53 protein-coding genes (1 of these 53 running past the window's edge) are annotated in these 57,671 nt (G+C 69.2%); 30 read left to right on the top strand and 23 right to left on the bottom strand.

Annotated elements, in window-relative coordinates:
• Positions 1-177: the 5' portion of a hypothetical protein gene (locus B0293_RS41835; protein ID WP_005160309.1), read on the bottom strand. 48 nt of this gene lie to the left of the window's left edge; the window shows 177 of its 225 coding nt (coding positions 1-177); it begins with the start codon at positions 175-177; the stop codon falls past the left edge of the window.
• A gap of 377 nt (positions 178-554) precedes the next feature.
• Here B0293_RS41835 and B0293_RS41830 point away from each other — a divergent pair, with 377 nt between their 5' ends.
• Positions 555-1,232, top strand: coding sequence for a uracil-DNA glycosylase (locus B0293_RS41830; RefSeq protein WP_005160311.1), 678 nt, complete (start codon positions 555-557; stop codon positions 1,230-1,232).
• 481 nt (positions 1,233-1,713) lie between these two features.
• On the opposite strand, the gene rpmB is transcribed toward B0293_RS41830, so the two are convergent.
• Positions 1,714-1,905 carry a 50S ribosomal protein L28 gene (gene rpmB, locus B0293_RS41825; protein WP_007031450.1) on the bottom strand — a complete coding sequence of 64 codons (192 nt, stop codon included), beginning with the start codon at positions 1,903-1,905 and terminating at the stop codon, positions 1,714-1,716.
• A gap of 133 nt (positions 1,906-2,038) precedes the next feature.
• Here rpmB and B0293_RS41820 point away from each other — a divergent pair, with 133 nt between their 5' ends.
• From B0293_RS41820 to B0293_RS41800, 5 genes are all read left to right on the top strand, one after another.
• Positions 2,039-3,622 (top strand): DAK2 domain-containing protein, encoded by a 1,584-nt coding sequence (locus B0293_RS41820; protein ID WP_005160314.1) that lies wholly within the window; start codon positions 2,039-2,041, stop codon positions 3,620-3,622.
• A 4-nt stretch (positions 3,623-3,626) separates the two neighbouring features.
• Positions 3,627-5,780 carry an ATP-dependent DNA helicase RecG gene (recG, locus tag B0293_RS41815; RefSeq protein WP_005160317.1) on the top strand — a complete coding sequence of 718 codons (2,154 nt, stop codon included), beginning with the start codon at positions 3,627-3,629 and terminating at the stop codon, positions 5,778-5,780.
• A gap of 83 nt (positions 5,781-5,863) precedes the next feature.
• Complete coding sequence (locus B0293_RS41810) at positions 5,864-6,244, top strand: hypothetical protein (protein WP_063936648.1); 381 nt, start codon at positions 5,864-5,866, stop codon at positions 6,242-6,244.
• On the top strand, positions 6,241-8,322 hold the full coding sequence (locus B0293_RS41805) for a caspase family protein (RefSeq protein ID WP_005160323.1): 2,082 nt from the start codon (positions 6,241-6,243) through the stop codon (positions 8,320-8,322). Before B0293_RS41810 ends, B0293_RS41805 begins: the two co-directional genes overlap by 4 nt.
• Before the next feature lie 2 nt (positions 8,323-8,324).
• Positions 8,325-8,828, top strand: a complete 504-nt coding sequence (locus B0293_RS41800) for a GNAT family N-acetyltransferase (RefSeq protein ID WP_005160325.1) — start codon at positions 8,325-8,327, stop codon at positions 8,826-8,828.
• Here B0293_RS41800 and B0293_RS41795 read toward each other — a convergent pair.
• Together B0293_RS41795 and B0293_RS41790 are read right to left on the bottom strand one after the other, a co-directional pair.
• Positions 8,818-9,225 (bottom strand): hypothetical protein, encoded by a 408-nt coding sequence (locus B0293_RS41795; protein ID WP_005160328.1) that lies wholly within the window; start codon positions 9,223-9,225, stop codon positions 8,818-8,820. The genes B0293_RS41800 and B0293_RS41795 overlap by 11 nt on opposite strands.
• A 134-nt stretch (positions 9,226-9,359) precedes the next feature.
• Positions 9,360-9,977, bottom strand: a complete 618-nt coding sequence (locus tag B0293_RS41790) for a TetR/AcrR family transcriptional regulator (protein WP_005160330.1) — start codon at positions 9,975-9,977, stop codon at positions 9,360-9,362.
• Between the two features lie 31 nt (positions 9,978-10,008).
• Between B0293_RS41790 and B0293_RS41785 the strand changes: the two genes are divergently transcribed.
• From B0293_RS41785 to B0293_RS41765, 5 genes are all read left to right on the top strand, one after another.
• On the top strand, positions 10,009-11,193 hold the full coding sequence (locus B0293_RS41785; RefSeq protein ID WP_039918866.1) for an erythromycin esterase family protein: 1,185 nt from the start codon (positions 10,009-10,011) through the stop codon (positions 11,191-11,193).
• An 18-nt stretch (positions 11,194-11,211) separates the two neighbouring features.
• The gene (locus tag B0293_RS41780) at positions 11,212-12,135 is read left to right on the top strand and encodes a S8 family peptidase (protein ID WP_407640124.1); all 924 of its coding nucleotides are present in this window, start codon (positions 11,212-11,214) and stop codon (positions 12,133-12,135) included.
• Between the two features lie 88 nt (positions 12,136-12,223).
• A complete protein-coding gene (locus B0293_RS41775; protein ID WP_005160337.1) occupies positions 12,224-15,601 on the top strand; it encodes a pyruvate carboxylase in 3,378 nt (1,125 codons plus the stop codon).
• Between the two features lie 349 nt (positions 15,602-15,950).
• Positions 15,951-16,745 carry an arginase family protein gene (locus B0293_RS41770; protein WP_039918868.1) on the top strand — a complete coding sequence of 265 codons (795 nt, stop codon included), beginning with the start codon at positions 15,951-15,953 and terminating at the stop codon, positions 16,743-16,745.
• A gap of 231 nt (positions 16,746-16,976) precedes the next feature.
• Positions 16,977-18,260 carry a PucR family transcriptional regulator gene (locus B0293_RS41765; protein ID WP_005160342.1) on the top strand — a complete coding sequence of 428 codons (1,284 nt, stop codon included), beginning with the start codon at positions 16,977-16,979 and terminating at the stop codon, positions 18,258-18,260.
• Between the two features lie 10 nt (positions 18,261-18,270).
• Here the strand turns inward: B0293_RS41765 and B0293_RS41760 are convergent, their stop codons facing one another.
• The 3 genes from B0293_RS41760 to B0293_RS41750 all read right to left on the bottom strand — a co-directional run bounded on the left by B0293_RS41760 (position 18,271) and on the right by B0293_RS41750 (position 20,965).
• Positions 18,271-19,629 (bottom strand): DUF6801 domain-containing protein, encoded by a 1,359-nt coding sequence (locus tag B0293_RS41760; RefSeq protein ID WP_005160344.1) that lies wholly within the window; start codon positions 19,627-19,629, stop codon positions 18,271-18,273.
• Between the two features lie 17 nt (positions 19,630-19,646).
• Positions 19,647-20,267 carry a DUF6801 domain-containing protein gene (locus B0293_RS41755; protein WP_005160346.1) on the bottom strand — a complete coding sequence of 207 codons (621 nt, stop codon included), beginning with the start codon at positions 20,265-20,267 and terminating at the stop codon, positions 19,647-19,649.
• A 71-nt stretch (positions 20,268-20,338) separates the two neighbouring features.
• Positions 20,339-20,965 (bottom strand): DUF6801 domain-containing protein, encoded by a 627-nt coding sequence (locus tag B0293_RS41750; protein ID WP_005160349.1) that lies wholly within the window; start codon positions 20,963-20,965, stop codon positions 20,339-20,341.
• A gap of 345 nt (positions 20,966-21,310) precedes the next feature.
• Here B0293_RS41750 and B0293_RS41745 point away from each other — a divergent pair, with 345 nt between their 5' ends.
• Positions 21,311-22,228: an RCC1 domain-containing protein gene (locus tag B0293_RS41745; RefSeq protein WP_005160352.1), complete on the top strand. Its 918-nt coding sequence runs from the start codon at positions 21,311-21,313 to the stop codon at positions 22,226-22,228.
• A gap of 67 nt (positions 22,229-22,295) precedes the next feature.
• Here B0293_RS41745 and B0293_RS41740 read toward each other — a convergent pair whose 3' ends face one another.
• The 12 genes from B0293_RS41740 to B0293_RS41685 form a co-directional block, all read right to left on the bottom strand.
• Positions 22,296-22,952 (bottom strand): hypothetical protein, encoded by a 657-nt coding sequence (locus tag B0293_RS41740; RefSeq protein WP_005160354.1) that lies wholly within the window; start codon positions 22,950-22,952, stop codon positions 22,296-22,298.
• 62 nt (positions 22,953-23,014) lie between these two features.
• Positions 23,015-23,623: a hypothetical protein gene (locus B0293_RS41735; protein ID WP_005160356.1), complete on the bottom strand. Its 609-nt coding sequence runs from the start codon at positions 23,621-23,623 to the stop codon at positions 23,015-23,017.
• The gene (locus B0293_RS41730; protein ID WP_005160359.1) at positions 23,620-24,123 is read right to left on the bottom strand and encodes a hypothetical protein; all 504 of its coding nucleotides are present in this window, start codon (positions 24,121-24,123) and stop codon (positions 23,620-23,622) included. The genes B0293_RS41735 and B0293_RS41730 overlap by 4 nt, the downstream gene beginning before the upstream one ends.
• Positions 24,108-25,301, bottom strand: coding sequence for an MCE family protein (locus B0293_RS41725; protein ID WP_005160361.1), 1,194 nt, complete (start codon positions 25,299-25,301; stop codon positions 24,108-24,110). The genes B0293_RS41730 and B0293_RS41725 overlap by 16 nt, the downstream gene beginning before the upstream one ends.
• Positions 25,301-26,356, bottom strand: a complete 1,056-nt coding sequence (locus B0293_RS41720) for an MCE family protein (protein WP_005160364.1) — start codon at positions 26,354-26,356, stop codon at positions 25,301-25,303. Before B0293_RS41720 ends, B0293_RS41725 begins: the two co-directional genes overlap by 1 nt.
• A complete protein-coding gene (locus tag B0293_RS41715; protein WP_005160366.1) occupies positions 26,353-27,348 on the bottom strand; it encodes an MCE family protein in 996 nt (331 codons plus the stop codon). Before B0293_RS41715 ends, B0293_RS41720 begins: the two co-directional genes overlap by 4 nt.
• Positions 27,345-28,337, bottom strand: coding sequence for an MCE family protein (locus tag B0293_RS41710; RefSeq protein ID WP_005160368.1), 993 nt, complete (start codon positions 28,335-28,337; stop codon positions 27,345-27,347). Before B0293_RS41710 ends, B0293_RS41715 begins: the two co-directional genes overlap by 4 nt.
• A complete protein-coding gene (locus B0293_RS41705) occupies positions 28,334-29,341 on the bottom strand; it encodes an MCE family protein (RefSeq protein WP_039918871.1) in 1,008 nt (335 codons plus the stop codon). Before B0293_RS41705 ends, B0293_RS41710 begins: the two co-directional genes overlap by 4 nt.
• The gene (locus B0293_RS41700) at positions 29,338-30,603 is read right to left on the bottom strand and encodes an MCE family protein (RefSeq protein WP_005160371.1); all 1,266 of its coding nucleotides are present in this window, start codon (positions 30,601-30,603) and stop codon (positions 29,338-29,340) included. The genes B0293_RS41705 and B0293_RS41700 overlap by 4 nt, the downstream gene beginning before the upstream one ends.
• Positions 30,600-31,451 carry an MlaE family ABC transporter permease gene (locus B0293_RS41695; protein WP_005160373.1) on the bottom strand — a complete coding sequence of 284 codons (852 nt, stop codon included), beginning with the start codon at positions 31,449-31,451 and terminating at the stop codon, positions 30,600-30,602. The genes B0293_RS41700 and B0293_RS41695 overlap by 4 nt, the downstream gene beginning before the upstream one ends.
• Entirely contained in the window at positions 31,451-32,245 is a 795-nt protein-coding gene (locus B0293_RS41690; protein ID WP_005160375.1) for an MlaE family ABC transporter permease, read from the bottom strand. The genes B0293_RS41695 and B0293_RS41690 overlap by 1 nt, the downstream gene beginning before the upstream one ends.
• 686 nt (positions 32,246-32,931) lie before the next feature.
• Positions 32,932-33,927 (bottom strand): LLM class flavin-dependent oxidoreductase, encoded by a 996-nt coding sequence (locus B0293_RS41685; protein ID WP_005160378.1) that lies wholly within the window; start codon positions 33,925-33,927, stop codon positions 32,932-32,934.
• Positions 33,928-34,101: 174 nt separating this feature from the next.
• On the opposite strand from B0293_RS41685, the gene B0293_RS41680 reads away from it, so the two are divergent.
• Positions 34,102-37,917, top strand: coding sequence for an nSTAND1 domain-containing NTPase (locus tag B0293_RS41680; protein ID WP_456061847.1), 3,816 nt, complete (start codon positions 34,102-34,104; stop codon positions 37,915-37,917).
• Positions 37,918-38,184: 267 nt separating this feature from the next.
• On the opposite strand, the gene B0293_RS41675 is transcribed toward B0293_RS41680, so the two are convergent.
• On the bottom strand, positions 38,185-40,299 hold the full coding sequence (locus B0293_RS41675; protein ID WP_039918875.1) for a HelD family protein: 2,115 nt from the start codon (positions 40,297-40,299) through the stop codon (positions 38,185-38,187).
• A gap of 104 nt (positions 40,300-40,403) precedes the next feature.
• On the opposite strand from B0293_RS41675, the gene rsmD reads away from it, so the two are divergent.
• The 14 genes from rsmD to B0293_RS41605 all read left to right on the top strand — a co-directional run bounded on the left by rsmD (position 40,404) and on the right by B0293_RS41605 (position 50,945).
• A complete protein-coding gene (gene rsmD, locus B0293_RS41670; protein ID WP_280620734.1) occupies positions 40,404-40,976 on the top strand; it encodes a 16S rRNA (guanine(966)-N(2))-methyltransferase RsmD in 573 nt (190 codons plus the stop codon).
• A gap of 52 nt (positions 40,977-41,028) precedes the next feature.
• Positions 41,029-41,511, top strand: coding sequence for a pantetheine-phosphate adenylyltransferase (coaD, locus tag B0293_RS41665; protein ID WP_005160393.1), 483 nt, complete (start codon positions 41,029-41,031; stop codon positions 41,509-41,511).
• A 99-nt stretch (positions 41,512-41,610) separates the two neighbouring features.
• On the top strand, positions 41,611-42,300 hold the full coding sequence (locus B0293_RS41660) for a ribonuclease domain-containing protein (RefSeq protein WP_005160398.1): 690 nt from the start codon (positions 41,611-41,613) through the stop codon (positions 42,298-42,300).
• Between the two features lie 67 nt (positions 42,301-42,367).
• Positions 42,368-42,883, top strand: coding sequence for a SigE family RNA polymerase sigma factor (locus B0293_RS41655; protein ID WP_005160401.1), 516 nt, complete (start codon positions 42,368-42,370; stop codon positions 42,881-42,883).
• Entirely contained in the window at positions 42,883-43,650 is a 768-nt protein-coding gene (locus B0293_RS41650) for a hypothetical protein (protein ID WP_005160404.1), read from the top strand. The genes B0293_RS41655 and B0293_RS41650 overlap by 1 nt, the downstream gene beginning before the upstream one ends.
• Positions 43,651-43,769: 119 nt before the next feature.
• Positions 43,770-44,495, top strand: coding sequence for a DivIVA domain-containing protein (locus B0293_RS41645; RefSeq protein WP_005160408.1), 726 nt, complete (start codon positions 43,770-43,772; stop codon positions 44,493-44,495).
• Between the two features lie 114 nt (positions 44,496-44,609).
• Positions 44,610-45,227 (top strand): YceD family protein, encoded by a 618-nt coding sequence (locus B0293_RS41640; RefSeq protein ID WP_039918878.1) that lies wholly within the window; start codon positions 44,610-44,612, stop codon positions 45,225-45,227.
• A gap of 72 nt (positions 45,228-45,299) precedes the next feature.
• Positions 45,300-45,482 (top strand): 50S ribosomal protein L32, encoded by a 183-nt coding sequence (rpmF, locus tag B0293_RS41635; RefSeq protein ID WP_005160412.1) that lies wholly within the window; start codon positions 45,300-45,302, stop codon positions 45,480-45,482.
• A gap of 15 nt (positions 45,483-45,497) precedes the next feature.
• Positions 45,498-46,244 (top strand): ribonuclease III, encoded by a 747-nt coding sequence (rnc, locus tag B0293_RS41630; RefSeq protein ID WP_005160415.1) that lies wholly within the window; start codon positions 45,498-45,500, stop codon positions 46,242-46,244.
• Between the two features lie 112 nt (positions 46,245-46,356).
• Positions 46,357-47,709 carry a polysaccharide lyase 6 family protein gene (locus B0293_RS41625; RefSeq protein WP_005160418.1) on the top strand — a complete coding sequence of 451 codons (1,353 nt, stop codon included), beginning with the start codon at positions 46,357-46,359 and terminating at the stop codon, positions 47,707-47,709.
• 121 nt (positions 47,710-47,830) lie between these two features.
• Complete coding sequence (gene mutM / locus B0293_RS41620; protein WP_005160421.1) at positions 47,831-48,691, top strand: bifunctional DNA-formamidopyrimidine glycosylase/DNA-(apurinic or apyrimidinic site) lyase; 861 nt, start codon at positions 47,831-47,833, stop codon at positions 48,689-48,691.
• Between the two features lie 68 nt (positions 48,692-48,759).
• The gene (locus B0293_RS41615) at positions 48,760-49,200 is read left to right on the top strand and encodes a helix-turn-helix domain-containing protein (protein WP_005160423.1); all 441 of its coding nucleotides are present in this window, start codon (positions 48,760-48,762) and stop codon (positions 49,198-49,200) included.
• Entirely contained in the window at positions 49,201-49,764 is a 564-nt protein-coding gene (locus B0293_RS41610; RefSeq protein ID WP_005160424.1) for a hypothetical protein, read from the top strand.
• Positions 49,761-50,945 (top strand): MAB_1171c family putative transporter, encoded by a 1,185-nt coding sequence (locus tag B0293_RS41605; RefSeq protein ID WP_005160425.1) that lies wholly within the window; start codon positions 49,761-49,763, stop codon positions 50,943-50,945. Before B0293_RS41610 ends, B0293_RS41605 begins: the two co-directional genes overlap by 4 nt.
• 98 nt (positions 50,946-51,043) lie before the next feature.
• On the opposite strand, the gene B0293_RS41600 is transcribed toward B0293_RS41605, so the two are convergent.
• From B0293_RS41600 to B0293_RS41590, 3 genes are read right to left on the bottom strand one after another with little or no spacing between them, the layout of a single operon-like run.
• Complete coding sequence (locus B0293_RS41600) at positions 51,044-51,733, bottom strand: hypothetical protein (protein WP_005160426.1); 690 nt, start codon at positions 51,731-51,733, stop codon at positions 51,044-51,046.
• Entirely contained in the window at positions 51,730-52,623 is an 894-nt protein-coding gene (locus tag B0293_RS41595) for an ABC transporter ATP-binding protein (RefSeq protein WP_005160427.1), read from the bottom strand. Before B0293_RS41595 ends, B0293_RS41600 begins: the two co-directional genes overlap by 4 nt.
• On the bottom strand, positions 52,620-52,997 hold the full coding sequence (locus B0293_RS41590; RefSeq protein WP_005160428.1) for a GntR family transcriptional regulator: 378 nt from the start codon (positions 52,995-52,997) through the stop codon (positions 52,620-52,622). The genes B0293_RS41595 and B0293_RS41590 overlap by 4 nt, the downstream gene beginning before the upstream one ends.
• A gap of 162 nt (positions 52,998-53,159) precedes the next feature.
• Here B0293_RS41590 and B0293_RS41585 point away from each other — a divergent pair, with 162 nt between their 5' ends.
• The 3 genes from B0293_RS41585 to B0293_RS41575 all read left to right on the top strand — a co-directional run bounded on the left by B0293_RS41585 (position 53,160) and on the right by B0293_RS41575 (position 57,626).
• On the top strand, positions 53,160-53,483 hold the full coding sequence (locus B0293_RS41585; RefSeq protein ID WP_005160429.1) for a PadR family transcriptional regulator: 324 nt from the start codon (positions 53,160-53,162) through the stop codon (positions 53,481-53,483).
• Complete coding sequence (locus B0293_RS41580; protein ID WP_005160432.1) at positions 53,480-54,727, top strand: DUF1700 domain-containing protein; 1,248 nt, start codon at positions 53,480-53,482, stop codon at positions 54,725-54,727. The genes B0293_RS41585 and B0293_RS41580 overlap by 4 nt, the downstream gene beginning before the upstream one ends.
• A 106-nt stretch (positions 54,728-54,833) precedes the next feature.
• The gene (locus B0293_RS41575) at positions 54,834-57,626 is read left to right on the top strand and encodes a helix-turn-helix transcriptional regulator (RefSeq protein ID WP_005160435.1); all 2,793 of its coding nucleotides are present in this window, start codon (positions 54,834-54,836) and stop codon (positions 57,624-57,626) included.
• The last annotated feature ends 45 nt before the right edge of the window (positions 57,627-57,671 follow it).

Below are 57,671 nucleotides of genomic sequence, written 5' to 3'. Positions count from 1 at the left end.
CGATTCGACGTGGTAGAAGGGCAGCCTGATCTTGAACGGCGCGCCTTTGCCGTTGTGCAACTGCTGACGCTGGGTCAGCCAGCCCGCGAGGAAGATCAGCAGGAGGATGCCGCCCGTCGCCAGCAGCGCGGGAACGGACATCCCGAGCAGACGGACGAAAAAGCTCTCGATAGGCACAGCCCAGCCCTCACCTGCCGACGAGTCCCAGGGCGTCCCCACCAGCCGGTCAGGGTTGGTGTGCGTGTGGTGCGTGCCGACCGTGGCCGACGGGTGCTGCCTGGACGTTCCGTCCCCGGGTGACCCGCCCACTCCTCAAGAACGGATCAGGCGGAACGCCTGTGAGTCTCTCGCGCGCCCGGCGGGAAGACTCAATCTCATAGACCTGCTAGACCGGGCAGGCGGCCGGCGGGAGTACCGCGACGCCCCGGGCCCTCTTTCCCGTGCGACGTCGTTCTCCGCTGAAGTCAGGATACGGCAAGTCGCCCGCCCTTGTGACCGCCGTCTCAACCCACCGGAAAAACGACCTTCGACCGGCCTGAGTAAGCTCGCTCGCCGTGACCGCACGACCGCTGCAGGACATCGTCGAAGAAGGCTGGGCGCAAGCCCTCGAACCGGTGGCGCCGCAGGTCGCCGCGATGGGGGAATTCCTCCGCGCGGAGATCGCCGCGGGCCGGACCTATCTCCCGGCCGGGGAGCACGTGCTGCGGGCCTTCCAGCAACCGTTCCACGACGTGCGGGTGCTGATCGTCGGCCAGGATCCGTATCCGACGCCCGGCCACGCGGTCGGGCTGAGTTTCTCGGTGGCGCCTGACGTCCGGCCGATCCCGAAGAGCCTGATCAACATCTACAAGGAGTACTGCGAGGACCTCGGGCACCCGTTGCCGTCGAACGGCGACCTGACGCCGTGGGCCGACCAGGGGGTGCTGCTGCTCAACAGGGCGCTGACGGTGCAGCCGGGCAAGTCGAACTCGCATCAGGGCAAGGGCTGGGAAGACGTCACCGAGCAGGCCATCAAGGCCCTCGCCGCGCGGGACGAGCCGATGGTGGCGATCCTGTGGGGCCGCAACGCACGGAACCTGAAGCCGATGCTGGGGAAGGTGCCGTGCATCGAGTCGGCGCACCCGAGCCCGCTTTCGGCGCATTCCGGCTTCTTCGGCTCGCGGCCCTTCAGCCGGGCGAACCAGTTGCTCGCCGACCAGGGCGCCGGCCCCGTGGACTGGCAGCTCCCCTGACCCTCGCTTCGAGTACATGAAGGCCCCCTTCCTTGCGCCAGGCGCAAGGAAGGGGGCCTTCATGTACTTGGTGGAGGAGCTTGTGTGACAGCAGTGACCGGTGTGACTCCTGGGGCGAGGCGAAAGTCCGTGAAGGCCTCCTTCCCTACCTTGAGAGTAGGGAAGGAGGCCTTCACGGACAGTGCGGCTGAGGCTTCGGTCCAGGTGGTCGCGCGGTCTCGCGTGATCAGATGGACGACACGTGTGATCAGACGGACGACATGTGTGACGGGGCGGACGACACGGGGTGAGACCCCGGCGGCGAGAGTGTCGTCCAGCCAGTCACGCGTGTCGTCCATCTGATCACACGTGCCGTCCGCTCAGTCACACGAAAGCCCCGGCTCGGCACCCGACCCCCGACCCACGCCACCTCCACGCGGCACGTGCCCATAAAAAATGGCGGGTGCTCCGGAGAGCACCCGCCATTCCCCAAAAACCCGGCTCAGCCGCGAACGACCTTGCCCGCCTTGATGCACGAGGTGCAGGCGTTCAGGCGCTTGCGCTGGGACAGACCGATCTTGGCGTGAACGGTCTGGATGTTCGGGTTCCACCGGCGGTTGGTACGCCGGTGGGAGTGCGAGACCGACTTGCCAAAGCCCGGTCCCTTGCCACAGACGTCGCACACGGCAGCCACGTCGAACTCCTCTGGATCTGGGACAAAGAATGATGCGCCCAGCATGCTGGGCAACTCGACCATAGTAACCAGTGGCTCTGAGCCCTCCGGCACCGGGTCGATACCCTCGCTGGAACAGGTAGGAGGTTACGGGGTGCGGGTGCTCGACGTGGCGGCGGTGTCGGCTTGGTCGGCGGCCTGTGTGCACAGCCTGGCGGTGCTGCGGCCGGCGATCGACGGCATCAACGTCTACCCGGTCGCCGATTCCGACACCGGCTCCAACCTGCTGTTCACCATGACCGCGGCCCGCGACGCGCTGGCGGAGGCCGAGCCCGCCACGACCGCCGACGCGCTGGCGGTGTTCGCCAAGGGCGCGGTCGCGGCGGCCAAGGGCAACTCGGGCGTGATCATGTCGCAGGTCGTGCGCGGGATCGCCGAATCGGCGGCCGCCAGGGACCTCGACGGGCCCGGTCTCGCGGAGGCGCTCGGCTGCGCGGACAGAGCGGCCACGGGCGCGGTGAGCCGTCCGGTCGCCGGGACCATCCTGACCGTGCTCCACACCGTCGCCGCGGCCGTCCGCGACGCGACGGGGTCGCTCGAAGAGGTGGCCGCCACGGCCGCGAGCGTCGCCGCCGAAGCGCTCGAAGAGACCCCTAAGCAGCTGCCCGTCCTGGCCGTGGCCGGAGTGGTCGACGCGGGCGCCCGCGGCCTGGTCGCGGTCCTCGACGCGCTGTCCGGCGTGATCTCCGGCGGCGTCACCGAACCGGAGCATCCGCTCGAAGCGCATCACCACCACACGATCGACGCGCCGACGGCGTGGGAGGTCATGTACCTGCTCGACGGCGTCGACGAAGGCGGCCTGTCCGCGTTGCGCAAGACCCTCAGCGGCCTCGGTGACAGTGTCACGGTGGCCGGGGACGGCGCCGGCGCGTACGCCGTCCATGTGCACTGCGCGGACATCGGCGCGGCGCTGGAGGCCGGGCTCGAGCTCGGCCGTCCCCGCAAGGTCCGGGTCGAGCCGCTGATCACGCCGACACCGGTCGAGGTCGGCGGCGGGATCGACCGCTCGGTGGTCGCGGTGGTCCACGGCGGGCCGCTGGCCGAACTCCTCCGTGCGGAGGGGGTCGCGGTGCTTTCGGTCCCGTACGGGAGCGAGCCGACGGTCGAGGAGATGCTCGGCCTGATCAACGAGGCCGCCGGGCATCACGTCACCGTCCTTCCCGGCGGTCATCGGCTGACCGCGGCGGCCGACGCGGCGGCCGGGCACGCGATGGCCGCGGACCACGACGTCGTCGTCATCCCGTGCGTGTCACCCGTCCAGGTGCTCGCCGCGCTGGCCGTCCACGACAAGGACCGCCGCACCAACGACGACGTGGTCGCGATGGCCGAAGCGGCCGCCGCCACCAGGCGTGGCGAACTGCGGATCGCGCAGGAGGAGTCGCTAACCTGGGTGGGCCGGGCGCAGGCCGGTGATGTCGTCGGCCTGGTCGACGGCGAGGTCGTGCTGATCGAGCCCGCGCCCGCCTCGGAGACGAGCCTGGTCGCGGCGGCGGTCGGCGTGCTGAACCGGATGCTGGCCCTCGGCGGCGAACTGGTCACCGTGCTGACCGGTGCCGACGTCCCGGTCCGGCTTCCCGGCGAGCTGGCGGACCAGCTCCGCGTGGAACATCCTGAGGTCGAAGTGACGAGTTACGCCGGCGGCCAGTCCGACGCCGTGCTGCTGATGGGGGTGGAGTGACCGCATGACCAACCTGCGCGCGGACCTGAAGCTGGTCGTGGGCGCGGCGACGGCGAAGGCACTCGCCAAGGGCCTCAAGATCGAGACGGTCAGCGACCTCCTGCGCCACTACCCCCGCCGCTACGCCGAGCGCGGGCAGCTCACCGACATCGCCGGACTCGAACTCGGTGAGCACGCCACCGTGATGGCGCGGATCGAACGCGTCAACAAGCGCCGGATGAAGGCGCGCAACGGCACCCTGCTCGAAATGGTGATCACCGACGGCAAACGCCGTCTGCAATGCACCTTCTTCAACCAGGCCTGGCGCGAAAAGGAACTCGTGCCCGGCAAGAACGGGCTTTTCGCGGGAAAGGTCACCGCCTTCCGCGACGTTCTTCAGCTGGCGAACCCCGAGTACGAGCTGTTCGACGCGGAACGCGCACCCGAGGCCATGGACGACTTCCTCGCCGAGATCATCCCGGTGTACCCGGCGGCGCAGGGGATCCCGACCTGGGTGATCGCCAAGAGCGTGCGCCAGGTGCTGGACGTGCTGGAGGTCGACGAGGACCCGATGCCGCTGGAGTTGCTCGCCCAGTACGGCCTGCCCAGCCTGGAAAGCGCGCTGCGCGGCATCCACCGCCCGTCGGGCTGGGACGCGCTGAACTCCGCGCGCCGCCGTCTCAAATGGGACGAGGCCATGGCGGTGCAGCTGATTTTCGCCCAGCGCAGGCATTCCCTCGTCTCCCGGCCCGCGAAGGCCTGTCCGCACACCGAGGGCGGCATCCTCGACGCCTTCGACAAGCGGCTCCCGTTCGCGCTGACCTCGGGCCAGCAGGAGATCGGCGACGAGATCGCCCGCGACCTGTCCACCGAGCACCCGATGAACCGGCTGCTGCAAGGTGAGGTCGGTTCCGGCAAGACCGTGGTCGCGCTGCGCGCCATGCTGCAGATCGTCGATTCCGGGCGGCAGGCGGCGATGCTCGCGCCGACGGAGGTCCTCGCCGCGCAGCACGCGCGCTCGTTGAGTGAAATGCTCGGTGACCTCGGTCAGGCGGGTCAGCTCGGCGGTGCGGAGAACGCGACCCGGGTGACCCTGCTGACCGGTTCGATGGGCGCCAAGGAACGCAAGAAGGCGTTGCTGGAGACCGTCAGCGGCGAGGCCGGGATCGTCGTCGGCACGCACGCGCTCATCCAGGACACGGTGTCCTTCGCGGATCTCGGCCTGGTCGTGGTCGACGAGCAGCACCGGTTCGGCGTCGAGCAGCGGGACGCGCTGCGTTCCCGCGGTTCCGACGAGACCAGCCCGCACGTGCTCGTCATGACGGCGACACCCATCCCGCGCACGGTCGCGATGACCGTGTACGGCGATCTGGAGACCTCCGCGCTGCGCGTGATGCCGGCCGGCCGGTCGCCGATCAAGACGTCGGTGGTGCCGGTCGCGGAGCGGCCCGCGTGGCTGGACAGGGCGTGGCAGCGGGTCCGCGAGGAATGCGGCAAGGGACACCAGGCGTACATCGTCTGCCCGCGCATCGGTGACGAACCGGCGTCGGACAAGGGTGACAAACGCCCGGCGCTCGCCGTCCTCGATGTGGCACCCGAGCTGGCCGAAGGACCGTTGAAGGGCTTGAAGATCGGCGCCCTGCACGGCCGGATGGCCGCCGACGACAAGGACGCCGTGATGCAGGCGTTCTCCAGGGGCGAGCTGGACGTGCTCGTCGCGACCACCGTGATCGAGGTCGGCGTGAACGTGCCGAACGCGACCGCGATGGTGATCATGGACGCCGACCGGTTCGGCATCAGCCAGCTGCACCAGCTGCGCGGCCGCGTCGGCCGGGGCAGTGTGCCGGGGCTGTGCCTGCTGGTCACCGAAACCCTGGACGGGACGACGACCCGGGAGCGGCTCGCCGCCGTCGAGTCCACAACGGACGGTTTCGAACTGTCCAGAATGGACTTGGAACTGCGCCGCGAGGGCGACATCCTCGGTGCCGCGCAGTCGGGGAAGAAGTCGACGCTGAAGCTGCTTTCGCTGCTGCAGGACGAGGAGGTCATCGCCGAGGCGAGGGCCCGCGCGTCGGAGATCGTCGAGAAGGATCCGGCACTGGGGAACTACCTGGGGCTGGCGCACATGATCGCCGACGTCGTCGACGAAGATCGGGTGGAGTACCTGGAAAAAAGCTGACGTGAACATCTCTGCCCGATCGGACCTTGTCGCGGGACGGGCCGGGAGGTTTCCTCGATCCGTACGGGCGAGGGAGGCCGGGGATGACGTCAGCGGTGCGGGTCCAGCTGGGTGAGGACGGGGCCGACGCCGAGCGGGCCGACCAGCTCGCCGGGTACCTCCGAGGGGAACTGATCGAACGCGGGCTCGCCGACGTCAAGGCGCTGCCCGCCGGTGAGGCGCCGCCCGGCTCGCGCGGCTTCGACGCGGCGACGGCGGGCGGGCTGCTGGTCACGCTGGGGAAGTCCGCCGATGGCCTGCGTTCGGTGGTGACGGCCGTGCGGGAGTGGCTTTCCCGCGGCGGACGGGTGAAGCGCACGGTGCGGCTGGAGATCGACGGTGACGTGCTTGAGCTGTCCGAAGCGACCCTCGCCGATCAGGACAAGCTCGTCGACCTTTTCGTGAGCAGGCATTCGTCGCCATGACCGGCGAGCGGCGAGCCTTGATCATCGCCAACGGGGAGTACGACAACCCCGGGCTGAGCGCGCTGCGGTCCCCGGCGGCCGACGCGGAGGCGCTCGCCTCGGTCCTGGCCGACCGCGCCATCAGCGAGTTCGACGTCCAGGTGGTGCGCGACGAGACCGCCCACGTCATCGCGAGCCGGGTCGAGGATCTGTTCGCCGACAGCGCGCCGGACGACGTCGTGCTGGTGCATTTCTCTTGCCACGGCCTGAAAAGCGAGTCTGGCGAACTGTTCTTCGCCGCCCGCAACACCCGGCCGGAGCGGCTCGCGTCGAGCGCCGTTCCCGCTGATTTCGTCCAACGGTGCATGCGGATGAGCCGGTCGCGGAGCATCGTCCTCCTGCTGGATTGCTGCTACGGCGGCGCTTTCGGCCGAGGGGTCGCGGTGCGCGCCACCGGCGAGGCCAACGTGCTCGACGCGTTCCCCGGCGGTGGGCTCGGCGGCCGCGGCCGCGCGGTGATCACCGCGTCGAACTCCATCGAGTACGCCTTCGAGGGCGACCACCTCGCCGACGACCACGCGCGGCCGTCGGTGTTCACCTCGGCGCTGGTCGAAGGCCTCCGGTCGGGGGACGCGGACCGCGACGAGGACGGCTGGATCGCGCTCAGCGAGCTTTACGACTACCTGTTCGACAGCGTCCGCGAGCGGAACCCGAATCAGACGCCCAGCCGGGACATCGAGATGCAGGGCGAGCTCTACCTGGCGCGGAGCAGGCGCCGCCGGATCAAACCGTCGCCGGTCCCGGCCGATCTGCGCGCGGCGAGCGAGGATCCGAACATGTTCACCCGCCTCGGCGCGGTGACGGAACTCCAGCGACGGCTGACGAGCGAGAACCTCTCCGTCGCGATCGGCGCCCACGAAGTCCTCACCACGATGGCGCAGACCGACATCCAGCACATCGCCGAGGCCGCCGACCTGGCGCGGCAGGAGGCGCGGGTGCGGACCGAACCGGAGGTGGTGCGATTCGGCGAGGTCGGCCGGGGCTCGCGGCCGGTGGCGCGGATCCGGCTGGAAGGGCCGCCGATCGCGCGGGCCTGCCGGTTCACGTCGTCGCATTCCTGGCTCCAGGTGACCGAAGTCGACGGTGGGGCCGAGATCTCCCTGGACCAGGCCGAAATCGGGGCGTTCGACGGTCGGGTCACGGTGACCGGACCGACCGGCGAGGTGGTCGTGCGGGTCGAGGGCCAGGTCGTCCAGGAACAGGAACCGCCGCCCGCGCCAGAACCGCGGCCCGTGCCGAGCCCGCCGCCCGAGCCTGTTCGCGCGCCCGCTCCGGTGACGCCCGAGCCCCCGCTCGCGCCGCCTGTGGAAGTGCCTGCCCCACGACCGAAACCCGACCCGTTCGCCGTCGCCGCCGGGCTGTTCGCGTTCGCGGCCGCGGTGTACCTGGTGGTGATCGCGTTCCAGCTCGGCAGCAGTGTGGAGGACTTCTTCGAGGACGGCGGCTGGACCGTCCTGCCGCTCATCGCGTTCGCGATCGGGGCGGGGAGCGCGATGTTCCAGCCGAAGACGCGGCGGATGGCGGGTCCGGGGCTGTTGTGCGGGCTGGCGCTGCTTTCGGTGGTCCCGTACGGCCCGGTCGTCCTCGTGCTCGCCCGCGGCTGTCTGCTCGTCGCGGCCGCCTGGGCGCTGGTTTCGGTGCGGCGCGACCGGAGTTTCCGAATCGGACTGGGGAAACCTCAGGGCGCACTGACCGTCGCTGCTCTCGTGGCCGGGTGTGCCGGCGCGGCTGGTCTCGTCATCGAGGCGGGCGAGCTCTTCGCCTACTCGTCGAGCCGGGCCGACGAGGGCGCGATCTACCTCGTGCTCGCGGTGACGCTCCTGATCGGGACCGTGCTCGGCGCGCTCCTGCGGCCCGCCGCGTTCGGGATCGCCTTCCACGGCGGAGTGGCGGGCGGAGGCATCGTCATGGTGTGCATGCTGTTCTTCGCGATGCCGAGCAGTTCGCGGGTGACCGGCGCGGGCTGGGCGATCGCGCTGTCGATGGTGCTCTGTCTCGCCGTCGTGACCGGTTTCGCCGCCCGCAAAGCGAAAGGCTGACGATGCCTGCGATCCGCACCGCGGTCGTCGAGGACGCCTGGCCCATCGCCGAGGTGAACGTCCGGTCGTGGCAGTCGGCGTACCAGGGACTGCTGCCCGAGCTGTACCTGCGCGATCTTTCGGTCGAGGGCCGGGCCGCGCGCTGGCAGCGGATCCTCGCCGATCCCGCCAACCGGGGCGACGTCCTGGTCCTCGTCGAGGACGGTTCGCTGCTCGGTTTCACCGCCGTCGACAGGGAACGCGGGGAACTGCGCGCGATCTACCTCGAACCGGCGCGCTGGGGAACGGGATTGGGCAGGCTGCTGCTCGACACCGCCGTCGCCGCGCTGCGGGATTCCGGGCACCGCGAGGCGACGCTCTGGGTGCTCGACTCCAACGAACGCGCCCGGCGCTTCTACGCGGCCGCGGGATGGGCGCCGGACGGTGCGGAGAAGACCGACACCATGCCCGGTGAGGACGTCCCGCTGTGCGAGGTGCGCTACCGGATCGACCTCGTCAGCGCGTGAACCACGCGCGTTCCTCGGGTTTGGTGAGGACGACGATGATGCCGATGGCGATGCCCATCCCGATCAGCTGGGTGATCGCCCCGCCGCTGATCAGGCTGATCAGCCCCAGGACCACGGCGAGCGCTTCCACCCCGATCACCGTCGGCCGCACCCAGGCCGAACCGCGGGAGATCCGGATCGCGCACGCGGCCAGCACGAGAGAGACCACGAAGCCGAGGAGTGCCAGCGCCAGGGCGAGTCCCGCTTCTTCGTCGCCGTGGTCGAGTGCGTTGATCGCGAGGGCGGTCACGAGCGCGCTGGCGAGGAGGTTGAGGACCGCCTGTATCCAGAGGAAGACGCGGACCGTCTTGAGCTGACGCGGCATCTCCGCCGCCTTGTTCCGGACGTCCTCGGTCATGACGGTCTCCCCCTCGTTCAGTACGAAGAGGCCAGTGTGGACCCGGAACTCGTTGGTGCTGACGGTAAAACTGTCCTCAGCGGGTGACCAACCAGAGGACTGAACGCGGTGGTTGGCATCGCGAACTACCGCGTTTAGTCCTCTGAATGCGGCTTGAGGACGAAGGAACCGGCGGCGGCAGCGGCGGCCACCGCCCGCGCCGTGACCCGGGCGTCCGCCACCGTGACACTCTCCCGGGAGAGGAGCAGCCGGTAGAACATCGGCCCGCACACCGCCCGCACCAGCTCGTCGCCGTCCGTGCCGGGCGGGACCTCGCCGCGGGCGACGGCCCGTTCCGTGATCGGCGCCATGCGGACATGCCGGTCCGCGTAGAAGTCGTGCAGCGCCTCGGCCGCCTGCGACGACTGGAAGGCCGCCGCGACCGACGCCATCGGAAGCTCCTTCAACGCGGGCGCGGTGAAGTACCGGACGACCTCCGCCGCCACTTCGTACAGATCGTCCTCGAGCGACCCGGTGTCGGGCGCCGTCCAGTCGTCCTCCGCGCCCATCTGCAACGCGGCGGCGACGAGACCGTCCGGTGAGGACCAGCGCCGGTACACCGTGGTCTTGTGCACCCCGGACCGCTCGGCGACCGCGTCCACGGTCAGGTCGCCGAACCCGCGTTCGGCCAGCAGGTCGAGGGTGGCGTGCAGGACGGCCTGGCGGGTGCGTTCGGTCCGGCCGCCGGGCCGCTGGGTACCCGAGGTTGCCAATTGCTACTCCTGTTGCGTTAGTGTGCTCAGTATGTCAGACGCAGTGAAGATCGCCGAGCTCATCGGGGACGCGAAAATCGTCGCCATCGGTGAGAACAACCACCACGTCCACGAGTTCGGGGACCTGCGCAATCGTTTGCTTCGCGAGCTCGTCGAGAACCACGGCTTCCGGGTGGTCGGTTTCGAGTCCGGCTTCGCCGAGGGCGAGCTCGTCCAAGACTGGCTGAACGGCGCCCCCGGAGACGTCGCCGACGTCGGTCGCGACGGCTTCACCTTCTCCCTCGGCGAGTCGCCCGAGGCGCACGAGATGCTGACCTGGCTCCGTGAGCGGGGCGACGTCCGGTACTACGGCCTCGACGTGCCGAGTTCCGCCGGCTCGCCCGTGCCCGCGCTGAACGCGGTGCGCGGTTATCTGTCCACTGTGGATGAAGCCGCCACGGGCCTCGCCGACGAGGCGATCGCGGCGACCGAGGGCTACGCGTCGGTCAGCAGCGCGGAAGCACCCGCCAAGTACGCCGCCCTCGACGCCGCAGCCAGGGACAAGGCGACCGCGGCGCTCACCCGGCTCAAGACGCACCTCACCTCGCTGCGTCCCGTCTACGGCGACACGGCCGTCGCCGAGCATCACGCCGAGGGAGCGCTGCGCCTCGACGCCTACCTCGCCGAGGTGGCCGCGATGATGTCCGGCTCCGCGCCCGCCCTGCAGAGCGGTTCGCGCGACGCGTACATGGCCGAGACCGTCCGGTTGATCCGGCGGATCCACGGCGACGACACGAAGATCGTCGTGATGCTCCACAACGGACACCTCCAGCGCGTGCCGTTCTCGCCGTTCCCCGGCCTCACCTCGCCGTCGGCCGGGACGCATCTGGCCGCCGAGTTCGGCGAAGACTACTTCGCGCTGGGGCTCACCGCGGTCGAGGGCGAGACCACCGGCCTCAAGCCGGATCCGGCCGCGCGGCTCGGGTTCACCGTGTACCGCCAGGAGCTGGACGCGCCCGCCGACGGCAGCATCGAAGCCGAAGGTCCCGGGCTGGTGGACCTCCGTGCACGACAGGGGACCGAGGGACCTCGGAGCATCCGGCACGCGCACCTGTTCAACGCCGTCGACGTCGTCGACGCCTTCGACGCGCTGGTCTGCTTCCCGAAGTCGACGGTCAGCGGACACCTCCGACCGGCCCCAGCCGATCGAGTGGTTGAAGTTGCCCCTCGCGGGTGACAGGCGTAGGCCCGAGGCATGATCACTCGACTGGTACGGGTCATGGCCGCGCTCGCCCTCCTGGTGTTCGCGGCGCAGCCCGCCTCCGCGACGGAAGTCCAGCAGAACCCGCCCAACTGGGGACTGGACCGGATCGACCAGCGAACAGGCCTCGACCAGCTGTATCACTACGACACCGACGCCAAGGACGTCACGGTGTACGTGATCGACAGCGGCGTCGACGCCGCGCATCCGGACTTCGGCGGCCGGGTGAAGCCCGGCAAGGACTTCCTCAACGGCGGCACGGACACCTCCGACACCAACGGTCACGGCACGTACCTGGCCGGTGTCGCCGCGTCGAAGAGCTATGGCGTCGCGAAGGGCGCGCAGATCGTCCCGATCCGGGTGATCGACGCGCAGGGTGGCGGCGCCACGGACAAGATCATCGCCGGTATCGACTGGGTGACGCAGAACGCACACCAGCCCGCCGTCGCCGTCCTCGGCATCGGCGGCACCGCCAACGACCAGCTCGACGCCGCGGTCCGCGCGCTCGCGGCGGTCGTCCCGGTCGCCCTCCCGGCCGGTGGCGAGGCCACCGACGCGGGCCGGTTCTCACCCGGCCGGGTCACCGAGGCGCTCACCGTCGGCTCGACCGACGCGAGCGACCAGGTCGGGTCCACGTCCAACTACGGCGAGGTCGTCGACATGTTCGCCCCCGGCGTCGACGTGCCGGGACCCAACGCCGGGGGCAGCGGGGGCCGGGTGCTCAGCGGGACCTCGTCGGCCGCCGCGCACGTCGCCGGTGTGGCCGCGCTGTACCGGGCCCTGCACCCGGACGTGGCGGCGCCGGACGTCACGAAGGCGCTCGTGGACCTCGCCGCGGTCGACGTGCTGACCGGCGTCCACCAGGGCACCGCGAACCGGTTGCTCCAGACCCCGGGTACGCAACTCAGGCGGGGATGACGTCCATCACCTGGGCAACAACTCCCGCCCTGCGGGAGCGAGCAGGTAACGTGCCTCACCTACCGATCCGATGATGGGAAGGACCGGCATGTTCCGCAAGGTACTGGTCGCCAACCGGGGTGAGATCGCCATCCGCGCGTTCCGCGCCGGATTCGAGCTCGGCGCGGGCACGGTGGCTGTGTTCCCGCACGAAGACCGCAATTCGCTCCACCGGCTGAAGGCCGACGAGGCCTACGAGATCGGCGAACCCGGTCATCCGGTCCGGGCCTATCTGTCGGTCGAGGAAATCGTGGCGGCCGCCAAGAAGGCGGGTGCCGACGCCGTTTACCCCGGCTACGGCTTCCTCTCCGAGAACCCGGACCTCGCGCGCGCGTGCGAGGACGAAGGCATCACCTTCGTCGGGCCGAGCGCGGACATCCTCGAGCTGACCGGGAACAAGGCCCGCGCGGTCAAGGCCGCGCGCGACGCCGGGGTGCCGGTGCTGGGCTCCTCCGAACCGTCCTCCGACGTCGACGCGCTGATCGCCGCCGCCGAGGAGATCGGCTTCCCCGTCTTCGTCAAGGCCGTCGCCGGTGGCGGCGGTCGCGGTATGCGCCGCGTCCTGGAGCCCGCGCAGCTGCGCGAGTCCATCGAGGCCGCCGCGCGCGAGGCCGAGTCGGCCTTCGGCGACCCGACGGTGTTCATCGAGAAGGCCGTCGTCGAGCCCCGCCACATCGAGGTCCAGATCCTCGCCGACGGCGAGGGCAACGTGATCCACCTCTTCGAGCGCGACTGCTCGGTCCAGCGACGGCACCAGAAGGTCGTCGAGCTGGCCCCGGCGCCGAACCTGCCGTCCGAACTGCGCGACCAGATCTGCGCCGACGCGGTGAAGTTCGCCCGCCAGATCGGCTACCGCAACGCCGGCACCGTCGAGTTCCTGCTCGACCGGGACGGCAACCACGTCTTCATCGAGATGAACCCGCGGATCCAGGTCGAGCACACGGTGACCGAGGAGGTCACCGACGTCGACCTCGTCCAGTCGCAGCTGCGCATCGCCTCCGGCGAGACGCTCGAAGACCTCGGGCTCTCGCAGGACAAGGTGTACCTGCGCGGGGCCGCGCTGCAGTGCCGCATCACCACCGAGGATCCCGCCAACGGCTTCCGCCCGGACACCGGGATGATCAGCGCGTACCGCTCGCCCGGCGGGTCCGGTATCCGCCTCGACGGCGGGACGGCGTTCGCCGGCACCGAGATCAGCGCGCACTTCGACTCGCTGCTGGTGAAGCTCAGCTGCCGCGGCCGCGACTTCAAGACCGCCGTCGGCCGCGCCCGTCGCGCCGTCGCCGAGTTCCGGATCCGCGGGGTGGCCACGAACATCCCGTTCCTGCAGGCCGTCCTCGACGACCCGGACTTCCGCGAAGGCCGCGTCACGACGTCGTTCATCGAGGAGCGCCCGCATCTGCTGACCGCGCGCCACTCGGCCGACCGCGGGACCAGGCTGCTGACCTACCTCGCGGACAAGACGGTCAACAAGCCGCACGGCGAGCGTCCGCGCACCCTCGACCCGCAGGTGAAGCTGCCGAAGCTGCCGAAGGATCTCGAACCGGCGCCCGGTTCGAAGCAGAAGCTCACCGAACTCGGCCCGGCGGGCTTCGCGCGCTGGCTGCGGGAGTCGCCGACCATCGGCGTCACCGACACCACCTTCCGCGACGCGCACCAGTCGCTGCTCGCCACCCGCGTGCGGACGAAGGACCTGCTGGCCGTCGCGCCGGTCGTCGCGCGCACCACGCCGCAGCTGCTCTCGCTGGAGTGCTGGGGCGGCGCGACCTACGACGTCGCCCTGCGGTTCCTCGCGGAGGATCCGTGGGAGCGGCTGGCGAAGCTGCGGGAAGCGGTGCCGAACATCTGTCTCCAGATGTTGCTGCGCGGCCGCAACACCGTGGGCTACACGCCGTACCCCACCGAGGTGACCCACGCCTTCGTCGAGGAGGCGACGGCGACCGGCATCGACATCTTCCGGATCTTCGACGCCCTCAACGACGTCGAGCAGATGCGGCCGGCGATCGAGGCCGTCCGCGAGACCGGCTCCGCGGTGGCCGAGGTGGCGCTCTGCTACACCTCGGACCTGTCGGACCCGTCGGAGAAGCTGTACACGCTGGACTACTACCTCAAGCTGGCGGAGCAGATCGTCGGCGCGGGGGCGCACGTCCTGGCCATCAAGGACATGGCGGGCCTGCTGCGGGCACCGGCGGCGGTGCGGCTGGTTTCCGCGCTGCGCAAGGAGTTCGACCTCCCGGTGCACATCCACACGCACGACACCGCGGGTGGCCAGCTGGCGACGTACCTCGCCGCGATCCAGGCCGGGGCGGACGCCGTCGACGGCGCCGTCGCGTCCATGGCGGGCACGACCTCGCAGCCGTCGCTCTCGGCGCTCGTCGCGGCCACCGACCACTCGGACCGGCCGACCGGGCTGGACCTGCAGGCGATCGGCGACCTGGAGCCGTACTGGGAGAGCGTGCGCAAGATCTACGCGCCGTTCGAGGCCGGTCTCGCGTCGCCGACCGGGCGTGTGTACCACCACGAGATCCCCGGCGGCCAGCTGTCGAACCTGCGCACGCAGGCGATCGCGCTCGGCCTCGGCGAGCGGTTCGAGGACATCGAGGCGATGTACGCGGCCGCGGACCGGATCCTCGGCCACCTGGTGAAGGTCACGCCTTCGTCCAAAGTGGTCGGTGACCTCGCGCTGCACCTCGTCGGCGCGGGCGTCTCACCGGCGGACTTCGAGGCGGAGCCGAACAAGTTCGACATCCCCGACTCGGTGATCGGCTTCCTGCGCGGCGAACTGGGCGACCCGCCCGGTGGCTGGCCGGAGCCGTTCCGCACCAAGGCCCTCGAAGGCCGCGCGCAGCCGAAGCCGGTGCAGGAACTGTCCGAAGAGGACCACAAGGGACTGGCGGAGAACCGGCGCCAGACGCTGAACCGGCTGCTGTTCCCCGGGCCCACGAAGGACTTCGAGGCGCACCGCGAGCAGTACGGCGACACCTCGGTCCTGCCGTCCAAGGACTTCTTCTACGGGCTGCGCCCGGGCGAGGAGTACTCGGTCGACCTCGAACAGGGTGTCCGGCTGCTGATCGAGCTGGAGGCCATCGGCGAGGCCGACGAGCGCGGGCTGCGCACGGTGATGTCCACGCTCAACGGCCAGCTGCGCCCGATCCAGGTCCGTGACACCTCGATCGCGTCGGACATCCCGGCGACGGAGAAGGCCGACAAGGGCGACCCGAAGCAGATCGCCGCGCCGTTCGCGGGCGTGGTCACGCTGCAGGTGTCCGAGGGCGACGTCGTCGAGGCCGGGGCGACGGTCGCGACCATCGAGGCGATGAAGATGGAGGCGTCGATCACCGCCTCCTCGGGTGGCAAGGTGTCGCGGCGCGCGATCAACGCCGTCCAGCAGGTGGAAGGCGGGGACCTGCTCCTGGTCCTGGAGTAGAGCTCCCTAGCGCGTGAAGGCCCCCTTCCCTCGGCTCAGCCGAGGGAAGGGGGCCTTCACGCGGCTGAGCCGCGGGGCGCCGGTGGTGTCGCGAAGGTGGCATTCGGGACACCAGACGTCGCGAAAGTGGCTTTCGCGACCTGGGCGCCGGGCCTTGGGGGTGACCGTTCGCTCCCCGCCTTCGCCGACGTTGCGAAAGCCACTTTCACAACCTTCAACGTTGCGAAAGTGGCTTTCGCAACGTCGGCACCTCGAGCTGGCGGGCGACTTTCGCCACGTGCCACCTCGATCCGGCAACGTCCCTCAAGGAGGCCTTCATGTACTTGCGGCCGCCGCTAACCTGGACCGAATGCTGATCAACGCCGTACCCCAGTTCCAGGGCGCGCTGACGAAGCGCGCGCCGGAGATGCCCGAAGGCTGCGTCGCGCTCGCCGAGCTGGCCGGCCACGTGCTGGGCGTACCGGTGCACCACATCCGGCAGACCCGCGAGACCTCGCCCGCGGTCGACGGCATCGCCAACCGCGAGGTGCTCACCGGAGCCAACCGGGCCGCGCAGCTCGCCGCGCTGGAGGCGCCGGGCGGGCCGGTGCTGACCATCGGCGGGGACTGCGGGGTCGAGCTGATCCCGATCGGGGTGGCGCGCTACCGCTTCGGGCCGGGTCTCGGCGTCGCCTGGTTCGACGCGCACGCGGACCTCAACACCGCGGAGACGTCGCCGTCGGGCGCGTTCCACGGCATGGTGCTGCGGTCGCTGCTCGGCGAGGGCGACCCGGATTTCGCCGCGAACCCGCGGCTCGAACCCGGTCGCGTCGTCCTGGCCGGGACCAGGGTGTTCGACGACGCCGAGCGCGCCGCGATCGAGCGCGGGCTGGTCGTCGAAGCCGACGACGTCGCCGCCGGGCTGTCCGGTTCGGACAAGGTGTACGTCCACATCGACCTCGACGTGCTCGATCCGGGGGAGTTCGACGGGCTGAACTATCCCGAGCCCGGTGGCTTGACGATCGAGCGCCTGGTGGCGATGCTTCGCGGACTGAGCGGCTTCGACGTCGTCGGCGCCGGGATCACCGAATGCGCCGGCACCGACGTGCGCGTGCTGGAGCCCGTGCTCGAAGTACTCGGTGAATTGCTCACCGAAAAGCAGTGACGCTCCGTCACGACACTGGTCACTTCGGCCGTTCGTACGTATGGCACGTGGCGTTTGCCGGGCACTTGTCATCAAAATTCAGCACTGAGCCGTGATTTTGTCACGACGGTGACAAGAAATCGGTTTCTTCTGCGAAAGGTGACACATTCACGAGCGACTTTGCGATGTGTTCGTTGTCACCCCACGACGATCGTGGGATGTCCGGACGCTGGGCGGAGCAAAGGAGCTGCGATGTCGGTGGAGCGCGGGATCGAACACGCTGCGCAGCCCCCTGCGGCACTGCCTCGCAAGCTCGCCGACATTTTGCGACCGGAACTCGGCAGCCTCGCCAACGAGATCGTCGACGAGATCCGCGCGACCATCCCCGCGTACGCGCGCCCGCTCGACGGGCCCTACGGCAAATCGATCCGCGCCGGCGTCGAGTACGCGATCACGCTGTTCGTCGCCCAGATCGCGGATCCCACCGTCTCCAAGGAACAGTCGCACGAGGTCCACCATCGGCTGGGGCAGAACGAGATGCGCGAAGGACGCAGCCTCGACACGCTCCAGTCGGCGTACCGGGTCGGCGCGCGCGTGTCGTGGCGGCGCATCATGCGCGTCGGCCGCCGCAGCGGGCTCTCGTCCGCCGTGATGTCGCAACTGGCCGACGCGATGCTCGCGTTCATGGACGAACTCGCGTCCGTCGCGCTGGACGGCTACCTCGAAGCGAAGGCACGCACCGCGGGGGCGCTGGACACCTGGCGCCGCAAACTGCTGCACCTGGTGCTGGAAACCCCGCCCGCGCCGTCGAAGGCGATCGCGGAACTCGCGCAGCTGACCGGCTGGCCGGTCCCCGAGCGCGCGACACCGGTCGTGCTGCACCCGATCGGCGAGGGCGTCAGACCCCGGCGGCACAACGCGGTCGATTCGGACGTCCTGGCCGAACTCGACTGCGCTGAGCCGCGTCTGCTCGTCCCCGGCGAGATCTCCGGCGCCCGCCTGGCCACCCTGCAGGCCGCGCTCCCGGACTACCGGCTGTCGATCGGCCCGTGCCGCCCGCTGGACTCCGTCGCCGATTCGCTGCGCTGGGCACGGGACGCCCTGCACCTCTCCGAACGCGGGATCATCGCCGCCCGCCGGGTGATCCGGGCCGAAGAACACCTCGCCACCCTGCTCGTGAACGCCGACGCGGTGCTCACCTGCCAGCTGCGCGACCGCCTGTTCGCCCCGCTCGCCGAGATGACCGGGAAGCAGCGGGAGCGACTGCTCGAAACCCTGCGCGCCTGGCTCGACAGCCAGGGCAACGTCGTCGACATCGCCGAGCGGCTCCAGGTCCACCCGCAGACCGTCCGGTACCGCATGCGCCAGTTGCAGGCGACCTTCGGCGAGCACCTGCGTGACCCGGGCGCCCGGTTCGAAATGGAACTCGCGCTGCGGGCCGGCGTCACGCCCGCGTCGGTGCCCGAGGGCTACGCGCTGCCGGAGGTCCTTCCGGCGCCGCGCAAGAGTCCACAGTGGACGCCGAGCGAGCGGTAGCCGCCCGGGCTCAGCGGCGCCCCACCGGTGGATCCGTGTTGGGGCACTTGCGTTCCGCTTCCCACTCCAGGCCCACCTGGTTGACCCCGATACACGCCTGGTTCCCGGGCCCCGATCCCATCCCGCTCAGCAAGGAGTCGAGGTTCTCCGTGACGCCGCAGCCGGAGAACTTGGGCAGGGTGAATCCCTGGAAGGCGGGTTCCGGGTCCTTCGGGTCCGTCCGCAGCACGCCACCGGTGAACGCGTTCCAGTTCGGACCGCGCAGGTTCAGCACGATCGGTTCGGCGGTCATGCAGTCGGGGCCGACGTCGAGCGGGGTGCCGTTGATGGTGATGTCCTTCAGCTTCCCGAACAGTTCGATCCGGGCGATGGCCGTCGTCGTGGTGTCCCCGTGCAGCATGGTCTCGACGTCGACGACGGTGTTGCCGGTCTTGTAGTCGGTCGGCAGGAGCTCCATCGTGCCGTTGACCGGGACGAAACCGAAGCCGAGGAACGTCATCTTGCTCGGCGGCAGGATCGTGGAACCGGTGCTGCGATGCGGAGGCGTCGGATAGAGGTAGTAGAAGGCGTTGAAGATGAACGACGGGGTCAACCGGACGAACGCGCCCAGTTTCTTCACCGACGACGTGCCTTGCGATTCGAAGGGCTGCAACGGGAACACGGCATCCGGCGGCGGATCGTCGTTCGCGGCCTGCGCGCGTTCGCCGGGCTTTTGCCCGGGTTTGTCGGTCTTCGGTTCCGCGGCGCGCAGCTCCGCCAGCGTGACGCTGCCGAGTGCGGTGTCCTGATCCGGGACCTGCGTGCAGCTGATCGGCTTCGGCGGCGTCTCCGTCTTCTCCGCGGTCAGCGCGAGGGACGGCGCGCCCGTGGTGAGCCGGAGTTCGCCGGGACGGGTCGACACGATGTCGGGAACCTTGCCCGTCGCGACCAGCTTCAGCTCGCCGGTGGCGGGCACCTTGGTCGCCGGGATCTCGAGGGTCACCGGAATCGCGGACGTCTTGTCCTCGCGCGTGGCCGTGAGTTCGATCGTCGCCGCGCCCGTCACTTCGGTGAGCGTGCCCAGCGTTCCCTCGCCGAGGGTGAAGGTGAGGGAGAAGTCCTTGACCTGTACCGGTTTTCCGGACGGCACGACCTTGGGAAGCGTGGCCTCGACGTCCATGGTGACCGGACGTTCGCCGACAGGATCCGGGAAGACGCACTTGTTCGCCAGGGTCTGGTGCGCGGGGGCGGCGCCCTGCAGCAGCGGCTTCGGCGGGGCCGTCGGGTCGGTCGCCGCCGACGAGGCCAGCGCGCCGTTCACGCCCGCGAGCAGGATCACGCCCGCTAGTACGGGAAGCCTCCCGAGTGTCCGGCGAACCTGCTGCGTCATCTGGGTTTCCTCTCGCGTCAAACGACGGGGATCGCCGGAGCGAACGCGCGGTTCTGTGCCGGGTTGGTGATTTTGACCGTACAGTTGAGCGTCCACGGGGTCCAGGTGCCGTCCCTCTTGTGGAAATCGACTTCCAGCTTGAAAGTCGTGCCGAGCGCGACCGTCGTCTCACCGGGGGCACCCGCGGTGAAAGCGGGGACTGCGGTCGCCGCGGTCTGGGTGAAGACGAACGTGCGGGGTCCCGGCACGTACGGGGTGATCTGCGCGGGCAGGTCCAGTCCGGTGACGGTCGCCGAAGCGGGGGTGGCGTTCGTCGCGGTCACCGGCGCGCTCACCTTGCCGCGGAGGCCGTCGTAGTTGGCCGCGCTGAAGATCGTCGCGTTGTGGATGGCGTTGAAGGTCGCGGTGCCGCTGATCGCGGCCGGGGTGATCGTGCCGCCCGCGGTCGCCGTACCCGGGCTGTCGAACTTCGCCGTGATGTCGAGGGGTTGCTGGCCGATCATGGGGAAGCCGCACATGTACACGACTGTTCCCGTCTCGTGGGAGACGGCGGCCGAGGCCTGCCCGGTGGTGAGCAGGCAGCACACGCCGAACACGATGACGGAGACCGTGCTCGCTCGGCGAACCTGCTGTCCCATATGGATTCCTCTCGAGACCGGGGGGTGGGGACCGTGCGGGGCGGGCGTCCCCGCCCCGCACGGATGGTTCATCAGGTGATGGGGACCGCCGGGCTGAACGCGCGGTTCTGCGCCGGGTTGGTGTTCTTCACCGTGCAGTTGAAGCTCCAGGCGGTCCAGGAACCGTCCTTCTTGTGGAACTCCAGCGGCGCGCTGATCGAGGTGCCGAGGGACGCCGTCGCCGAGCCGGGCGTACCGGCGGTGAACGTGGGGACGCCGGTCCCCGTGGCCTGGACGATGTTGAACGTCCGCGTTCCCGGCACGTACGGGTTGATCTGGGTCGGGACGTCGAGGTTCGTCACCGTCGCCGAAGCGGGGGTGGCGTTGGTGACGGTCACCGGCATGTTCACCTTGCCGCGGACGCCGTCGTAGTTGGCACTGTTGAGCAGCGCGTTGATGGTGGCGCTGATCGTGGCGGTGCCCGAGATGTTCGACGGCGTGAAGGTGCCGCCCGAAGCGACCGAAGCCGGTCCGTCGAACTGCGCCTTCACGTCCAGCTGCTGCTGGCCGATCGCGGGGAAGTTGCACATGTACGCGACGGTGCCGGTGGCGTAGGTGGTGGCGGCCAGCGCCGTGCCGGCGGTGAGCACGGCGACCGCGCCCATCACGATGCCGGTGGTGGCGACGCCTGCTGACAACTTGCCAAGTCTGCGGGACATACCTGTCATCTCCTTTGATCCAGTTTACGTCTCGGGCGGCTTTCCCCATGCGCCTTTCGGCGGATTTTTCTGATCAAATATGCTCGACTCGAGCGGCTTTCTCGGTGGTGGGGTAAACCGAGGTTACCCGCGAGTTATGTACGTAACAAGGATTCATGTCGACATGTTTCGGAGTGGGTGAGGGGCCCGTTCTTTCTTGTCAGTGCGTGCTGAATGCGATTATGAAGTTTGTCCGCCGATGACAAAGACGAGGCCGATCGGCGGAACCGGGTTAACATTTCCCGCATGGCTTCAGTCAATCGACGATCCACGACACGGCGCGTGACGACCACCGCGATAGCCGTAATGATCGCCACGGTTTCCCTTTCCGGTATCGCCCACGCCGCGCCGACCGGCGAACCGCGGCCGTGGGGGAGCAACGACTACCAGCAGGGGCAGGGCACCGTTCCGCCCTCCGCGTTCGGCGCGAGCGCGGTCTCCGCGGGCGGTCTCACCCATCTGGCGCTCAAGGACGGCGGCGTCGTCGCCTGGGGCAACAACAACTACGGCCAGGCCACCGTGCCCGCCGCGGCGACGTCGGGGGTTTCGGCGATCGCCGCGGGCTGGGCGCACGGGCTGGCGCTCAAGAACGGCGGGGTGATCGCCTGGGGCAACGGGTTCTACGGCCAGAACGTCGTCCCCGCCGCCGCGACCTCGGGGGTCAGCGCGATCTCCACCAGCGCGTACTTCAACCTGGCGCTCAAGAACGGCGGCGTGCTGAGCTGGGGCTCGCGGACCACCGTTCCCGCGACGGTCACTTCGGGGGTCACCGCGATCTCGGCGGGTGTCGACCACGGCCTCGCGCTGAAGAACGGCGGCGTGCTCGGGTGGGGAAACAACGCGAAGGGTCAGATCACCGTGCCGGCGGCGGCGACCTCCGGGGTGACGGCGATCTCGGGCGGGTTCCGCCACAGCCTCGCGCTGAAGAACGGCGGCGTCCTCGCCTGGGGCGACAACACCTACGGCCAGTCCTCCGTGCCGCCCGAGGCGCAATCGGACGTCGTCGCCATCGACGCCGGCTACAACCACAACGTGGTGCTCAAGGCGGACGGAAGCGTCTTCGCCTGGGGGAGCAACCTGAAGCAGGAGAGCCGGGACACCAGCTCGGAACCGCCGATGGACATGTGGAAGTTCTCGGGCGTCTGTGCTCCGGTCTACGCCGTTTCCGCAGGTGACGGCACCGGCGTCGCCCTGGTCGACCCGAGCGCTCCGCAGTTCTGCTGACGTTCCGTGAAGGCCTCCTTGAGGGACCCAGAGTCCCTCAAGGAGGCCTTCACGGACTTGGGCGTCCTTACACGTTCGACTTGAGGTTCAGGTTGATCGTGTTGCCAGGACCGGAGATCAGCGCGCCCAGCGCGAGATCGTTGATGAAGCAGTCCTTGAACTCCGGGATCGTGAAGACGCCCGAAGACGGGATGACCTCCGCGAACAGGTCGACGTTCTTCGACACCAGGGTCAGGTCGAGCGGCTTGACCGTCTTGCAGGCGTTCGGCACCGTCGGGAGCGGGATGACCGGGTAGAACAGGCCGACGACGATGTTGTCGATCAGCATGTTCGCCTGCGAGTGGGTGGTCAGGTCGCCGTTGGCCAGGGTGCCGGTGACCGGGCCGGTCGGCTGGATCCGCACGCGGGCCTTGATCTTGAAGACGCCGGAGACCAGCGAGATGTTCGCCGTCGCGGGCGGCAGGGACAGGTCGCCCCGGATCCCGACGTTGTCCCCGTCGATGACCAAGGCTCCGTTGAGCTGGCCGGGGCCCAGGTCGAGCGTGCCGCCGGTCTTCTTCACCGTGGTCTTCCCGGTGACGGTGTAGGACACCGGGATCTCCACCGGGTCGTCCGCGAGCGCGGGGGACGCGGTGAGGCTGCCCGCCACGGCGATCGCGGACGTGAGCGCGACGACCGTGCCGAGGCGGCGACGGGCGGTTTTCGGGCGCGTTCGACCGAACATGGGAATCTCCTCGTTTTCTCTCCTGTTTTACAAAGCGGACGAAATGGGGAAATGCCGGTTTGTCACCGCGGGACGAGATCGATGATGACCCAATTGTCGCCTTCGCGTTCCGCGGTGATCGAAAGCTGGGCGGCGGCCGTCGACGACGAATTGTTGTCGGCCCGCGTCGCCGCCTGATCGAGGAATACGAGCAGCCGTGCTTTACCGCCGCCGAGTTCCTGGACGGCGGACGAGGAAACGCGGGTCGTGAGGACGAGTTTCTGTGCCGGAGCCTTTTCCCTGACCTGGGCGAACAACCGGTTGTACGACTCCAGCGCCTTGCCTCTCAGCGCCGAAGCGGCCGCCTTTTCGGTGACGTCGGTCCGGTCGTAGGAATAGGAGAAGATCTTGTTGAGCGCCACCGTGACCGCCGAGTTCACCTCGGCCGTCGCGCCGACGTCGGTGAGCGCGGTGTTCGCCGCCGACGGCGTGGCCGAGATCGACCTCGCCTCCAGCGTGAACCACGCCCCCGCCGCCACCAGCACGGCGGCCGCGGCCAGCAGGATCAGAAACAGCTTCGGCCTGCGGGACGGCTGTTCGGCGGTCTCTTCGGTGACGGTTTCGGCCTCGGACGTGGCTTCGGGCTCGGTCTCGGCATCGGTTTCGGGCTCGGTCTCTGCCGCGGCGGTCATCGCGCACCCACCGGGAGCTGGTCGAGCGCGCTGAGCTTCCAGCCTTCGCCGGTCCTGGTCAGCCCGGCGGCGAACCGGTTGCGCTTCGTCGTCGGCGCCGTGCCTTCCTTCGCCATCGTGATCTCCACCGAGGCCAGCATCTTGGCCGTGCCCGCGTGTTCGTCGAGTTCGCTGATCGCCGCGTCGAGCACCTTGCCCGTCGAGACCGTCGCGTCCTTGGTGAGCGTCTGCTTCGTCGCGTCGTCGGTCTTGCCCAGCTGATCGCGCAGGGGACCGGTCGACGCGGCGAGCCAGTCGGCGATGCCCTCCTCGACGCGGTGGTGGTCGAGACTGGTCAGCCGGGCGACCAGCTCCCTCCCGGACTTCAGCGCTTCGTCGCGCGAGTTCCCGTAGGACACGGCCTCGGAGCCCGTCGCGGTGAACCAGGTGTACCCGGCCCAGCCGGCGAACGCGCAGGCCGCGACGAACACGGCGATCGCGATCTTCAGTTGCGCAGCCACAACATCTCCTCGAGGCTGGTGGACGTCGGCTGGCCGTCGGCGCCGAACCCGCCGGGGATCGCGGCGGGCGGGACACCGCCCTTCGGCGCGTTTTGCGAGCCGCGGACCGAACTCGGGTTGCCCCGTTCGAGCGTGCACGCGGCCCCGGTGTTGAACGGCAGCGGCGAGAGATCCGCGCTGCTGCGGATCGTCGTGCGCTCGTAGCCCTTGGTGCACGGCATCGGATCGAAGAAGTTCAGGACCAGGCCGATCTTCCCGGACTTCTCGTCGATGGCCGCGTCGACCGCGGAGACCGCCTTGGGGGTGTTGATCAGCAGTTGCCGCAGTCCGTCGGTGCGCGCGGAGAACACGTGGGACGTGGTGAGCAGGTTCGCCAGCAGGATCGGCAGACCGGGCTCGTTGTCCCGCAGCAGCCCGGAGAGCTGGGTCGCGGCTTCGGGCGCGGTCGCGATCAGCTGCCGGAGGTCACCGTCCGACCGGGACAGCTGTTCGGCGAACTGCTTCGCGTTGTCGCTGAACTGCCGCCACGCCTGCGACGAGTCGACTTGGGTCCTGAGCACGGTCGAGCCGTCGGTGAGCAGTTTCTCCGTCTGCGGCAGGTGGTTCGCGGCCTGCTTGGTGAAGTCGGTGGTGGAGTCCAGCAGGACCTGGAGGTTCGCGCCGGAGCCGCGCAGGGCGTTGTCGAGCTCGTCGACCACGATCCGCAGATCCTCGGTCGGCACGGACGCGGTGAGCGAGTCCAGGTCGGTGAGCAGATGCTGCACCGGCAGCGGAACGCTCGTCGCCTCGCGCGGGATGACCGAACCTTCGGCGAGGAACGGCCCGTCACCGGTCCTCGGCTGCAGGTCGACGAACTGCTCGCCGACGGCGGACCGGTTCGCCACGACCGCCCGCGAGTTCGCGGGGATCGGCGGCGCGTCGTCGTCGATCAGCAGATCCGCTTCCATGCCCCCGGCGGTGAGCCGGAGTTCGCCGACCCGGCCGACGGCGACGCCGCGGTAGGTCACCTCGCCGTTGGTGAACAGACCTCCGCCGTCGGCCAGCGCGAGCTTCACGGTGTACCCGCCCGCCCCGAAAAGCCTGCCGAGGCCCGCGTAGTTGGCTCCCACGAACGCCGTCGTCGCCAGCGCGATGACGACGAACGCGATCACCTGGATCCGGATACGGGTGGTGAGCATCAGCTACCTCCGGAAGACGGCAGCGGAAGGGTCGGGAGGCCCTCCGGGACACCCTCGCCCGGCGGGGGCAGGACCACGCCCGGCCCGGGGATCATCGAGGCGTAGACGTTCAGGTAGTCGCCCTTGATCCCGTCGCGGACGGCGTCGGTGAACGGGAACGTCGGCAGGATCTCCAGCGACTTGGGCAGGTTCTCGCCGGCGTCGGCCAGCCGCTTGAGGATCGGCGCGAGCGCGGTGAGATCCGCGACGAGGTCGGCGCGGGTCTTCTTGATCACGTCGACGCCGACCCCGGAGAGCCGGTCCAGCGACTGCAACATCGAAACGAGCTGAGTGCGCTGTTCGGAAAGGCTCTTCAGTCCGGGCGTGAGGTCGGTGAGCGCGCCTTCCACCTGCGTCTTCCGGTTCGCCAGCGTCGTCGAGAGCCGGTTGAGCCCGTCGAGCGCCGAGGTGATGTCGGAGCGATGCGAGTCCAGGTTGGACACCAGCTGTTCCACAGTGGACAGGAAGGAGCGGATCTCCTCCTCGTTGCCGTCCATCACCTTCGACAGCTCGCGGTTGATGGTCTGCAGCTGACCGATCCCGCCGCCGTTGAGCAGCAGGGACAGCGCGCCGAAGATCTCCTCGAACTCCGGGTTGCGGTTCGTGCTCGCGACGGGGATCACCGCGCCGTCGCCCAGCCTGCCTTCGGCCTTCGCCGCGCTCGGGGCGAGTTCGATGAACTTCTCGCCGAGCAGGCTGGACTGCCGCAGCCGCGCGATGGCGTTGGCGGGCAGGTGGACGTCGCCGTTGACCGCCAGGACGGTTTCGGCCGTCCAGCCGTCCTCGCCGAGTTTGATCGTCTCGACCCGGCCGACCGGGACGTCGCCGACCTTCACCGCGGCCTGGGGCACCAGGTCGAGCACGTCGGCGAACTGTACGGTCAGCCGGTACGGATGGTCGCCGATGTCCGCGCCGCCGGGCAGCGGCAGGTCGTAGACGCCCTTGAAATCCGAGGAACAGGCGGTGAGCGCGACACAGCACGCGGCGAGCACCGCGATCGTGCGTTTCGTGGTCATCGGCGCCCCCCGCTGTAGGTGTCGCCGGAGACCGGCAGCGGGAGCGGGGCGTAGTCGCCGAGGAACCCGCGGCCCTGCAGCTTCCCGGTCTTCGGGTCGACGGCTTCGAGCGCGTTCGTCACCGCCAGCGGGATCGTGTCCAGGGTCTCGGCCAGCGCGGCGCGCTTGTCGACCAGTGTCCCGGTGGTCACCGCGAGTTTGTCCACATTGGACTTGATCAGCGCGCGGTTGTCCCGGATGAACTGCTGGATCTGCGCGAGCGCGCCGCCGAGGCCGTTGAGCGCGCGGGCGAGTTCGTCCTTGTTCTGCGCCAAGGTCCCGGTCACGGAGGCGAGCTGCCTGTTGATCTCGCCGACGTTCCGGTCGTTGGTCGCCAGCATCGAGGTGAACCGCTGGAGCTCGTCGACGGTGGCGAACAGGTTCTGCGAGTTCCCGGACAGCGTCCTGGCGAGGTCGGCGAAGTTGCGCACCGACTCGTTGAACGGCTTTCCGTTGCCCTGCAGGTTCTTCGCGCCGGTGCGCAGCAGATCCGAAAGCGCGCCGTCGGCGTTCGCGCCCTTGGGGCCGAGCGCCTTGGCGAGGGTGTCGAGGCTGGAGTAGAGCTGGTCGAGTTCCACCGGCGTGCCGGTGCGCTCCACCGGGATCACCGCGCCGTCGTCCAGCCGGTTCCCGGCGCGCGTGAGCTTGGTGAACTGGACGTACCGGTCGGCGACCACGCTCGGCGCCACGACCAGGACGTTCGTGTCGGCGGCGATCGGCGTCGAGCCGTCGACGGTCAGCACGACCTTGACCTGTTCGCCTTCCGGGGCCACCGATTCGACCTGGCCGACCCGGACGCCGAGCACCCGGACGTCCGATCCACTGTAGACACCGACGGCGCGCGAGAAGTACACGGTGACGCGGTCGAGCCCGCTGCCGGAGAAGATCCACCAGAGCCCGCCGACGACGGCCAGCGCGAGCACGAGTGCCAGGGTGACGAACCTGCTGATCACCGGCCACCTCCACGGGGGATCACCGGGGTGCACGGATCCCGGTTCTCCGGGATGAGCCCGCACAGGTAGCTGTCCACCCAGCGTCCGTTGCCGAGGGAGTTGTTCACCACGCGGAAGTACGGCGCGGCGAGGTCGAGGCTCTTGGCGAGATTGTCGTTCTGCCGCTGCAGGATGTCGGTCACCTCTCCGAGCTGGCTGAGCGCTCCGCCGAGCTGGTCCTTGTTGTCCTGCACCAGTCCCGAAAGCTGGGCGGCGAGGTCCTGCGAGCCGGTCAGCAGGTCGTGGATCGCCTGCCGCCGGTTGTCCAGTTCGGTCAGCAGCAGGTTGCCGTCCGAGAGGAGCTTGGCGAAGTCCTCGTTCGAGTTCGCGAGCGTCGTGGTCAGGCCGTGCGCGTTCGACAGCAGGCTGGCGAGTTCGTTGTCCCTGGAGGACACGGTCTTCGACAGCGACGTCAGCCCGTCGAGGGCCTTCCGGATGTGCTCCGGCGAGTTCTTGAACGTGTCGGACAGCGTGGTGAAGCTCTCCGCGAGCTGGTCGGTGTCGATCGCGCCCGCGGTGTCGGCCAGCCCGTTGAACGCCTCGGTGACGTCGTAGGGGGTGACGGTCCGGGTGCGCGGGATGACCTGCTTCGGGTTCTGCACCGTCTCGCCGGTCGGGCGCAGCGCGAGGAACTTCCGGCCCAGCAGCGTCTTGATCTTGATCTCGGCGGCGGTCTTGTCGCCGACCCAGGCGTCCTTGACCCGGAAGCTCACCACCACGTGGTCCTCGGCGAGCTGGACCTCGCTCACCTCGCCGACCTTGATCCCGGCGATCCGCACCTCGTCGTCGGCCTGCAGCCCGGCCGCTTCGGAGAATTCGGCCTGGTAGGTGGTTCCGGAGCCGATGATCGGGAGGTTCTCGTAGTTGAGCGTCGCGGTCAGCAGCCCGGCGGCGACGACGCTGCCGACGACCCCGATGACGATCGGATTCCGTTCCTTGAAGGGTTTCACGACGTGCACCTCTCCGCCGTCGCCGGGACCCCGCGGGGCGGGTCGCTTCGGAGCACGGCCGAGCACAGGTAGAAGTTCATCCACGATCCGTACGAGCTGATCCGCCCCAGGTCGTCCAGCTTTCCCGGCAGCACGGTGAGGAACTTCTCGACCTCGGCCTTGCCGTCTTTCGCCGTGAGCGCGCCGGAAAGCAGGCCGAGGCCTTCGATGCTGTCCTTGAGCGGCTTCCTGCCCTGGTCGAGCAGACCGGCCGTGGCGGTGGTGAGGTCCGCGAGCCCGGAGACGGCCTCCCCGATCTCGGCGCGGTCACCGGCGAGGCCGGACACCAGCTCCTTCAGCGTGGAGACCAAAGTGGACAGCGCGTCGCCCTTGCCGTTGATGGTCTTCAGCACCGTGTCCAGGTTCGTGATCACGTCGCCGATCACCTTGTCGCGGCCGGCGAGCGTGGTGGTCAGCGAACCGGTGTGCGCCAGCAGGCTTTCCACCGTGCCGCCCTCGCCTTGCAGCACCTGGACGATCTCGCCGGAGAGCTGGTTGACGTCCTTCGGCGACAGCGCCTGGAACAGCGGTTTGAAGCCGTTGAACAGTTCCGTCAGGTCCAGCGCGGGAGTCGTGCGCTCCAGCGGGATCTCCGCGCCCGGCTCCAGGAGGTCCTTGGTGCCCTTGCCGCGTTCGAGGGCGATGTAGCGCTGGCCGACCATGTTGCGGTACTTGATCACCGCGTTCACGTCCGCGGGCAGCCTGCGCTGGGAGTCGAGGGAGAACCTGACGCGCGCCAGGCTGTGGTCGGCGATCTCCAGCTCCTCGATCTGGCCGACCCGCACCCCGGAGATCCGGACGTCGTCGCCGACGTTCAGCGACGTCGCGTCGAGGAATTTGGCGCTGTAGGTCTTGGTGTCGCCGAGGCCGGTGTTGGTGATGGACACCGCCAGCAGCACCGTGGCCAGTGTCGTGATGACGACGAAGATCAGCCCCTTGATCAGCGGGCTCACGAAGTTCCTCATCGCAGGGTCACCTCCGTGCCCCGGTAGAGCGGGCCGACGAGCACACTGCCCCAGGCGGGCACCTGGCTCGCCGGGACGCCCGCCGACGGCGCGACCAGCGTCGAGATCAGTTCCCGTTCCTGCGGCGAGTTCGCCAGGCCGAGGTCGCCCTGGACGCCCGGGAGCGCGGCGGTCTTCTCACCGGTCGCCTCGATGCCCTGGCTCATCATGCCGTTCGACGGATAGCAGCGAGGTTCCCCGGTGGCGTTGTAGACCGGGTCGTCCTTGCCGGGGACGTATTTGCCGCGGGGCTGGGTGATGGTGATCTCCGCGTGCAGGCCGGGTTCGTCGGTGCCCTTGCCCAGGACCTTGTCCATCTGCGGCTTCAGTTCGGCCAGCGCGGTCAGGGTGCAGGCGAAACTCGGCGAGTACTTCGCGCCGAGTTCGAGCGAGGCCCGGCTGTCGGTGGTGAGCGCGATGATGTTGGCGCGGTTGTTGGCGAGGAACGTCGTGACCTGCTGGGAGGACGACGTCACCTGCTGGTACACCGTCGCCAGCTCGGCGCGTTTCTCCTTGACCGTGTCGAGGGTGACCGCCGAGGCGCTCAGCGCGTCGAGCAGATCCGGCGCGATGTCGCCGTACAGCTTGGAAACCGTCGCGAGGTCGCGGATGTTGTCGTTCAGCGCCGGGAGGTTCGGGTTGAACTTCTGGAGGTAGTCGGCGGCGGTGGCGAAGGTGTCGCCGATCTGCTCGCCGCGACCTTCCAGCGCGGTGGCGACCGTGGTCAGCGTGGTGGCGAGCTTCTGCGGCTGCACCGCCTTGAGCAGCGGCAACAGGTTGTCGAAGACCCGCTCCAGTTCGATCGCGTTGGCCGAGCGGTCCTGGCTGATCACGTCGCCCGACGCCAGCGGCCGCGCGGTCGATCCGTCCGGAATGGACAGTTGCACGTACCGCTCACCGAACAGGGTCTTCGGCACGAGCAGCGCGGACACGTTCTCCGGCAGCTGGGAGACCTTGCCGGGCTCCATGGCCAGGTCGATCTCCGCGCCCGACGGCGTGGCGCGGACGCCGCGGATCTCGCCGACCACCACGCCGCGCGCCTTGACCTGCCCGCCCGCGCGCAGCTGGTTGCCGACCCGGTCCGCCTGCAAGGTCACCGGGACCGACGTGACGAAGTCCTTCCGGTAGATCTTGACCGACAGCAGCACGAGGGCGGACATCACCACGAGGAACAGCACCCCGGCCGTCCTGACCCCGGCTTTGCGCAGCCCGCGCCGGCTCATCCGGCCACCTGCACCGTCGTGGTCGCGCCCCAGATCGCGAGGCTGAGGAAGAAGTCGAGCACGCTGACCGCCACGATCGCGGTCCGCACGCCGCGGCCGACGGCCACCCCGACGCCCGCCGGACCGCCGCTCGCGCGGAACCCGTAGTAACAGTGGGCGAGCACGATCACGACGCTGAACACCAGCACCTTGCCGAACGACCAGAGCACGTCGCCGGGCGGCAGGAACAGCAGGAAGTAGTGGTCGTAGGTGCCCGCGGACTGGCCGTAGAACCAGACGGTGATCTGGCGCGACGCGAGATACGAGGTCAGCAGGCCGATCGCGTACAACGGGATGACCGCGAGGAAGCCCGCGATGATCCGGGTGGTCACCAGGTACGGGACGCTGGGGATGCCCATCACTTCGAGGGCGTCGATCTCCTCGGAGATCCGCATCGCGCCCAGCTGCGCGGTGAAGCCGCAGCCGACGGTGGCCGAAAGCGCCAGCCCGGCGACGAGCGGTGCGATCTCGCGGGTGTTGAAGTACGCCGAGACGAACCCGGCGAACGCCGACGTGCCGACCTGGTTGAGCGCCGAGTAACCCTGGAGCCCGACGACCGTGCCGGTGAACACGGTCATCCCGATCATCACGCCGATCGTGCCGCCGATGACCGCGAGCGCGCCGCTGCCGAAGCTGACTTCGGCGAGCAGGCGGGTGATCTCGCGGAGGTAGCGGCGCACCGCGCGCGGCACCCAGGCCAGCGCCTTGAGGAAGAAGAGGATCTGGTCGCCGAGGGTGTCCAGGAAACCGAACCGGCGGTCCACGGCTTCGCGGACCCGGGTCGCTCGGGTGGGTGCGGTCGTGGTCATCAGCTGCCCTTCGCCGGGACGAGCTGGAGGTAAAGCGTCGTCAGCACGAGGTTCAACAGGAACAGGAGCAGGAACGTGATCACCACGGATTGGTTCACCGCGTCACCGACGCCTTTCGGGCCGCCTTTCGGATTGAGCCCGCGATAAGAGGCGACGATCGCCGCGACGAAACCGAAGATGACCGCTTTGATCTCGCTGATCCAGAGGTCCGGCAGCTGCGCGAGCGCGGAGAAACTGGCCAGATAGGCACCCGGTGTCCCGTTCTGCATGATGACGTTGAAGAAATAGCCGCCGAGGACGCCGACCACGCTGACCATTCCGTTCAGGAATGCGGCGACGCCCATCGCGGCGAGCACGCGCGGCACGATCAGGCGCTGGATCGGGGAGACCCCGAGCACCTCCATCGCGTCGATCTCCTCGCGGATCGTGCGGGACCCGAGGTCCGCGCACATCGCCGAACCGCCGGCGCCCGCGATCAGCAGCGCCGTCACGATCGGGCTCGCCTGCTGGATGATCGCCAGCACACTGGCCGCGCCGGTGAAGGACTGCGCGCCGATCTGCGCGGTCAGCGAACCGATGTGCAGCGCGATCACCGCGCCGAACGGGATCGCGACCAGCGCCGTCGGCAGGATCGACACACTCGCGATGAACCAGAACTGCTGGATCAGCTCACGGGCCTGGAACGGCCGCCGGAAGGTCAGGCGGACGACGTCGAGGCCGAGCGAGTACAGCCTGCCCGTCTCCCGGAGCGCACCCGCGCCGGGGAATGAGGGTGCGCCAGTCCGGACGCCCACGCCGACCCTCCAGTTTTCCGGGCACGGCGAATACACCCCAGGTTGCGCAATTCCTTTGCTCCGAATGGCGGAGCGGAATCGTTGAATAGGATCAACGGGGTGTTACCGTGCTGTTTGCTACTGGTCGGTACGCTAATGACGCGCCTGCTTGGTGACAAGAACTTCGGTCCGATCAAGACGTCACGTCCTGGTAACCGGTGAATTCTTGTCCCTTCGTGACAAAGGCGGACGTGGATCTTGTCCGTTCTTTCGTGATCTCCGGCGCGGTGGGCCGTTCCGTGCTTCGGGGTGGGTGAGAGGCGGGACGGTCACCCGCTTGGAGTCTCGATCAGTCCTCGAGTGGCGGCGCCTTCTCGTACCTCAGGTATCTACAGCCGAGCGGGTTCGCGTGATCGCGTGGACGACACACGTGATCAGACGGACGACACACGTGACTGGACGGACGACTCGCGGGAGGACCCCGGCCGCGCGCGTGTCGTCCATCTGATCACACGTGTCGTCCACGCAATCACACGAAAGCGCCCGATTGGTCGGTCGCAGGCCGATTCCGTGAAGGCCTCCTTCCCTCAGCTCAGCCGAGGAAACTCGACCTTCACACCTTGCCCAGTACATGAAGGCCCCCTTCCTTGCGCCTAGTGCAAGGAAGGGGGCCTTCATGTACTTCAGGTGAGCGGAGCCGAGCCAGGTCAGCGCGCCAGTTCGGACACCAGTTCATAGGAGCGGACCCGGTCCGCCTGGTCGTGCACCATGGTCGTGATCATCAGCTCGTTCGCGCCCGTGTCGGCCAGCAGCGTCTCGAGTCCCTTGTGGACCGTCTCGGGCGAACCGATGACGCTGCTCGAAGCCCGGTCCTCGATGAACACGCGCTCGATGTCGGTGTACGGGTACGCCGCGGCCTCTTCCGGCGTCGGCAGCGGGATGGGGCGGCCCTTGCGCAGGCTGAGGAACGTCAAGCCGCTGGGCGCGGCGAGGTACTGGGCCCGCTCGTCGGTCTCGGCGGCCACCACGGAGACGCCGAGCATCACGTACGGCTCGTCGAGGACGTCCGACGGCTTGAACGAGTCGCGGTAGAGCGCCACGGCGGGAAGCGTGTTCTCGGCGCTGAAGTGGTGCGCGAAGGAGAACGGCAGGCCCAGTTCGCCCGCCATCCGCGCGCTGAAGCCGCTCGACCCGAGCAGCCACACCGGCGGCTTGTTGCCCTCGGCGGTCACGGCGTTGACCGCGCGCTGGTCGGAGTGCTCGAAGTAGGCGAGCAGTTCCGCGAACTGCTGCGGGAAGTTCTCCGCGGTCAGCCCGCCGGGGCCGCGCAGCGCGAGCGCGGTCCGCTGGTCGGTACCCGGGGCGCGGCCGATGCCGAGGTCGATCCGGCCGGGGTGGAACGCCTCCAGGGTGCCGAACTGTTCGGCGACCACCAGCGGCGCGTGGTTCGGCAGCATGACCCCGCCGGAGCCGACCCGGATGCGTTCGGTGGCGGCGGCGACCTGGCCGATCATCACGGCGGTCGCGGAGCTCGCGATCCCGGGCATGTTGTGGTGCTCGGCGAGCCAGTACCGGTGGTAGCCGAGCGCTTCGGTCCGGCGGGCGAGATCGAGGGTGTTGCGCAGCGAATCGCCCACACCGCCCCCGGCCACGACGGGCGAGAGGTCGAGCACGGACAGCGGGATGTCAGGCAAGGAGGTCACGCCTCGGTACAACGCGCCCGGCCCCCGATCCCTTCCCGTGACATCGGGCACCTGTCAATCGATCGAAATTAACCGACCCGATGTACTCGGTGCTCGTCGGACTTCCGCCGTTTTCACGGTACGGTTGCCCCCGAATGCGACCGTGGGAAAACCACTGAAAAGAAAGGATTGAGAGTGCCGCGTCCGGAGAGACCTTTGGGCCCCGGTGACGATCCGTTGCTCGAGTTCGCCGCCGATCTCCGGCGATTGCGGGAGAAAGCCGGAAACCCGACGTACCGCGAGCTGGGCAGGCGCGCCCACTACTCGGCCGGCACCCTCTCCGAAGCCGCCGGCGGAAAGAAGATGCCCAGCTTGGCGGTCACGTTGGCCTATGTCCGGGCGTGTGACGGGCCCGAGGCGGAGTGGGAGGCTCGATGGCACGACGTGACCGAGCGAACGCGCTCGGGAGTCAGCGATTCACCGGTTGCCCCACCGAATGGGGAATCTGCCCCTTATATCGGCTTGACCGCATTCGGGCCGGGTGACGCGGGGCGATTCTTCGGTCGCGAACGACTTGTCGAGAAACTGGTTACCCGGCTTTCGGGGCAAAGATTTCTGGCGGTTCTGGGAGCTTCCGGTTCCGGTAAGTCGTCGTTGCTGCGGGCGGGTCTGCTGCCCGTCGTCGAAGAGAACTCCGTCACGGTGCTGATGACCCCCGGCTCGCGGCCGCTGCAGGAGTGCGCCGTCCAGTTCGGCGCCGCGCTCGGCCTCGCTCCCGGTGGCCTGCTCGCCGAGTTCGCCGAGCATCCGCGCAACCTCGGTCTCGCCGCCCGCCAACTGGTCACCGACCGTGAGGGCGACGTCGTGCTGGTCGTCGACCAGTTCGAAGAGGTCTTCACGCTCTGCCAGGACGCCGACGAGCGAGCGGCCTTTCTGTCCGCGCTGGTCACCGCGACCACCGAGCCGGAGAGCCGGACCAGGGTCGTCCTCGGCATCCGCACCGACTTCTACACGCACTGCGCGCGGCACCCCGAGCTGGTCGAGGCCATGCAGGACGCGCAGATCCTCGTCGGCCCGATGAGCACCGAGGAGCTGCGGCAGGCCATCTCGCGGCCGGCGATCGACGCCGGGTACCGCGTCGAGAACGCGCTGGTCTCGCGGCTGGTCGCCGACGCGACCGGGCAGCCCGGCGTGCTGCCGCTGCTCTCGCACGCGCTGCTGGAGACCTGGCGCCGCCGCCACGGCAACACCCTCACCCTCACCGGCTACGAGTCCACCGGCGGGATCGAACGGTCGGTCGCGCAGACCTCCGAGCACACCTTCACCGCGCTGAGCGAACACCAGCAGCGGCTGGCGAACCAGATCTTCCTGCGGATGACCGCGCTCGGCGAGGGCACCGAGGACACCAAACGCCGCATCACCCGCGACGAGGTGGACGCCGACGACCCGGACGTCGCCGTCGTGCTGGACAGGCTGGCCTCCTCGCGGCTGGTCACCCTCGACGACAACGGCATCGAGATCGCGCACGAGGCGCTGATCCGCGGCTGGCCACGCCTGCGCGAGTGGCTCGCCGAGGACCGCGAGGGCCTGCGCGTGCACCGGCAGCTCACCGAGGCGACCGACGCGTGGGAGTCGGTCGGCTGCGACGACGGCTGGCTCTACCGCGGCGCCCGGCTGTCCATCGCCATGGAGTGGGCAGGCGAGCACGACAGCGCGCTCTCCCAGCGCGAACGCCGCTTCCTCGACGCCAGCGTGGCCATCGAGAACCACGAACAGGCCGTCGCGCGCCGCCGCACCCGGCGGTTGCGCCAGCTGGTCGCGCTCCTGGCCGTGCTGCTGGTGCTGGCGACGGCCGCGATGGTGTACGCCGTCCGCGCCGAGCACACGGCGACCAGCCAGCGCAACAACGCGCTCGCGCAGAAGGTCGCCGGGCAGGCCCTCGAGATGCGATCGACGAACCCGGCGCTGGCCGCGCAGCTCGCGCTGGCGGCGTACCGCGTCGACCCGGGGGTGGAAACCCGCGGCAGCGTGCTCGGGATGGTCGCCTCGCCGTATTCGACCCGGGTTCCCGGGCACGCCAACCGGGTCAACTCGGCCGCCCTGCGCGGCGACGGCCAGGTGCTGGTGACCGGCAGCTGGGACCAGACGGCGAAGCTGTGGGACGTCAAGGATCCCTATCGCCCGAGCGAGCTGGCCACGCTGTCCGGGCACACCGGCAACGTCAACTCGGTGGCGTTCAGCGCCGACGGCGGCGCGGTCGCGACGGCGGGCTGGGACAAGACCGCGCGGCTGTGGAACGTCGCCGATCCCGCGAAACCCGGGCCGGGCGTGGTGGTCGGGGAGCATCCGAGCCGGGTCAACGCGGTCGCGTTCAGCCCGAAGGCGCCGGTGCTCGCCACCTCGGACGGCGACGGCACGATCCGCCTGTTCGACGTCCGCGATCTCGCGAAGCCGGTGCTCGTGGCCACCCTGACCGGGCACACCGGCAACGTCAACGGTCTCGCCTACGCCCCCGACGGCCGGTCGCTCGCCTCGGCGGGCGCGGACAAGACCGTACGGCTTTGGGACGTCGCCGAGCCGCCCAAGGCCAGGCCGCTCGGCGTGGCGAACGGGCACACCGCAGGCGTCCACGCCGCCGCGTTCAGCCCGGACGGCCGGACGCTCGCCACCGCGAGCATCGACCAGAGCGCGCGGCTGTGGGACCTCGCCGACCCGATGGCGCCCGCGCCGCTGGCGACGATGACCGCGCACAAGACCATCGTGCGGTCCGTGGCGTTCAGCCCCGACGGGACGACGCTGGCCACGACCGGTTTCGACCGCAACGCGCGGCTGTGGGACGTCACCGATCCGCGGAAGCCGCGAGAGAAACCGCCGCTCACGGGGCACACCGCGGCGGTGGTCTGGGCGGTGTTCTCCCGCGACGGCCGCACGCTGGTGACCGCGAGCGACGACCAGACGGTGCGGCTGTGGGAGCTGCCGGGGCCCGCGATCAGCGGTGCGGCGAAGTCGGCCTGCCGGGCGGTGTTCAGCGCCGACGGGAAGCTGATGGCCACCGGGAGCCAGGACGGCGTGGTCCGCCTGAACGACGTCGCCGATCCGCGGAGCCCGCGTGAGCTGGGCAGGATCCCGGGCTTCGGCAACGGTGTCTGCGGTCTCGCGTTCAGCCCGGACGGCCGGACGCTCGCCGCCGGCTCCTGGGACCACACGATGCGGCTGATCGACGTCACCGATCCGCGGAAGCCGGTCGACCTCGGCGTCTTCGACAGACCTCCGGAGGACATCGACGCGGTCGCGTTCAGCCCGGACGGCCGGACTCTCGCGACCGCGGGCACCGCTCACACGGTGCGGCTCTGGGACGTGGCGGACCCGCGGAAACCCGTCGAACTCGCGACCCTGACCGGGCACGAGGACGACGTCCATTCGATCGCGTTCGGCCCGGACGGCCGCACTCTGCTGACCGGGGGCTGGGACCACACCGCGCGACTGTGGGACGTCTCCATGGTGAAGGCGCCGAAGCAGCTTTCGGTGCTGAAGGGGCACACCGACACCGTGTTCTCCGTGGCCTTCAGCCCGGACGGCAAGCTCGCCGCCACCGGCGGCGCCGACCGCACCGCGCGGCTCTGGGACGTGTCGGATCCGGCGGCCCCGCGGGAGTCCGCGTTGGTCACCGGACACACCGACATCGTCATCTCGGTGGCGTTCAGCGGTGACGGGAAGACCTTCGCGACCGGCAGCTACGACCGGACCGTGCGACTATGGGATGTCTCCGATCCCGGGACGGTCCGCGAGTCGGCGAGTCTCGCCGAGGATGTCGACAGGGTGAACGCGGTGGCGTTCGCCCCCGACGGGCACACGCTCGCGGCCTCCGTCGCGGACGGAAGCGTGCGTCTGTGGGAGACGAGCGCCGAACGCGCCGCCGAGCGGGTCTGCGCGACCGTGTCCCCGCGGATCACGGCGGCGGAGTGGGAACAACGCCTGCCGGGGCTCGATTACCGGCCTCCGTGCCCGTGACCACCGCCGATTCGTTGTTCGGCGTTGTTGTTCGGTGAAAGCGCCGTGACACCGAACAACGATTAGGCGCTAGAAATACCCCTGGACGTGCGATGCGTCCCCACATCGTTCACTCACCGGGGGTCTGAAGGGCTCCTTCAGGACATTCACCAGTGCCCTGAAGGAGCCCTTCAGCGTATTTCGCCCCCGCCCCAGAACGCGTTTCGTCCTCTGGATGCGGTACTTGCGTGCGCAACTACCGCATCCAGAGGACGAAACGCGCCGGGATCAGGCGGCCGGGATCCAGTCCGGGTTGGAGGCCAGGACGGTCAGCTGCTGGGTCGCGCGGGTCAGCGCCACGTACAGCACCCGTCGTCCGGTGGTCGACTCCGTGATGAGGTCGTTGGGCTCCACCAGGACGACGGCGTCGTACTCGAGGCCCTTGGAGTCGAGGCTGCCGACGACCTTGAGCCGCTCGTCCGAAAGCCCGTCGAGCCAGCCCTCGACCTCGGGCACCCGGTCCATGGCGGTGATCACGCCGACGGTGCCTTCGACGACGCCCATCAGCTCCTTCACCGCGGCCTGCGTCGCCGCTTCCAGCCCGGAGGCCTCGACCGGCCGGACCTCCGGCGTGATGCCGGTCTGCCGCACCGCGCGCGGGAGTTCGTCGGCCTCGGCGTGCCCGGCGACGACCTTCGCGGCCAGGTCGAAGATCTCCGCCGAGTTCCGGTAGTTGGTGCGCAGGGTGAACCGGCGCCGCGTCGTCTTGAGCCCGAAGGCCTGGTCCCGCGCCATCGCGGCCTCGGCCGGATCCGGCCAGGAACTCTGCACCGGGTCGCCGACCACGGTCCAGCTCGCGTACTTGCCGCGCCGCCCGACCATCCGCCACTGCATCGGCGAGAGGTCCTGCGACTCGTCGACGACCACGTGCGAGTACTCGTCGTAGTGCTCGGGCCGGGTCGGGGCGCCGCCGCGTTCGGGGTTGACCTCGATGCTCTGCCTGCCCTTGCGCCGTTTCGGCGGCGGGCCGATCAGGACGCGCAGCTCGTCGAGGAGCGCGACGTCCGCGATGGTCCAGCCGCGCGAGCGGTCGGCGAAGTCGGCGGCCAGCATGCTGATCTCGGCGCGGTTGAGCAGGCCCTTCGCCGCCGAGGCGAGCCGCTTCTCGGTGCCCAGCCACCGCAGGATCTGCGCCGGGTACAGGATCGGCCACCAGACGACCAGGAACTGGTGGAACTCGATCCGCTCGCCGAGTTCGGTGATCAGCTCGGCCTTGTCGATCTGACGGCCGTCGTCCTTCGCGTGCTGCTCGGCCTTCGCGGCGAGCGCGTCGAGCAGCAGTTCCGCGGCGCGGATCCGGGACCGGTTCGGCGGCCCGCCCGCGGTGTGGACCTTGCGGCGCACCTTGTCGAGTTCGCGCGCGTTCAGCCGCAGCACTTCGCCGCGGTAGACGATCTTCATGTCCTCGGGCGCGTCCTCGGGCGTGTCCCGCAGCGCGCGCAGCAGGATCTTGCGCATCCGCAGCGAGCCCTTGATCGCCGCCAGCGGGGCCGCGTCCTGCCGGGTCGCTTCGAGGCCGTCGAGGACCTCGCCGAGCGCGCGCAGTTCGACGTTCGTCTCGCCCATCGACGGCAGCACCCGCGAGATGTAGCTGGTGAACACCCCGGACGGGCCGATCACCAGCACGCCCGCGCCGCCGAGCTGGCGGCGGTGGCGGTAGAGCAGGTACGCCGCGCGGTGCAGCGCGACCGCGGTCTTGCCGGTGCCGGGGCCGCCGGTGATCTCCGTGACACCGCGCCACGGCGCCCGGATGACCTCGTCCTGCTCCTTCTGGATGGTCGCGACGATGTCCCGCATCTTCTCGCCACGCGACCGCCCGAGCGCGGCCATGAGCGCGCCCTCGCCGACGATCTGCATGGTCTCCGGGACCGCGTCGGCGATCAGCACGTCGTCGTCGACGTCGAGCACATTCTGCCCGGAGCACCGGATCACCCGGCGCCGGACGACGTCCATCGGCTCCTCGGCCGTCGCCTGGTAGAACGCCGCGGCCGCGGGCGCGCGCCAGTCGGTGACGAGGTTGTCGAACTCGGCGTCGCGGATCCCGAGGCGGCCCACGTAGATGTGCTCTTCGTCGAGGTGGTCGAGCCTGCCGAAGACCAGGCCCTCGTACTCCGCGTCGAGGGTCTGAAGGGTCTGATTGGCGTGGTACACCATCATGTCCCGTTCGAACAGCATCGACGCCTGCTCGAAGATCGCTTCCCGCCCGGCGCCATGGCCGATCTCATAGCCCTTGGTACGCATGGCCTCTGCCTGGGCTCGCAGTTCGGCGAGCCGGGTGTAGACCGTGTCCACATGGGCTTGCTCGATGGCGATCTCGGCCCGTCTGACCCGAGGTTCGGACACGCAACGCTCCTAAACGCTTCTATCGCCTCCGAGGGCGAAGGACGACTCTACGCGAGCTGGGCGGCGGCTTCACCAAGTCCCGGGCAACGTCACGGTGGAAGCCGTTGAGGCACGATGCTGCAATGACCAGGATCGTGGCGGGGACCGCGGGCGGCAGGCGGCTGAAGGTCCCGCCGAAGGGCACGCGGCCGACGTCGGAACGCGTGCGGGAAGCGCTGTTCAACGCGCTGGAGGTCGCCGGCGAGCTGCAGGGGAGCCAGGTCCTCGACCTTTACGCGGGTTCGGGCGCGCTCGGGCTGGAGGCGTTGTCGCGCGGCGCGTCGGGCGCGCTGTTCGTCGAGTCGGACCGGCGCGCGGTCGAAGTGCTCAAGGGGAACGTCGCCGCGCTCGGGCTCGGCGGCACGGTCCGGGCCGGGGCCGTCGAGTCCGTCGTCGCGTCTCCGGCGCCGGAGACGTTCGACATCGTCCTCGCCGATCCTCCCTACGCGGTGGATTCCACCCGCCTGGGGGAGGTCATGGCCGCGCTCGCCGAGGGCCGCTGGGTCACGGACGGGGCGCTGCTGGTGATCGAACGGGCCGCGCGGGACGGCGAGCCGGACTGGCCGCCGGGCTTCGAGCCGATGCGGACGAAGCGCTACGGCGACACCGCGCTCTACTGGGCCGAATATCAGGTGTGACGCCGCACTGAGAAACGCGCAGGAGTCCGTCGGCCTTGGTAGCGTCCGCGCCATGCGGCGTGCGGTCTGTCCCGGGTCCTACGACCCGGCCACCAATGGACATCTCGACATCATCGAGCGGGCGGCCAAGCTGTTCGACGAGGTCGTCGTCGCGGTGGGGGTGAACAAGAGCAAGAAGGGCCTGTTCACCACCGAAGAGCGGATGGACATCCTGCGCGAGATCACCGCGAAGCTGCCGAACGTGCGCGTCGACTCCTGGCAGGGACTCCTGGTCGACTACTGCCGCGAGAACGACATCATCGCGGTCGCGAAGGGCCTGCGGTCGGTCAGCGACTTCGACTACGAGCTCCAGATGGCCCAGATGAACCGCGAGCTGACCGGGCTCGAAACGCTGCTGATGGCGAACAACCCGGCCTACGGTTTCGTGTCGAGCTCGCTGGTCAAGGAGATCTCCGCGCTCGGCGGCGACATCGAGCACCTGGTGCCGCCGATAGTGTTCAAACGCCTCTCGGAGAAGTACGCCGAACGAGGTTGACCCGAACGGCCGAAGCCGTTGGTCGGTCAGCGGTGAGCGGCGGTGGAGAGTTCACCTCGACGCCTTCTGGCGAACACACGATCGGGTTACGGTCCGAAAATGACCAACAAACGATCGCGGGCCGCCGCCGCGCTGCTCGTTCTGCTTGTCACGTTCTTCGGTGGGGTCGGTGCGGCACAGGCCGCGACGCCCGTCTCCATCCAGCAGAACCCTTGTGGGGATCTCACCGGGTTCAAGCACACGTCGCTCTCGTCGCTGCCCGCCGAGGCGACGACGACGTACGACCTCATCCAGAAGGGTGGGCCGTACCCGTACCCGGACAACGACGGAACCGTCTTCTCGAACCGGGAGAACATCCTCCCGAAGTGCGCTTCCGGGTACTACCACGAGTACACCGTCCCGACCCCGGGCTCGTCGAACCGCGGCACGCGCCGCATCGTCACAGGGACCGGCGGGGAGTACTTCTACACCGGCGACCACTACAAGACCTTCTCCGTGATCGACGTCAAGGGCACCCCGGCGCCGACCTGCGGTGACACCTCGAAGCTGGCGAAGATCGGCTACTCGACGCTGTCCTCCGCGGCGAAGTCCGTGGTGGACAAGGCCCGTGGTGGCGCGACCGGGACGGTCTACGAGAACCGCGAGGGTGTGCTGCCGTCGTGCGCCTCCGGTTACTACCAGCTGTTCCCGGTGGGGACGAACGACCGCGTGATCTCCGGCAAGGGCGGCGAGATCGTCTACACGCCCGACCACTACGCGACCTTCAAACTGGTGAATCTCAACGGCTGAGCCGCCCGTGCAACGTTTCGTGCCTCCTCGTCCGTGAGTTACACCGGAACACGGATGAGGAGGCACGATGCGGTCTGGGGACGACGCGAGCTTCAGGGAGTTCGCCAGGGACAAAGCGCTACCGCTGCGGCGGACGGCGTACCTGCTCTGCGGCGACTGGCATCTCGCGGAGGATCTGGTCCAAACCGCGCTGATCAAGCTCTACCGGGTCTGGCCGAAGGTCCGCCGGAAAGGGCCCGTCGACAACTACACGAGGCAGATCCTGATGCGCTGCTGGCTCGATGAGCGGCGGCGACCGTGGCGGAGCAGAGAGAACCGCGACGGCGTCGTCCCCGAAGAGCCGATGGCCCCGGCTGATGCCGGCATCTCGGATTCGCTGCTTTGCGCCCTCGCCGAAGTTCCACCGAAACAGCGCGCCGCCGTCGTGCTGCGCTACTGCGCCGATCTCCCGGTCACGGAGGTCGCCGTCGCGCTGCGCTGTTCGGAAGGGACGGTCAGGAGCCAGGCCGCGCGAGGACTCGACGTCCTCCGCGCGGCCCTGCAGAGACAGCACGACGAGGCTGTCTTCGGGAGGAGCGCGTGATGGACGAACTCGAGAACAGGCTGCGCGGGATCAAGCTGGCCGAGCCCCCGCTGGGCTTCGACCCGGACGAGGTCGCCGGGACGGCGGCGAAGAAGGTGCGGAACCGGCGGGCGGTCGTCTCGACGGGGGTGGCGACGCTGGCGGTGATCGCGGCGGCGGTGGTCTTCGTGGCGCCGGGGGAGAACGGGGCGTCGCTCGCACCGGCGGCGGCGTCGTCGTCGCAGCAGCCCAAGCCGAAGGACGACCTTCAGCACTTGAAGGACGTGGTGCCGCAGGTGATCACCGGCGCGAAGAACATCGAAGTGAAGGACTTCGTGGGGGGACACGGGGACCTGAAGACCGCGGAGATCAAGTACACCGACGCCGCGGGGCGGCCGCGGGGCGTCAACCTCACGATCGCCGGTCCGGCGAGCACGAAGGAAGGCTATCCGCGTGAAGACCGGTGCAACCCGGAGAAGGTGGCCGACGGGATCGGGCCGGACCGGAAGCCGATGCGGTGCGTGGAGCTTCCCCGGCCGGACGGGAACTTCGTCGTGATCTCCGAGACCGCGTCGAAGTCGGTGGACATGGACGGCGACGTCATCGTCGGCCAGGGTTTCTCGACCGGGAAGCCCGTCACCCGCAACGCGATCGCCTTCCGGCCCGGTGGCGGCTCGGTCAACATCTTCGACCTCGGCACGCTGGACGACGCCCCCCGCGAAAGCCCGTCCTTGACCGACCAGCAGCTGCTGGCGCTGATCCTGGATCCGGCGTTCGTGCCGCGGTGATCATGGCGCGCGGTATCGGGCGGGACACGCCCGGTACCGCGCGCTTTCACCCCTTACGGCGGCGATGAGGGCAAACTGAGTTCAGGGAATGTGGGGATCGCTGTAGGTAGGGAGTGGCCGTGTACCGGGTTTTCGAGGCGCTCGACGAGCTCGTCACCATCGTGGAGGAAGCCCGCGGCGTGCCGATGACCTCCAGTTGCGTCGTCCCGCGCGGGGAGGCGCTCGAACTGCTCGACGACATCCGCGACGCCCTTCCGGGTGAAGTGGACGACGCGCAGGACGTCCTCGACAAACGTGATCAGCTGATCCAGACCGCCCGCACCGAAGCCGCGGAGACGGTCACCACGGCGAACACCGAGGCGGACCGCACCGTCGCCGACGCGCAGGCCGAGGCCGAGCGCATCCTCGCCGACGCCCGTGCCCGCGCCGAGCAGATGATGGGCGACGCGCACGACGAGGCCGAGCGCATGGTCGCCGCCGGGCAGGCGGAGTTCCAGAACCTCACCGACCGCTCGCGGGCGGAGTCGGAGCGGATGATCCAGGCCGGTCGCGACGCCTACGAGCGCGCCATCGAGGACGGCCGCGCCGAACAGGCCCGGCTCGTCGCGCAGACCGAGGTCGTCCAGGCCGCGCACGGCGAGGCGGCGCGCATCGTCGACGAGGCGCACGTCGAGGCCGACAAGCAGCGCGGTGACTGCGACGCCTACGTCGACGGCAAGCTCGCCGAGTTCTCCGAACTGCTGGCGACCACGCTGCGGACGGTCGATTCCGGGCGCAACCACTTGCGGTCCCCGATCAACCTGCCGGGGAACAGCCGGACCTCGCTGTACGACTACCAGGCCTGACAAGTCCGTGAAGGCCTCCTTGAGGGACCCAGAGTCCCTCAAGGAGGCCTTCACGGACCGATGGGCCGACCGTGCCCGAAAGTGAGTGGCGGGGGCTGCGTACCCTGGTGACCGATGTCTGAGAACAAGTCGCCGCAGGCCAGGCCTGCGCAACTGGACGACCGGAGCCCGTGGGTGCTCGACACCCGCGAACTCGGCCGTCACGCCGGCCTGAGCAAGGCCGTCCAACGCACCGTGCCCGTCGAGACCGCGCTCGGGGTGCCCGACGTCATCACCATCGACGCCGGCTCCGACCTCGAGCTCGACCTGACGCTCGAGTCCGTCGTCGAGGGCGTGTACGTCAGCGGTACGGCGTCCGCCGTCGCGACGGGGCACTGCTCGCGGTGCCTCGACCCGATCACCGAGGACGTCGAGGTCGATCTGACCGAGCTGTTCGCGTACCCGGGCTCCGCGACCGAGGAGACCACCGACGAGGACGAGATCCCCCGTCTGGTGGACGACCGGATCGACCTCGAGCCGACGGTCCGCGACGCGGTGGTGCTGGCGCTCCCGCTGGCCCCGCTGTGCACCGAGGACTGCCAGGGTCTGTGCATCGAATGCGGTGTCAAGTGGGCCGATCTCCCGCCCAGACACGGGCATGAGAAGATAGACCCTCGGTGGGCCGCGCTGGTCGATCGTTTCGGCGACGAAACGGGCGATGACCAGGCTGACGGCCCCGGAAAGCAAGCCTGACGAGCACCAGCTCGATCCGGAGAAGCAAGTTCGCTCGCGACCGCGGGCAGACCGTCTGAAGGAGATCTACTCGTGGCCGTCCCGAAGCGGAAGATGTCGCGATCCAACACCCGCGCGCGCCGCAGCCAGTGGAAGGCGGCTCCGGTTCAGCTGGTGCCCTGCTCCAACCGCGCCTGCAAGCAGCCGAAGCTCCAGCACATCGCGTGCCCGGCCTGCGGCCAGCACAACGGTCGCCAGGTCGTCGAGCCCGCCTGATCGGCAGCCGACGACATGGGGGGCAAGTCGGCCGGTGGACCACCCGCCGACCCCGCACCACTGCTCGAAGCGCTCGGGATCACCATCGAACCCGGGCTGCTGACGCTGTCGCTGACCCACCGTTCTTATGCCTATGAGAACGGTGGGTTGCCGCCGAACGAGCGCCTGGAGTTCCTCGGGGACGCGGTGCTGGGTCTGGTCGTCACCGACCACCTCTACAACACGCATCCCGACCTGGCCGAAGGTCAGCTCGCGAAGCTCCGCGCCAGCGTGGTCAACATGCACGCGCTGGCCAGGGTCGCGCGCGGCCTCGGCGAAGGCGGGCTGGGCAAGCACCTGCTGCTGGGCAAGGGCGAAGAGCTCACCGGCGGCCGGGACAAGGCGAGCATCCTCGCCGACGGGCTCGAAGCCGTCATCGGCGCCGCGTACCAGCAGCACGGTATCGACATCGCGCGCAAGCTCGTGCACCACCTGTTCGACGGTCTGCTCGCCGAAGCGCCGCTGCGCGGTGCCGGCCTGGACTGGAAGACCAGTCTCCAGGAGCTGACGGCGTCGGCCGGGCTCGGCGTACCCGAGTACAAGGTCGAGGACACCGGTCCCGATCACCGCAAGGAGTTCAGCGCCACCGTCCTCGTCGGCGGGCGTGAACTCGGCTACGGCTCGGGGACGACCAAGAAGGAAGCCGAACAGAAGTCGGCCGAGACGGCCTGGCGTCAGCTTTCGGCCGAGCTCGACATCGAACAGCCGCCGAAGACGACCTGAGTCCTCTTCAGCGGGACGGTTCGTTGACGTCCGAGTCGGTGAATCAGTAACGTCGACGCAGTCCGCCGCCACTGACGCGACCTTTCGGGTCGCCTTGTCGAGAGGTCGGCGGATGCGTCATTTCTGCCTTGTCACAGCAACGGCCTTGGCCTTGGTCGCCGCTCCTGCCACGGCGTCGGCCGCTCAAGTCGTCCGGGTGACTTCGCTCGGCGCGCTGCAGTCCGCGATCGACAAGGCAGGCCCCGGCGATGAAATCCGGCTGGCCGACGGAAGCTACTCGGCGGGCTCGGCGATCTCGATCAAGCGGTCCGGGTCGGCGAGCGCGCCGATCACGATCACCGCGGAACACGTCGGCAAGGCCGAGATCAAGGGATCCGCGGGCTTCACGTTCTCCTCGAACGCGTCGAACGTCGTCCTGCGCGGCTTCAAGCTCCGGCACGGTGGTTCGCTGAGCGTGCCCGCGGGCAGCACGCACAACCGGCTGACCCGGCTCGACGTCCAGCTCGCCGGCGGTGGTAACTGGGTCACGCTCAACGGGAACGACACCGAGTTCGACCACAACGTGCTGCAGAACCGCACCAGCCAAGGCGTCTTCCTCCAGGTGCTCGGGCCGTCGGACGACATGGCCAAACGGGTCCGCGTGCATCACAACTACTTCTACAACCACCAGTTCACCGGTTCGAACGGTGGCGAGTCGATCCGGTTCGGGCTGAGCAACCATCAGAAGTACAAGGCGGACGGGATCGTCGAGTACAACCTGTTCGAGAAGGCCGACGGGGACTCCGAAGCGATCTCCGTGAAGTCGTCGGACAACGTCGTCCGGTACAACACGATCCGCGACAGCCGCGGGTTCATCGTGCTGCGCCACGGGGACCGCAGCGTGATGGAGGGGAACATCCTGCTGGGGAAGTCCGGGATCCGCTTCCACGGCAACGATCACAAGATCGTCGGCAACTACGTGAACTCCACGGCGAACCGCGGGATCGTCTTCGGCTCGGGCGACGAGGCCGACAGCGGACCGGACAGCAAGCTCCACGACCGGCCCGACCGCGTCGTGGTCGCGTACAACACCGTGGTCGGCACCACCGACGGCATCCATGGCGACGGTGGCGACTTCAAGCCCAAGGACTGCGTGCTGGCGAACAACATCCTGCGGGGGACGGGGACGCTCGTGAGCATGCCCGGTGGTTCGGACGTGAAGTACGAGGGGAACATCGCCTGGGGCGGGCCCGCCGGGATGCCTTCGAGCGGGTACAAGGCCGTCGATCCCCAGCTGGCGCAGGACTTCCGGCTGTCCGCGGGAAGCCCTGCGATCGACGCCGGTGTCGGGTCCTATCCCTTCGCGGGGACCGACATCGATCTCCAGGCGCGGTCCGGGAAGTTCGACGTCGGGGCCGACGAACTGCTGGCCGGCGGGACACGGAAGGCGTTGACGAAGGCGGACGTCGGGCCGCTCGCGCCCTGACCCTGGCGGGCTGAAAGCGTCCTTCACCGCATCCGACGCGGTGAAGGACGCTTTCGTCGCATGGCATGCGGGGAAAGTCCCCTTCAGCCCGCGTCCGGCGCCCAGTGGGAGAATCGTCGGCATGCCCGAACTTCCCGAGGTCGAAGTGGTCCGTGCCGGGCTGGAGGCGCATGTCGCCGGCCGGACGATCACCGACGTCGAAGTCCTGCACGCCCGCGCGATCCGCCGTCACGAACTGGGCGCCGAGGACTTCAGCGGACGGCTCTCCGGCACCAAGATCACCGCCGCCCGGCGCCGCGGCAAGTACCTGTGGCTGGAACTCTCCGACGGTCAGGCCATGCTCGCGCACCTCGGCATGAGCGGCCAGATGCTCGTCCAGCCCGACGACGCGCCCGACGAGAAGCACCTTCGCGTGCGGTTCCGCTTCGCCGACAACGGGCCGGAGCTGCGCTTCGTCGACCAGCGGACCTTCGGCGGTCTCGCGCTCGCGGAGCTCACCGAGGTCGACGGGACGGCGTTGCCGGGCACCATCGCGCATATCGCCCGCGACCCGATGGACCCGCGTTTCGACCTCGACCAGGCCGTTCGCGCGCTGCGGTCGAGGCGGACCGAGATCAAACGCGCCCTGCTCGACCAGACCCTCGTCTCCGGTATCGGCAACATCTACGCCGACGAGGCCCTCTGGCGGTCCAAGCTCCACTGGGCCCGCCCGACCGACAAGCTGACCGCGGCCCACGGCCGCACCGTGCTCACCGCCGCCGGCGAGGTGATGGCCGCCGCGCTCGTCGCGGGCGGGACGTCGTTCGACGCGCTTTACGTCAACATCAACGGCCAGTCCGGATACTTCGACCGGTCGCTCGACGCCTACGGCCAGGAAGGACTGCCGTGCGGCCGGTGCGGGACGGCCATCCGGCGGGACCCGTTCATGAACCGCTCGTCGTTCTCCTGCCCGCGTTGTCAGCCGAAACCGCGTGTGAGGTGAAAACTGACGTGTATGAATGGGGGCGGGTAGTCAACTAGCATGAACGGGCACGACATGTAGGGAGTGGGATGGTGGCCGCGACCGAGCCCGGCAAGACGACGCTCGCCGACAAGATCGACAAGCTCTTCCAGATCGTGCTGAGACCCGATCGTGAGCCGTACAGCCACGAGGAGGTCGCCAAGGCCTGCCGGGAGGCGACCGGCGAGAGCTTCTCGACGACGTACCTGTGGCAGCTGCGCACCGGCCGCCGCGACAATCCCACGAAACGCCACCTCGAAGCGCTCGCCCAGTTCTTCGGTGTCTCGCCGGCGTACTTCTTCGACGATGAGCAGAGCGCCAAGATCGCCGAAGAGCTCGCTCTGCTCGGCGCGCTCCGTGACGCGGGCGTCCGCGACGTCGCGCTCCGGGCCGTAACGCTTTCCCCCGACGGACTCGACACCATCAGCGACATGATCGACGCGATCGCCCGCAGGGAATCCGGACGGGGCGGCTCGAAGAAGGAGGCGTGAGTGGACCGCCGTCGCAAGGAGTTGTGGCGCCGCTGCCGGAGTCTCGCCGACGGTGTCACCCTGCCCGAACCCTTCGACGCCGACGCCTTCATCGCCGGACTGGCCGCCGAACGCGGCCGCCCGATCGAAGTGATGCAGGTCAGCATCCCCGCCAGTGGCCCGTGCGGGCTCTTGATGAGCACCGAGAGCACGGACTACATCCTCTGTCCGACCAACACCACCGCCCTGCACCGGCGGCACATCCTCCTGCACGAGGTCGGCCACCTGCTGTGCGGCCATGTCGGTGCGGACGCGGGAGCCGACGGGATCGCGCTCGACGCGGCCGCCAGCAAGACCCTCATGCCGAACCTGTCGCCCGAACTCGTCCGCCGGGTCCTCGGCCGCACCGGATACAGCGCCGTCGAGGAGCAGGAAGCCGAACTGCTCGCCAGCCTGCTGGCGCAGCGCGTCGCCCGGACGGCGGGCCGCGGCGCGGCGCACCTCGACGAGAGCGCGAGCGACCTGGCCGGAGAGAAGGCCAGGGTCGACAATCTTTTCGGCAGCCGGAAACGACGACTGCCGTGACCGAGACCATCGCGTACTTCTGTTGCGTGGTGGCTTGCGCGGGCTTCGGGTACAAGCTGATCCAGGCCCGGCACACCCAGCCGTTACGGCGGATGTGGTTCCTCAGCGCGTTCGGGATGTGCATCGCGGGCGGCATCATGCTGCTCACCCCGGCCATGGAGAACGCCGTCGGCGTCGAAGAACCCATCGGCAGCCTCCTGAACCTCGCCGCGGACGTGCTCAAGATCGGCGCGATGGCCTTCGCGGTCGCGTTCGCGCATTCGCTGAAACTGGGGGAGGGCAAGCGGATCGGCTGGCACGCGATGTTGTCCTGGATCGTCGTGGCCGCCGAGATCGTGCTCTTCTTCCTCTCCGACAGCTATCGAGTCGGCGAGCACACCGCCGCCGGACCGGGCGGGCTCGGCTGGTTCGTCGCGTACAACGTCCTGTTCCTCGTCTACGGCTTGATCAGCCTGCTGACCTTCTCGATCCTCTTCGCCCGCTTCGCGCGTCACGCCGATCCCGGACCGCTTCGCACCGGGCTGTGGCTGCTCGTCGGCGGCGGGGTTTCCGCGCTGGCCTGGACTTTCTGGGACGTCGACGACATCTACGTCCTCGCCACCACCGGCGCGGTCGACGCCGGTGAGGACACGCTCTCGGCGATCTTGGCGGCGCTGAGCGTCGGGCTCGCCGGGGCGGGCGCGACGCTCAGCGTGTGGGGACCGGCGCTGGCCACCCCGTTCCGCCTGATCGGCCTGTACCGGACGTACCGCCGGATCGAGCCGCTGTGGACCGCGCTGCGCGAAGCCGTCCCGGGAATCGCGCTGGACCCGGGGCCCGGTATGCCGGGCGGCGTCGAATTCGCCTTGTACCGCAGGGTCATCGAGATCAGGGACGGCCATCTCGCGCTGCGCCCGTACTTCGATCCGGAGGTCCCCGCGGTCGCGGAAACCGAGGCCCGCAAGGCGAAGATCCCCGAAACCCGCGTCCCCGCGACGATCGAGGCAGCCGCCTTGGCCGCCGCGATCGTCGCTTCCGGCGCGGGCCGCCGGTACGCCCCCGACGACGTTCCGGCGACCTACCTCGACGAGCCGGACATCGCCGCCGAAGCGGCGTGGCTGGTCGAGGTCACCCGCGCCTGGCGACGGTCCACAGTGGTCGGTCGCATCCGGGACCGGGCACGGGAATCGCTTGTGGCTTAACGGAGCATGCGGTGTCCCCAATGTGGCATTGGGGACACTCAGCGTCCCCAATGCCACATTGGGGACAGCCGTCACGAACTCCTTGGTGCGGAAGGACTTCAGACCCGGACGCGGCGCATCGTGGCGAACCCGCCGGCACCCGCGACGCAGACCAGCAGCGCGAGCACGCCGGTCAGGCCGCCCACGGTCAGCGTGCTGAAGAACGTGCCGAGCTTCGACCACGAATCGGTCCAGCTGAGCACCAGCACCACGCTCAGCAGCACCAGGACCTGCGCGGCGCCGAACACGATCACGCCCAGCACCGAAGCCCGCCGGTAGATCAGGCCGTACCACATGCCGTAGAGGAACATCAGCACCAGGAACACGAACGACGTGAGCAGGGTCAGGTACCAGGGACCGTCGAGCAGCCACGGCACCCGGAAGTAGTTGAGCCCGAGCCCCCAGCCGCCGGTTCCCTTCTCGATCGCCTGGAGCACGGTGATCCCCACCGCGTACAGCGCCGAGAGCCCGGTGACCAGCAGGACCGTGCCCAGGTAGTACGACCGCCTCGACACGCCGAGCGCCAGCCCGAACGGCAGCGACTTCGTCATGCTCATGGCGCCGCAGACGAGCATGAACACGAACAGCGTGAACAACCCGCCGGAGTAGTTCTGCTCGGGTGTTTCGGGGATCACCGAGAAGATGACCACGTTCACCCCGAAGGCGAAAAGCGTGACGCCGACCGGGAGGACCAGGTACTGGAGCCGGTCCACCAGGTGATAACGCGCGATGTTGACCAGGGTGTTCACGCGGACGCCTCCTCTGCGGTCGTCGCCTGTCCGTTGGAGGTGTGCACCATCAGCTGCTGCAAGGAAAGCGGCTCGAGCTTCAGGTGCAGGGCCTGTGCCCGCGCCTTCGCCGCCGCGTCGAGCGAGTCGGCGACGGTGACCGAGGCCCGCGACCCGATCTTGCGGCGGTGCAACACCCGGCGGCCGGCGACGAAGTCGTCCACCGCGAGGGCGGGACCGCTGACCGTGGCGGCCGAACCGCGCAGGTCGTCGGCGGGCGCGTCGAGGACGACACGGCCCTTGTCGATCATCACGACGTGCTCCAGCAGATCGGCCACTTCGTCGATCAGGTGCGTGGAAAGCAGGACCGTGCGCGGGTGATTCGAATAGTCGTCGAGCAGCCGGTCGTAGAACAGCTGCCGGGCGACGGCGTCGAGACCCGCGTACGGCTCGTCGAGCAGCGTGAGCTCCGCGCGAGCCGCGAGTCCGATCGTGATCGACAGCGCCGAGCGCATCCCTCGCGAGAGCTTCTTGATCGGGCGCTTCAGCGGCAGATCGAAGTCGGCCAGCAGCGTGTCGGCCAGTTCGGCGTCCCAGTTCGGGTAGAACCACGACGCCGCCGCGAGGGCGTGCCGGACCTTGAAGTCCGGGAACTGCTGGTCCTCGCGGACGAGCACCATGCGCCGCAGCACCCGCTCGTTCTCCACCGGGTTCTCCCCGAACACGCGGACCGAGCCCGTGCTGGCGAACTCCAGTGCGGTGACGATGCGCAGGAAGGTGCTCTTGCCCGCGCCGTTGCGGCCCAGCAGGCCGGTGATCTTGCCTTCTTCGATGTCGACCGAGACTTCGCCGAGCGCGAGGTGGTCGCCGTAGCGCCGGGTCAGGCCGGTGGTCGAGATGGTCGGCGTCATGCGGCGGGTCCTCCGTTCCGGTGTCCGTTCCCGCGGATGAGCGAGATCAGGGTTTCGTCGTCGATGCCGAGGCGCCTCGCTTCGATGAGCATCGGGTCGAGGTACTGCTCGGCGAACCGCTGCCGCCGGTCGGTGAGCAGCTTCTGCCGCGCGCCACCGGCGACGAACATGCCGATACCGCGCCGTTTCTCGAGCAGGCCGTCGTCGGCGAGCACGTTGATCCCCTTGGCCGCCGTCGCCGGATTGATCCGGTAGAAGGCGGCGAGTTCGTTGGTTGACGGCACGCGTTCCCCCTCGGCCAGGCTTCCCTCGGCGATGTCGTCGGCGATCTGTTCGGCGATCTGCACGAACAGGGGTGTTCCTTCGTCGAGCACGACACCTCCGTCCCCAGTCTTCGTGCACCTCGTTGGTGCAGTGGTTCATTACTGGAGTAAGTAACCCATGAACTACCCGTCGGGCGCAAGTGGCTTCCGCCTTGCGCACTACTGTGCAATGCGTGGTACCTTCTGTTGCGTAAGACTGGGAGGGACGCGACTGTGGAGATCAGTCAGCTACTTAAAGGCGTGCTGGACCTCGCCGTTCTCGCGGTGCTTCGCGGAGAGGACGGCTACGGCTACGACGTGCTCCGAAGACTCCGGGTCGCGGGGTTGCAGGAAGTGGGCGACGCTTCGGTGTACGGGACGCTTCGGCGGTTGTACAAGGCAGGCCTGCTGACGTCGTACGTGGTGCCGAGTGAAGAAGGCCCGCACCGCAAGTACTACAGCCTCAACGAGCCGGGTCGTCAGCGCCTCGAAGAGTCGGGGCAGACCTGGCGGACTTTCGCCACGACAATGAACAGCCTGTTGGGAGAGGCAGCATGAGCACGCAGAATCCGACCGCCGTGCGGGTGTATCTGGCGAGGGTCAGGAGCGCGCTCGCCGACCTGCCCGAGAGCGAAGTCGAGGAAATCCTCGAAGACGTCCGGCCCCATCTCGCCGAAATGGAGGCCGAACTGGGGGACAACCCCAAGGTCGACGCCCTGATCGAGCGGCTGGGCAGCCCCGAGAGTTACGCCGCCGAGCTGCGTGCGTCCGGTGGCTATCCGCCGCGTCCGCCCGAGTCGGGCGACGGCACCACCATCCTGAAGGTGAAGACCGGGATCGGCGGAGCGCGGTTCGCGTTCTGGGGGCTGGTGTTCTCCATGGGCGGGTTCGCGCTGTTCGGCTTCGCGGCCGCGGTGTGGGTCCGGGTGGAACCGTTGCTGGGCCTGCTTTTCATCGCCCCCGTGCTCGCGATCAGTGTCGCCTACGTGGTGCGGCGGGGTGTCGCGCCGATCGCGGAACTGTCCGAGGTGATCAAGCTCCGCGAGATCGTGAAGTCGTTCCAGAGCAACCGGAACGGCAAGGGACTGACCTACTTCCGCACGCTCAAGCCCGCGTGGTGGGTGCTGTGCGCGGCGGTGCTCGTCGTGTTCGGCCTGCTGCTCGTGCTCCGCGACGCCGAGGCGGTTCTGTTGCTGCCGTTGATGTTGCTGGCGGCCGTCGCGGTGGTCTGGGCGGGACCGAAGCTGAAGACCGACCGGCGGCTGCTGTGGCTGGCCGTACCGATCTCGGCGTTCGTCGTCGGCAGCATGCTCGGCGGGGCGGGCGCGGCCGTCGACCTGATCGCGAAACGGTCCTACTCCGACGGTCCCTACGCCAACGGCTACTCGCCGAACTACAACGACAGCTACGGCAACCCGCAGCTGATGTACGGCAGCCAGGACGTGGAGAACATCTACGCGTTCGACGCCGAGGGCAAGCCGCTGACGGAGATCTATCTCTACGACGAGAACGGCCGTCCGCTCAGCACGACCCGGTACGCCTGCGAGAAGAGCACGGGCGAGAAGCGGAGGGTCGGCGACGACAACCGCTATCCGCGCCCGCATCTCGATCGGGGCGTGGAGGACAGTCAGGGGAGCCGCAACGGTTACAACGGTTCCCGCGGCTACTGCGAGGAAAGGGCCGACGTCCCGTTCAGCGCGGCGATCCCGAAGGGTGCCCCGGTGCCGCCTTCCTCGTCCGCCCAGGCGCCGCCGTCCTCGACTCCGGCGCCGCCGTCGAACTCCACCCAGCCGACGCGCTAGGTGGCCCGGGTGGGGGCGGACGTCGGGGGCCGCCCCACCCATTTCGTTCCGGAATGTGACCTGGTGAAACGCCTTCGAACCCCGTCGCGGCCGCTACTCTTCTCGGATGCGTCACCGCGACGAGCCGACTCTCGAACGCGAGCGCGAACTCGGGAGAATCGAAGCGGCGCTCGACTCCGCCACGGCGGGCGAGGGCCGGGTTCTTGTCGTCGAGGGCCGGGCGGGGATCGGCAAGACCCGGCTGCTCCAGGAGACCCACGCACTGGCGAAAGGCCGTGGTTTCGGCCTGGTGCGGGCTTTCGGCGACGCGCTCGAAGCCGCGATGGCCTGGGGTGTCGTCCGTCAGCTGGTGGAGCACTCGCTTTCCCGTCAGGGCGGGAAGATCCTCGACGCCGCGGCCGCAGATCCGAGCGAAGCCGAACTATCCAGGACGTTGCACGCGTTGTGGTGGGTCGCGGTCGATCTCTCGTCGGTGCGGCCGTTGCTCATCACGGTCGACGACGCGCACTGGGCGGACCCTTCGTCGCTGCGCTTCCTCGTCTACCTTTCGCGCCGGATCGCCGATCTGCCGATCGTGCTCGTCGTGGCGACCCGGCCACCTGCGGAGAACGCCGGTCAGCTGGCCCTTCTGAGCGTCTCGCGGCAAGTGGAACGCGTACTGCCGAAGGCGCTTTCGCCCGAAGCGCTCGCCGAACTCGTCACGGCCCGAGGGGTGCGTCCCGCCTGGGACGTGGTCACCTCGCTGCACGAGGCCAGCGGCGGAAATCCTTTTCTGGCCAGGGTTCTCGTCGACGAGATCGACGCGCTCGGACTGCCGCTCGACGTCGGTACGACCGCCCTCGACGTCGGAAAGCTGGGCCCCAGCACTGTTTTCCGCGCGGTACTGGGCAGGCTTCCCGGCGATGCCGTCGCGCTCGCCGGAGCGGTCGCGATCCTCGGCACCGGCGGTGATCCGTGGCAGGCCGGAGTGCTCGCGAAGCTTGACGCCGCAAGGCTTTCGGCCGCCGTCGAGGCACTGATCGCGGCCAACGTGTTCACCGCGGACGGTGACCATCTCGTCTTCGTCCATCCGGTCGTCCGCGAGGCCGTCCTCGCCGAACTGGGCCCGATCGCCCGTGCGGCACTGCACGCTGACGCCGCGAAGGCGTTGTGCGAGGCGAAGGCTCCGGCGGATCGGGTCGCCGCTCATCTCGTGCGGGCGCCGAGAGGCACCTTGCGGGGCTCGGCCGGGATTCTGCGCGAGGCCGCGGCCTCGTTGCTCTCGGCGGGGGACCCGAGGACGGCCGCCGCGCATCTGCGCCGGGCCGTCGAGGAGAGCCCGGACGACGCCACGCTGCGGGCCGAACTGGGCCGCGCGCTGCTTCGAACGGGCGAGGCCGTCGAGGCACGGCGGCACCTCCTGGTGGCGGCGGACGGTGTCCCCGACGCCGAACTCGTCGCGGCCGCCGCTTCGGCCACGACGGTCGTCGACGGACCCGAAGCCGCCGTCGCGGAACTCCGCGAGGCGATCGCCGCCCGTCCTGGCGGCCCGCGCGATCCCGGCCGGATCCATCTGGAAGCGCGGCTCGCGGTGATCCGCTCGTTCCTGCCGCACCATCGGCGGACGGCGTCCGATCACCTGAGCGCGTACGCGAGCTTGAGCGGCGGGACCCCCGACGAACGAACGCTGCTCGGCCTGCTCGCGCAGATGGGGCGCTACGAGGTCCGGCCCGCGGACGAGGTCGCCGCGACCGCCTGCCGCGCGCTGGCCAACGGCGCCTACTTCGCAGACGCCACCGGGAGAATCGACGTGATGGTCGGCTGGGTGGTCGCGATGCTCGCGCTGATCTCCGCCGACGGGATCGACGAGGCGGGCCGGGAGATCGAGCGCGCGCGACAGCGAGTGCGGGAGCACGGTTCACCCGTCGAGTTCGCGATGGTCGCCAACGCCGGGCTGTTCCTCGACTGGCGGCTCGGCAATTTGACCGCCATGGAGGCCGAAGCCGAGGGCGCGCTCGCCGCCATCGGCGCCGAGGAGCCGTCGCCGCAGGTGATCGCGCTGCGGGCGACGGCTACGCACTTTCTCGCCTACGCCGCCTTGGAACGGGGTGACCTCGAAACCGCCGCCGACGTGCTGGCGCGGTTCGACGGTGCCCACGGCGACGGTCCGCGCATGATGCCGACGACGTGGCTGCACGAACCTCGCGCGCTGATCGCGCTCGCCATCGGGAATCCCGTGCTCGCCAGGACGCAGGCGTTGCTGCAGCGCGACGAGATGCGAGCGGTGGGCGTCGACCCGCCGACCATTCCGTGGCGGGTCCCGGCCGTGAGCGCCGCACTGTTGCTCGGTGAGTCGGACCACGCCCTGGAACTGGCCGAGGAACAGGTGATCATCGCGCGGAAGTGGGGGACCGCGACCGAGATCGGCGCCGCGCTGCGGTTGCTCGCGCACGCCGACGACGACCGGCGGCTGGACCTGCTGGCCGAGTCGGTCGGCGTGCTGGAACGGTCCCCGGCCCGGCTGCATCTCGCCCGTTCGCTGATCGACCTCGGCGAGGCGATGTGGGCCGCCCGGCGGTCAACGGACGCGCGGAGCCTGCTCAACCGCGGGATCGAACTGGCCGCCGAATGCGGCTCGGCGGTCTTGCGCACCCGCGCCGTCAAGGCCTTGGAGGCCTTGGGGGACCGGCCCCGGCGGACGATCGTCGCCGATCCGTCCTCGCTGACCGCGAGCGAACGGCGGGTCGCGGACCTGGCGGCGTCCGGCCGCGCGAACCGCGAGATCGCCCAGGAACTGTTCGTCACCCCGAAGACGGTCGAGAACCACCTCCGGCGGATCTACACGAAACTCGGCATCGCCGGACGACGGGGCCTGGCGCGTGCCGAATTCCGGATGCGGGAACGGCGGCGGAGAACGTAGCCTCCCTGGCAACGCGGAGGCTCGCGGGTGTCGCGAAAGCCACTT

The sequence above is a fragment of the Amycolatopsis azurea DSM 43854 genome, assembly GCF_001995215.1.
Taxonomy (GTDB): domain Bacteria; phylum Actinomycetota; class Actinomycetes; order Mycobacteriales; family Pseudonocardiaceae; genus Amycolatopsis; species Amycolatopsis azurea.
This window is presented reverse-complemented; position numbering and strand designations above follow the sequence as displayed.

Coding starts and splice junctions, on each gene's coding strand:
- B0293_RS41785 (WP_039918866.1), top strand. CDS start 10,009: ATGTCAGACGCAGTGAAGATCGCCGAGCTCATCGGGGACGCGAAAATC.
- B0293_RS41735 (WP_005160356.1), bottom strand. CDS start 23,623: ATGACCGCCGCGGCAGAGACCGAGCCCGAAACCGATGCCGAGACCGAG.
- B0293_RS41765 (WP_005160342.1), top strand. CDS start 16,977: ATGTCGGTGGAGCGCGGGATCGAACACGCTGCGCAGCCCCCTGCGGCA.
- B0293_RS41705 (WP_039918871.1), bottom strand. CDS start 29,341: ATGAGGAACTTCGTGAGCCCGCTGATCAAGGGGCTGATCTTCGTCGTC.
- B0293_RS41775 (WP_005160337.1), top strand. CDS start 12,224: ATGTTCCGCAAGGTACTGGTCGCCAACCGGGGTGAGATCGCCATCCGC.
- B0293_RS41580 (WP_005160432.1), top strand. CDS start 53,480: ATGAGCACGCAGAATCCGACCGCCGTGCGGGTGTATCTGGCGAGGGTC.
- B0293_RS41615 (WP_005160423.1), top strand. CDS start 48,760: ATGGTGGCCGCGACCGAGCCCGGCAAGACGACGCTCGCCGACAAGATC.
- B0293_RS41695 (WP_005160373.1), bottom strand. CDS start 31,451: ATGACCACGACCGCACCCACCCGAGCGACCCGGGTCCGCGAAGCCGTG.
- B0293_RS41780 (WP_407640124.1), top strand. CDS start 11,212: ATGATCACTCGACTGGTACGGGTCATGGCCGCGCTCGCCCTCCTGGTG.
- rnc (WP_005160415.1), top strand. CDS start 45,498: ATGGGGGGCAAGTCGGCCGGTGGACCACCCGCCGACCCCGCACCACTG.
- mutM (WP_005160421.1), top strand. CDS start 47,831: ATGCCCGAACTTCCCGAGGTCGAAGTGGTCCGTGCCGGGCTGGAGGCG.
- B0293_RS41650 (WP_005160404.1), top strand. CDS start 42,883: ATGGACGAACTCGAGAACAGGCTGCGCGGGATCAAGCTGGCCGAGCCC.
- B0293_RS41720 (WP_005160364.1), bottom strand. CDS start 26,356: ATGACCACGAAACGCACGATCGCGGTGCTCGCCGCGTGCTGTGTCGCG.
- B0293_RS41795 (WP_005160328.1), bottom strand. CDS start 9,225: ATGACCGAGGACGTCCGGAACAAGGCGGCGGAGATGCCGCGTCAGCTC.
- B0293_RS41760 (WP_005160344.1), bottom strand. CDS start 19,629: ATGACGCAGCAGGTTCGCCGGACACTCGGGAGGCTTCCCGTACTAGCG.
- B0293_RS41745 (WP_005160352.1), top strand. CDS start 21,311: ATGATCGCCACGGTTTCCCTTTCCGGTATCGCCCACGCCGCGCCGACC.
- B0293_RS41700 (WP_005160371.1), bottom strand. CDS start 30,603: ATGAGCCGGCGCGGGCTGCGCAAAGCCGGGGTCAGGACGGCCGGGGTG.
- B0293_RS41740 (WP_005160354.1), bottom strand. CDS start 22,952: ATGTTCGGTCGAACGCGCCCGAAAACCGCCCGTCGCCGCCTCGGCACG.
- B0293_RS41575 (WP_005160435.1), top strand. CDS start 54,834: ATGCGTCACCGCGACGAGCCGACTCTCGAACGCGAGCGCGAACTCGGG.
- recG (WP_005160317.1), top strand. CDS start 3,627: ATGACCAACCTGCGCGCGGACCTGAAGCTGGTCGTGGGCGCGGCGACG.
- coaD (WP_005160393.1), top strand. CDS start 41,029: ATGCGGCGTGCGGTCTGTCCCGGGTCCTACGACCCGGCCACCAATGGA.
- B0293_RS41805 (WP_005160323.1), top strand. CDS start 6,241: ATGACCGGCGAGCGGCGAGCCTTGATCATCGCCAACGGGGAGTACGAC.
- B0293_RS41770 (WP_039918868.1), top strand. CDS start 15,951: ATGCTGATCAACGCCGTACCCCAGTTCCAGGGCGCGCTGACGAAGCGC.
- B0293_RS41800 (WP_005160325.1), top strand. CDS start 8,325: ATGCCTGCGATCCGCACCGCGGTCGTCGAGGACGCCTGGCCCATCGCC.
- B0293_RS41755 (WP_005160346.1), bottom strand. CDS start 20,267: ATGGGACAGCAGGTTCGCCGAGCGAGCACGGTCTCCGTCATCGTGTTC.
- B0293_RS41625 (WP_005160418.1), top strand. CDS start 46,357: ATGCGTCATTTCTGCCTTGTCACAGCAACGGCCTTGGCCTTGGTCGCC.
- B0293_RS41655 (WP_005160401.1), top strand. CDS start 42,368: ATGCGGTCTGGGGACGACGCGAGCTTCAGGGAGTTCGCCAGGGACAAA.
- B0293_RS41725 (WP_005160361.1), bottom strand. CDS start 25,301: ATGCTCACCACCCGTATCCGGATCCAGGTGATCGCGTTCGTCGTCATC.
- B0293_RS41595 (WP_005160427.1), bottom strand. CDS start 52,623: ATGACGCCGACCATCTCGACCACCGGCCTGACCCGGCGCTACGGCGAC.
- B0293_RS41810 (WP_063936648.1), top strand. CDS start 5,864: ATGACGTCAGCGGTGCGGGTCCAGCTGGGTGAGGACGGGGCCGACGCC.
- B0293_RS41660 (WP_005160398.1), top strand. CDS start 41,611: ATGACCAACAAACGATCGCGGGCCGCCGCCGCGCTGCTCGTTCTGCTT.
- B0293_RS41640 (WP_039918878.1), top strand. CDS start 44,610: ATGTCTGAGAACAAGTCGCCGCAGGCCAGGCCTGCGCAACTGGACGAC.
- B0293_RS41750 (WP_005160349.1), bottom strand. CDS start 20,965: ATGTCCCGCAGACTTGGCAAGTTGTCAGCAGGCGTCGCCACCACCGGC.